Source organism: Pseudomonas sp. TWI628 (assembly GCF_039673865.1).
Taxonomy (GTDB): Bacteria; Pseudomonadota; Gammaproteobacteria; order Pseudomonadales; family Pseudomonadaceae; genus Aquipseudomonas.
The window spans coordinates 113749-168269 of the sequence record NZ_JBDJMM010000008.1 but is presented as its reverse complement, the minus strand read 5'-3'; the positions used below and the strand labels follow the sequence as shown (position 1 = coordinate 168269).

Below are 54521 nucleotides of genomic sequence, written 5' to 3'. Positions count from 1 at the left end.
CAGCAACCTCGATCAGGTCGAGACCAGGGTCGACCCAAATCAGGTCACCCTTGGCCCAGAAACGCTCCAAAGCCTTCCACTCGATTGTCGCCGTCTCGCCGAGCAATTTGGCATAGAGGGTGCTTGTTTGTTCAGTCATGGGTTTCTACCCGCAAATTTGGCTAATGAAAAAAGGCCGGCATTTTTGCAGAAAAACCCGGTTTCAAATATGTAATTTGGTCGATTGGCCCCGAAGTTGTGGGGTGGGGCCGAGGATGCAGGCAAAGTGATGGCGCTTTTCTGTATCTTTGTGTCGATCATGCGACAACCCGCGGAACAGGCACTTTTTGCCCGCTTTTCAAGCGCGCGACCAGCGCTCTACACTGTACCGGTACAGTTCCGGGACATGTTCCGGGGGAAGGTGGGCATGCAGTGTGGCGTGGCCATACCGCAAATCCCGCCCGGTCTGTAGCCCTGGCCGCCAGGACTATAAGAATTACAACAGAATGAGTGGAGCACTATGATCAAGATTTCCAAGCTGTTCGCCGCAATGGTACTGGCCGGGGTAGCCAGCCATTCGTTTGCCGCCGATACCATCAAGATCGGGATCGCGGGCCCTAAGACCGGCCCTGTGACCCAGTATGGCGACATGCAGTTCATCGGCGCCAAGCAGGCCATCAAGGATATCAACGCCAAGGGCGGCGTCGATGGCAAGATGCTCGAAGCCAAGGAATACGACGACGCCTGCGACCCTAAACAGGCCGTGGCCGTCGCCAACAAAGTGGTCAACGACGGCGTCAAGTTCGTCATCGGCCACCTGTGCTCCAGCTCCACCCAGCCAGCGTCGGACATCTACGAAGACGAAGGCGTGATCATGATCACCCCGGCTGCCACCTCGCCGGAAATCACCGCCCGTGGCTACAAGCTGATCTTCCGCACCATCGGCCTGGACAGCGCCCAGGGCCCGGCCGCCGGCAACTACATCGCCGACCACGTCAAGCCGAAAGTGGTTGCCGTTCTGCACGACAAGCAGCAGTACGGTGAAGGCATCGCCACCGCGGTCAAGCAGACCCTGGAGAACAAAGGCACCAAGGTTGCCGTCTTCGAAGGCCTGAACGCCGGTGACAAGGACTTCTCCTCGATCATTCAGAAGCTCAAGCAGAACAACGTCGACTTCGTCTACTACGGCGGCTACCACCCAGAGCTGGGCCTGATCCTGCGCCAAGCCCAGGAAAAAGGCCTGAAAGCCAAGTTCATGGGCCCGGAAGGCGTGGGTAACGACTCCATCTCGCAGATCGCACAGAACGCCTCCGAAGGCCTGCTGGTGACCCTGCCGAAATCGTTCGACGCCGACCCTGAGAACAAGGCCATCGTCGACGCCATCAAGGCTGACGGCAAGGACCCAAGCGGCCCGTTCGTGTTCCCGGCCTACTCGGCTGTCGAGCTGATCGCCGAAGGTATCAAAGCGGCCAAGTCCGAAGACACCGCCAAGGTGGCAGCCGCCATCCACGCCGGTTCCTTCAAGACCCCGACCGGCACCCTGTCGTACAACGAGAAAGGCGACCTGAAAGACTTCAAGTTCGTGGTCTACGAATGGCACTTCGGCAAGCCGAAGACCGAAGTCTCCCCTCAGTAACTGCGTGACTAATAGCTGACCTACGAGCCCACTGTGCGAGCAGTGGGCTTTGTTTTATGAGGTTCATGGGCCTGATCCCCGCGATCCGGGGGCCGACCCACCTGAAAATCTTAAAACCGTCACCCGCGGTTTCCTGGCCTACCCCCGCCAGCGAAATGCAAATCAGGTTTTTAGGAGCGCTGTAATGCCTGAGATCTACCATTTCTTCCAACAACTGGTTAATGGATTGACCATCGGCAGCACCTATGCCTTGATCGCCATCGGCTACACGATGGTGTACGGCATCATCGGCATGATCAACTTCGCCCACGGCGAGGTGTACATGATCGGTTCCTACGTGGCCTTCATTGCCCTGGCAGGCCTGGCCATGATGGGTATCCATTCGTTGCCGATCCTGATGACTGTCGCTTTCGTCGCGACGATCTGCGTCACCAGTGCCTATGGCTACAGCATCGAACGGGTTGCCTACCGCCCCCTGCGCAACAGCAACCGCCTGATCCCGCTGATTTCCGCCATCGGCATGTCGATCTTCCTGCAGAACACGGTCTTGCTGTCGCAAGACTCGAAGGACAAATCCATCCCCAACCTGATCCCCGGGAGCTTCTCCTTCGGGCCGGGCGGCGCGGAAGAAGTCCTGATCAGCTACATGCAGATCCTGGTGTTCGTGGTCACCCTGGTGGCCATGACCTGCCTCACCCTGTTCATCTCCCGTTCTCGCCTGGGCCGCGCCTGCCGCGCCTGTGCCGAGGACATCAAGATGGCCAACCTGCTGGGCATCAACACCAACAACATCATCGCCCTGACCTTCGTCATCGGTGCCGCCCTGGCGGCCGTGGCGGCCGTACTGCTGAGCATGCAGTACGGGGTGATCAACCCCAACGCCGGTTTCCTGGTGGGCCTGAAGGCCTTCACTGCGGCGGTACTGGGCGGCATCGGCAGCATCCCGGGCGCCATGCTCGGCGGGCTGGTGCTGGGCGTGGCCGAAGCCTTCGGCGCCGACATCTTCGGCGACCAATACAAGGATGTGGTGGCATTCGGCTTGTTGGTTCTTGTCCTGCTGTTCCGGCCGACCGGCATCCTGGGCCGTCCGGAGGTTGAAAAAGTATGAACAGAAATCTCAAACAGGCGTTCTTCAGCGCCTTGCTGGTGTGGGCCGTGGCCTTCCCGGTGCTGGGCCTGAAACTGAGCATCGACGGCATCAGCCTGGCGGTGCACAGCCAAGGGTCGTTCACCATCAGTATCATCGCCGTGTGTTCGGTGCTGATGTTCCTGCGCGTGCTGTTCGACAAGCAGTGGAGCTCGGTGATGGGCCGTCGCTCGGACCGCAAGCTGATCCCGCCAGCCGTCAGCAACTACCTGACCCTGCCGAAAACCCAGCGCTATGTGATCATGGGCCTGATCGTCGCGGCCCTGGTGTGGCCGTTCTTCGGCTCGCGCGGGGCGGTCGACATCGCCACGCTGATCCTGATCTACGTGCTGCTGGGCCTGGGCCTGAACATCGTGGTGGGTCTGGCCGGTCTGCTCGACCTTGGCTACGTCGGTTTCTATGCCGTCGGTGCCTACAGCTACGCGATGCTCTCGCACTACCTGGGCTGGAGCTTCTGGGTCTGCCTGCCGATTGCCGGCCTGATGTCGGCTACCTTTGGCTTCCTGCTCGGCTTCCCGGTGCTGCGCCTGCGCGGTGACTACCTGGCGATCGTGACCCTCGGCTTCGGTGAGATCATCCGCCTGTTCCTGCGTAACCTCACCGACTGGACCGGCGGCCCCAACGGCATCAGCAACATCCCCAAGCCGGAGTTCTTCGGCCTGACCTTCGAGCGCAAGGCCGCCGAGGGGATGCAGACCTTCCACGAGTTCTTCGGGCTGGAATACAACTCGATCAACAAGGTCATCTTCCTCTATCTGGTCGCCCTGCTGCTGGCGCTGCTGGCGCTGTTCGTGATCAACCGCCTGCTGCGCATGCCGATCGGCCGTGCCTGGGAAGCGCTGCGTGAAGACGAGATCGCCTGCCGTGCACTGGGCCTGAACCCTACCGTGATCAAGCTCTCGGCGTTCACCCTGGGTGCGTGCTTCGCCGGTTTCGCCGGCAGCTTCTTCGCGGCGCGCCAGGGCCTGGTGACGCCTGAGTCGTTCACCTTCATCGAGTCGGCGATCATCCTCGCCATCGTCGTGCTCGGCGGCATGGGCTCACAACTGGGCGTGATTCTCGCGGCCATCGTGATGATCCTGCTGCCGGAGCTGATGCGTGAGTTCAGCGAATACCGGATGCTGATGTTCGGTGCGCTGATGGTGTTGATGATGATCTGGCGTCCGCAAGGCCTGCTGCCTATGCAACGTCCCCACATGGAGCTGCGTCGATGAGCCGCGAAATTCTGCAAGTCAGCGGCCTGAGCATGCGCTTCGGCGGCTTGTTGGCGGTCAACGGCGTGGCCCTGACCGTCAAGGAAAAACAAGTGGTGGCGCTGATCGGCCCAAACGGCGCCGGCAAGACCACGGTGTTCAACTGCCTGACCGGCTTCTACAAGCCCAGCGGCGGCACCATCCTGCTCGACGGCCAGCCAATCCAGGGCCTGGCCGGCCACCAGATCGCCCGCAAGGGCGTGGTGCGGACCTTCCAGAACGTGCGCCTGTTCAAGGAAATGACCGCGCTGGAGAACCTGCTGATCGCCCAGCACCGTCACCTGAACACCAACTTCTTCGCCGGCCTGTTCAAGACCCCGAACTTCCGCCGCAGCGAGAAGGAGGCCATGGAGCGCGCGCAGTACTGGCTGGAGAAGGTCAACCTGACCGAGTTCGCCAACCGTACCGCCGGCACCCTCGCCTACGGCCAGCAACGCCGCCTGGAAATCGCCCGCTGCATGATGACCCAGCCACGGATCATCATGCTCGACGAACCGGCTGCGGGCCTGAACCCGAAGGAAACCGAAGACCTCAAGGCACTGATCGCCTACCTGCGTGAGTCGCACAACGTCACCGTGCTGCTGATCGAGCACGACATGAAGCTGGTGATGAGCATTTCCGACCACATCGTCGTGATCAACCAGGGCACGCCCCTGGCCCACGGCACGCCGGAGGAGATCCGCGATAACCCTGACGTGATCAAAGCCTACCTGGGGGAAGCGTAAATGCTGAAGTTCGAGAACGTTTCCACCTTCTACGGCAAGATCCAGGCGCTGCACAGCGTCAACGTGGAGATCAACCAGGGCGAAATCGTCACCCTGATCGGTGCCAACGGCGCCGGCAAGTCGACCTTGCTGATGACCCTGTGCGGCTCGCCGCAGGCGCACAGCGGCAGCATCAAGTACCTCGGTGAAGAGCTGGTCGGCCAGCCGTCCTCGCACATCATGCGCAAGAGCATCGCGGTAGTGCCGGAAGGCCGCCGCGTGTTCGCCCGCCTGACCGTCGAGGAAAACCTGGCCATGGGCGGTTTCTTCACCGACAAGGGCGACTACCAGGAGCAGCTGGACAAGGTCCTGCAGCTGTTCCCGCGCCTGAAGGAGCGTTACATCCAGCGTGGCGGCACCATGTCCGGTGGCGAGCAGCAGATGCTGGCCATCGGCCGGGCGCTGATGAGCAAGCCCAAGCTGCTGCTGCTCGACGAGCCTTCACTGGGCCTGGCACCGATCATCATCCAGCAGATCTTCGACATCATCGAACAGCTGCGCCGTGATGGCGTGACGGTGTTCCTGGTGGAGCAGAACGCCAACCAGGCGCTGAAGATCGCCGACCGGGCGTATGTGCTGGAAAACGGCCGGGTGGTGATGCAGGGCACCGGTGAAGCCCTGCTGACCGACCCGAAAGTGCGCGACGCATACTTGGGTGGTTGAATGAAAAAGGGCCTTCGGGCCCTTTTTTCTGCCTGCAGGACGTGTATCGTGGCCAGCTCTTTGGCAAAGATTCCCCGGAGCCCGCCCCATGCGCCTCACCCCTACCCTGCTGCTCACTGCCCTGCTGCCCCTGTTCGCCGGCTGCCAGTTGCTGGCCGAGCAGCCCCGTGACCCGAACATCGGTACCACGCGCATGCAGGGCGAGCTGAGCGCAGGCGGCGGCCGTCTGTTGTTCAAGCCCTGCGGTGAAAGCCGCCACTTCGTGATCAACGACGTCGCTGGCACCGGCATCCTCCAGGAGTCCGTCAACCTGGCCAAGAACGCCAACGCCAAACTGTTCGCCGACGTGCGCGGGCGCCTCACCGGCAGCAAGCAGGCCGACAACGATGGCCAGTTGGAGGTCAGCCGCCTGTACCGCCTGGAGCCCTCCACCCGTGCCTGCGACGACCCCAATTTCAAGCAACTGACCCTGCGCGCCAATGGCCACGAACCGGATTGGGACATCAAGGCCAGCGGCAAGGGCATGGTGCTCAACCGCGTCGGCAAGGACCCGCTGCCCCTGCCGTTCCTCGAAGAAGAAGTGCCCGGCGGCGGCCTGACCCTGACCAGCGAAGCCAACGGCCAGCACGTTGAACTGTGGGTCGCCCCGCAACGCTGCGTCGATGGCGCCACCGGCGCCGTGCGTCACCTGCGCGCCGAGCTGCGCATCGACGGCCAGACCCTGCGCGGCTGCGGTTACTACGGCGGCGCGCGCGACAACTGATCGCCGGGCGCTTTTATCCTGCCAGTCAGGGCGGCTAACAGCTTATACTTGGCGGTTTGTGTAAAGCCGCCGGCCGCCCATGGCCGGGATACTGGACCCTGCCATGCTACGAATCACCGAACTCAAGCTGCCCCTGGACCATCCCGACGAAGCCCTGCGTGAAGCCATCGTCCAGCGCCTGGGCATCCGCGACGAGCAACTGCTCAGCTTCAACCTGTTCAAGCGCAGCTACGATGCGCGCAAGAAGAACAGCGAGCTGCTGTTCATCTACACCATTGACCTGGAAGCCAGCAACGAAGCCGAGCTGCTCAGCAAGTTCGCCGACGATCACAACATCAGCGTGGCACCCGACGTCACCTACAAGTTCGTTGGCCAGGCCCCGGCCGACCTGCAGGAACGCCCGATCGTGGTCGGTTTTGGCCCGTGCGGCATCTTCGCCGGCCTGTTGCTGGCCCAGATGGGTTTCAAGCCGATCATCCTCGAACGCGGCAAGGAAGTGCGCCAGCGCACCAAGGACACCTGGGGCCTGTGGCGTAAAAGCGTGCTCAACCCCGAGTCCAATGTGCAGTTCGGCGAAGGCGGCGCCGGGACCTTCTCCGACGGCAAGCTCTACAGCCAGATCAAGGACCCGAACCACCACGGCCGCAAGGTTCTGGAAGAGTTCGTCAAGGCCGGTGCGCCGGACGAGATCCTGTACATCAACAAACCGCACATTGGCACCTTCCGCCTGACCGGCATGGTCGAGCAGATGCGCCAGGACATGATCGCCCTCGGCGCCGAAGTGCGCTTCCAGGAAAAGGTCACCGACCTGCTGATCGAAGACGGTCAGCTGACCGGCGTGGTGCTGGAAAGTGGCGAGCAGCTGCACTCGCGCCATGTGGTCCTGGCCCTGGGCCACAGCGCCCGTGACACCTTCCGCATGCTGCACGCCAAGGGCGTGTACATGGAAGCCAAGCCGTTCTCGGTGGGTTTCCGTATCGAGCACCCACAAACGCTGATCGACAAGGCGCGCCTGGGCAAATACGCTGGCCACCCGAAACTTGGCGCTGCCGACTACAAGCTGGTGTACCACGCCAAGAACGGCCGTTCGGTGTACAGCTTCTGCATGTGCCCGGGCGGTACCGTGGTGGCTGCCACCAGCGAGCCGGGCCGCGTGGTGACCAACGGCATGAGCCAGTATTCGCGTAACGAGCGCAACGCCAACTCGGGCATCGTCGTCGGCATCGACCCCGAGCGCGACTATCCGGGCGGGCCACTGGCCGGCATCGAACTGCAAGAGCGCCTGGAAGCCCACGCCTATGTGATGGGCGGCAGCAACTACCAGGCGCCAGCGCAGCTGGTGGGCGACTTCGTCGCTGGCAAACCGTCCACGGCGCTGGGCAGCGTCGAGCCGTCGTACAAACCGGGTGTAACGCTGGGCGACCTGGCGCCAAGCCTGCCGGACTTCGCCATCGAGGCGATCCGCGAGGCGCTGCCGGCCTTCGACCGCCAGATCAAAGGCTACAACCTGCATGATGCGGTGCTGACCGGGATCGAAACGCGCACCTCGTCGCCACTGCGCATTACCCGTGGTGCGGACTTCCAGAGCCTGAACATGAAGGGGCTGTTCCCCGCAGGTGAAGGTGCGGGGTATGCCGGGGGGATTCTCTCAGCAGGTGTGGATGGCATCCGCATTGCCGAGGCCGTGGCTCGCGACATGCTCGGCCTCTGAAGCCAGTGCAGGACTAACAAAAAACCCCGAACAGGCCTGGCCTGTTCGGGGTTTTTATTTACCGCTACGATCAGTGCGAAACGCGGCTTGTACCGTCAACGGTCATGATGCGCACACGGTCGCCAACGCGGAAGACTTCGTTCTCCTGCACGGCCTGCACATAGGCGCGCATGCTGCCATCGTCTTCACGCACGGTGATTTCCACACCCTGGGTGCGGGTGATGCCTTCCTCAGCGGCCGAACCTGCCAGGCCACCGGCCACGGCACCGATCACGGCGGTGACGATGCTGCCACGGCCACCGCCAATGGCGCTGCCGGCCACGCCACCGACGATGGCGCCAGCACCACCGCCGATCGGGGTCTTGGTACCTTCGATCTTGACTGGGCGCAGGGATTCGATGGTGCCCATGCGCACGGTCTGCACACGACGGGCCTCATCACGGGAGTAGCTGTCACCGGTCAGGCTCGAGGCACAGCCACCGAGCAGCAGCGACATGGTGGTGAAAGTCGCCACCAGCAAAGCGGATTTACGCATGGGTACAATCTCCAGAAAACAGGTGTCCATTAGACGCTGCGCCTTGACCGCTGTCACGGCGCCAGCACAAAAAAATTATTTCCATTCAGCCCCTGTACAGCCTTGATAGCCAGTAAGGCGGGCGTTACAGCTCAGACCAAGGATAGCCACGGATTACTTCATCATGTGTGAAGAAGTGTTGGCTAGAGGGGGGGGTGGGGCTGCCGGGCAGCCCCGGGGATGTCACGGCGCCAGGCGCTCCCGCGCCCACTGCCCGTCGACCAGACGGTAGTTCAGGCGGTCATGCAGCCGACTGGCGCGCCCCTGCCAGAACTCGATCCGCTCGGGCAGCAAGCGGTAGCCGCCCCAATGTTCCGGGCAATGCGGCTGGGTATCGGAGAAGCGTGCTTCGGTGGCCTTGACCAGGCCTTCGAGCTCCTCACGATTGGCAATGACACGGCTCTGCGGCGAAGCCCAGGCCCCCAGGCGGCTGCCCAGCGGGCGCACCTGGTAGTAGTCGTCCGACTCCTTGGCCGTGACCTTTTCCACCCGCCCTTCGATCCGTACCTGACGCTCCAGGGCCGGCCAGAAGAAGGTCATGGCAGCGAACGGGTTGGCCAGCAGTTGCTGGCCCTTGGCGCTGTCATAGTTGGTGAAGAAGGTGAAACCACGGTCATCGAGGCCCTTGAGCAGCAGCACACGACAGTGTGGGCGGCCCTCGCCATCGACCGTGGCCAGGGTCAGGGCGTTGGCCTCCACCGGTGGTTGCTCGGTCTTCACCGCGTCGGCAAACCACTGGTGGAACAGGGCGAACGGCTCACCCGGGGCCTGGGCTTCGGCCAGGCCATCACGGGTGTAGTCGCGGCGCATATCGGCCAGGGATTGGGTCATGGCTGCGTTTCCTTGACGATCAGTTGGTCTTCGCAGGGCTGTTGGCGGCTACTTTCTTGTCGGTGGTAGCGGCTTTCTTGGCGGCAGGCTTGGCTGGCGCGGCTTTCTTCTTGGCAGTGGTCTTCGCTGCAGGTTTGGCAGCGGTTTTCTTCGCTGCTGGCTTGGCGGCCGGTTTCTTCGTCTCTACAGGTTTGGCGGCAGGCGCCTTGGCATCCTGCACGGCAACCATCGCAGCCGGAGTTGCCACCGGGGCAGCGTGCTGATACTTGGCCAGCAGGGCAACCATGGTGTTCTGCGGCGTCAGCAGCATTTCCACGCGGCGGTTCAGGGCGCGGCCTTCGGCGCTGTCGTTGGCGGCACGCGGCATTTCCGAGCCCATGCCCTTGAGCGACAGGCGGTCACGCTGCAGGCCACTCAGGCGGAAGATCGCCGATACCGAGGCAGCCCGCTCCAGGCTCAGCTTCTGGTTGGCGGCAGCTACACCGCTGCTGTCGGCATGGCCGAGTACCAGCACGGCAGTCTTCGAGTCGCCTTCGACGGCCTTGGCCACGCGGGTGATCGGGGCCAGGGTCATCGGCAGCAGCATGTTCGGGCGGTCAGGGTTGTACGAGCTGTCGACCGGGATGGTCACCACCAGCACGTTGTCACGGCGCTCAACCTCAAGCTTGCTGTCCTTGACGGCTTCACGCAGCTTTGGTTCGTACTGGTCCAGCCAGGCCTGGGTGGCCTTTTCGTCGATCTTCGGCACTACCGGCCCTTTGGCCTGCTTGTCATCACCGCCAAACGGCCACCACCAGTGGCTGGCACTCTCGGACTTGGCGTCGGCCTTGGCGACTTTCTCGGTAACCGCCGCTTTCACTTCCTTGTCGGCAACCTTGTCCGAACCGAAAGGCCACCAGTTGCTGCCGCCGTCCTTGGAGGCGTCCTGGGAATGGCTGGCGCAACCGGTCATAGCGGCCAGGCACAGGGCGAGAGCTAAGGTTTTATGTGAAGACATCAGCGATACACCATGAAATTGAAAGATATTTTGCCAACGCACATCAGGCGTTGGCATTGAGGATAGTCAAAGGGGTTGCGTAATACCCGCTTTACCCGATCAAAGGCAAGTGCCAAGCACACGCACCAGCTGCTGGGCCCTTGGATCCATGAGCACGTAAGGGCCAAGGGTATTGACCACGAAGCCGAAGGCCACATCGTGCTCCGGGTCGGCGAAGCCGACCGAGCCGCCAGCGCCTGGATGGCCGAAAGCACGGGCGCCGAGGCCAAAGGTGGCGTTGGCCACATCGGGCTGATCGAGCATGCAACCCAGGCCGAAACGGGTCTGGGTCAACAAGGTACGGTCCTGGCCCAGGCTGTGTTCGCGGGTCAGTTCGTCGAGCAGTTCGGATTCGAGCAGGCTGCCGTCGAGCAGGCCCGCGTAGAAGCCTGCCAGGCTGCGCGCATTGCCGTGGCCATTGGCCGCCGGCTGTTGCATGCGCCGCCATTCGGGTTTGTTGGTGCTGGTAAGGATTGCTGGCGGGTTGGTGAAGGCGCGAGTCGACAGCGCCTCGGGTTCACGCATGGTCACCTGCAGCAGGCGCTGGGCTGCGGCATCACCCGCGTTGCCCTTGCCACGAGCAATATGCGCCACGCGGTGGAACTCCTCGTCGGCCAGGCCGACGTGGAAGTCCAGGCCCAGCGGCCGGGCGGTACGGGCGACGATCGACTCACCCGGGCCACGGCCATCGACGCGGCGGATCAGTTCGCCAATCAGCCAGCCATAGGTGATGGCGGCATAGCCGTGCTCGGTGCCGGGCGCCCACCAGGGCGTTTCGGCGGCCAGGGCATCGACCATGGTTTGCCAGTCATACAGGGCTTCAGCCGGCAGCAGCTCGCGGATGGCCGGCAGGCCGGCACGGTGGCTGAGCAACTGACGCAGGGTGATGTGCTGCTTGCCGGCCTGGGCGAACTCCGGCCAGTAACGGGCAACCGGGGCATCCAGGGCAAGCTTGCCCTCACCCACCAGCTGCAACGCAGTCACGGCGGTGAAGGTCTTGGTGCAGGAAAACAGGTTGGCGATGGTATCGCTGTGCCAGGCCTGCTGGCCGTCCTTGTCGGCGCTGCCCGCCCACAGGTCGACCACGGTCTCGCCACCAACCTGGATGCACAGCGCAGCACCACGCTCCTGGGGATCCTCGAACAATGCTGCGAACGCTTCACGCACCGCTTCGAACTTCAGCTCATAGTGACCCTGGATCTGCACCCGCTGTTCTCCGTACGACCATGCTGACAAAGGCGTGCATTGTTTCAGTAGTTGGCGGTTTTGCCTACTGGGCAAGGCCGGATGGTCGGTGCCGATACGCAAGGGTCAAATGTGCCAGGGGCGCTGAGCGCCCCCGGTAGACATTCAGGGGGCCTTTTTCTCCAGCTCGCTGCGCAACTGACCAACGGCCTGCAGGTTGCTCTTGCGCACCGCCTCGACGAACCCCGGGTACGCCACGTCGGTGATCGCCACCAGGCCCAGGTGGCCGTTCTCGCCATCGAGCAAGCGCCCGCTGGCCGGTTGGTCGAGGTACTGGAACCAGTGCGCGCCGACGATCATCGGCTGTGCCAGGGCAGCTTTGAGGAAGTTGCCATAGGCCGGCCCGCGGTCCTCTTCCCTGGCCACTTCCACCGGCCCCGGCCAGAACGGCCCACGGTCGCGGGAGCCGAACTGGAACTCGGACACCAGCACCGGCTTGTCGAGTTCGGCCAGGCGGGCAAAGTCATAACCATCCTCGGGCTTGAGGGTATAGAAGTTGAAACTCAGAACATCGCAGAACTCGGCGCAGGCCTTGACCGCTTCCGGCGTGCTCGCGGCATAGCGGCCACCCAGCAGCAGGTGGTTAGGTGCATGCCATTTCAGTGCATCAGAAATGGTCTTGAAGTAGGTTTCGGCGAATACCTGCTGGAAATACTGGTAATCACGCTCGATTTCCGGGTGCTCGGGATTCGGCAGCGGCGCCTCGAAGCCTGGGTCTTCCATCAGCTCCCAGGCCTGCAGGTCGATGCCCCAGGCCTTGGACAGCCCCTCCTGGTTGCGGTACTTGTCGCGCAGTTGCTTGAGGAAGGCGCGTTTGGCCGGCACGTCGGTGGTCAGGCGCAGGGTACCGTAGGCCAGGCCATAACGCGCCTTGGGGTCGTTGCCAGGCGCCGCCCAGGCAAGCTCGTTGTCGGCGAAATAGCCGATCAGCCAGGGATCGTCACGGTGATCGCGCGCGGCAATGGCCACGGCGCGCTCCGTGGCCATGGCAAAACGTGGGTCGAACGGGTCAGGCATGCGGCCCCACCAGTCCATGCCAGTGCTGATGCTGGCATAGTCACCGACGATCGACAGCGGCAAGGTATAGGGCATGCGTTTGGCCTGGTCGATAGCCGGGTCACTCCAGTTGCCCAGGGTATTGAAGCCCCAGGCCTGCAGCCGGTCCAGCGTGTGAGCCTGCCAACGCTCGGCATCCAGCGCCAGCGGTGGGCAGGCAGGGGTTGCTTGCCCCTCCACGGCTGGCGGGCAAGGTTTGCCATAGGTGCGCTGGATATTCGCGGCGTAGAAATCGAACCAACGCCCCTGCTTGAAGCTGCGCCCTTGCGACGAGGCGTTGCCATCGTCGTTGTTACCTTCACCATAAAAGGCCGTCAGTGCGTCGCCTTCACCAGGCAAGGCCTTGAACATCCGCTCGCGGCCGGCAACGTAGGTGCGCCCACCATCGGCGGCCACGGCATTGACGCCCAGCGAGTAGAACGGGTGCCCTTGCGGGGTGACCAGGTACCAGCGGCCGTCGCGCTTCTCGGTGCGGAAAAAGCCCTTGGCTGCGAACGCCGGCCCGGCCAGCAAGCCACCGTAGCTGTCCAGTTGCTGCTTCTGACGCTCAGCCAGCCAGCTCTTGAGCTGCTGCTGTTCGCGAGTGTCAGCGGCCTTGAGCTGATCGTCACTGGCAATTTTCTCGGGCCAATGCCCCCGGGTGGACTGGCCGTAGGCATCGATCAACTCGTGGTAGGCCGCCTGGTAGGCAAGGTCGTCGTCCTGGATGCCGACCTTCTCGATCAGCAGGTTCTGCGCCACTTTCGGGTTGGGTATGGTCAGGCTGACGGACACCACCTGCTTGAGGTCTACCTCACCGGCACTGCTGGTCAACAGCAACCGCTGCCCATCGTAGACCCATGGCATCGGCGGGCCCGCACGCATGCCCTGGCTCAGCGGCGAACTGGCCTTGAGCGGCACCATGACGGTTTGCGCAGGCCCCGCAGGCAGGTCGATACGGCTGGTCAGCATGCGCCCATCGCTGCCGAGCAGCGTGACGTCGACGGTCAAAGCCCAGTCCTGGGCGCTTTGCATGCGCAAGGTGAGGAACTGCCCCGCCGACCAGTCCCACATGCCGCTCTGCGGGCTCAGGCGCAAGGTCGGCCGTTCGACCGGATTGAACACCACCCGCCTGAGCACCTCGCCCTCGGCCGTCTGCTCCGCATTGTACTGCGGCATGCCGGTGCCTTCGGTCGCCACATTGACCACCGAGGCCGGGCGGACGAAGCTGAACAGCGTCTGTTGCCCGGCCAGCAAAGGCGCGCTGAACAACAGAGTGAATACCACGGGCAAGGTGCGGCGGATCATAGGGCTGGGGCTCTCCTTCCAGGCCCTCATGGGCCCGCGACTGAGTGATGGACAACGGGCCGGCGCATCGTGCTCCGGCCGTCAGGAAATCTCCCGCCGAAAAGGCGGCAGCGCATTGAGAATAGCCTTGCCGTAGCGCTGTGTGACCAGGCGCCGATCCAGCAGGGTGATGACGCCGCGATCCTGCTCGGTACGCAGCAGGCGACCGCAGGCCTGGATCAGGCGCAGCGAAGCGTCGGGCACGGCAATCTCCATGAACGGGTTGCCACCGCGGGCTTCGATCCATTCGGCCAGGGCCGCCTCGACCGGGTCGTCGGGCACGGCGAAGGGGATCTTGGCGATGACCACATGCTCGCAATAGGCACCTGGCAGGTCGACACCCTCGGCGAAGCTGGCCAGGCCGAACAGCACACTGTGCTGGCCGTCGTCGACCCGTGCCTTGTGCTTGTTCAAGGTTTCCTGCTTGGACAGGTTGCCCTGGATCAGCACCAGCTTGCGCCAGTCACGGTCCAGGCCGTCGAACACTTCCTGCATCTGCTTGCGCGAAGAGAACAGCACCAGTGCGCCACGGGCATCTTCGACGATGTTTGGCAGTTCGCGGATGATCGCCGCAGTGTGTGCCGCCGCGTCGCGCGGGTCGGCCTTGAGGTCGGGGACCCGCAACAGGCCGGCATCGCCGTGCACGAACGGGCTGGGCACCACGCAAGTGACGGCATCGCGGGGCAGCCCCGAGCGCATGCGGAAACGGTCGAACTTGCCCAGTGCGGTCAGCGTGGCCGAGGTCACCAGGGCGCCATGGGCGACGCTCCAGAGGCTGCGGCGCAGCATCTCGGCGGCAAGAATCGGGCTGGCATTGACCTCGATGTCGAACAGCGCGCCGCTTTCGGCCAGGGTCAGCCAACGCGCCATGGGCGGGCTGTCTTCCGGGTCTTCGGCGGTGAACGCGGTCCACAGCTCCCAGTTGCCCTGGGCGCGGGTGACCAGGCTGCCGAACAGCGGGTACCACTCTTCGGCCTGATGGCTGGCGATGCCGATGTTGACCTCACCGTCCATGCCTTCCTTGAGCAGGTCGGCCAGGCGGGTGAACAGGTCATTGAGGCGGGCGAAGCCCTTTTTCAGCTCGATGCCGACTTCGCGGATCTGTTCCGGCACCACACCGCCCTCGAAGCGATAACGCGGGCGCTCTCGGCCTTCGGTGTCCTCGCTCGGGCGGAAATCGGCGACCTGCTCGCACAGGGTGAACATGAACTGCTGCTGGGTGCGCACTTCCCGGGCCAGTTCCGGCACCTGTTCGATGTACTTGCCCAGGTCGCCCGGCAACGGGTGCTGGGCCAGCAGCTTGGTCAGGTTCTTGGCCGTCTGTTCCAGCCAGTCGGCAGTGGAGCGCAGGCGCGAATAATGGGCGAAGTGGCCGATGGCCTTGTCTGGTAGGTGGTGGCCTTCGTCGAACACGTACACCGTGTCGCGCGGGTCAGGCAGCACCGCGCCACCGCCCAGGGCCAGGTCGGCCAGGACCATGTCGTGGTTGGTGACGATCACATCGACCTTGCCCATGCCTTCACGGGCCTTGTAGAACACGCACTGCTGGAAGTTCGGGCAGTGGCGGCCTGTGCACTGGCTGTGGTCAGTGGTCAGGCGGGCCCAGTCCTGGTCCTCGACGGCCTCCGACCAGCTGTCGCGGTCGCCGTCCCAACGGTTGCCGGCGAGCTTTTCGATCATGCTGTTGAACAGCTTCTGGCTACGCTCGTCGACCTCGATGTGGAAGCCTTCTTCCTCGAACAGCTGGGCAGTGGCCGACTGTGCGTGGCCCTCCTGCAGCAGGATATCGAGCTTGGACAGGCACAGGTAACGGCCGCGGCCCTTGGCCAGGGCGAAGCTGAAGTTCAGGCCGCTGTTGCGCATCAGGTCCGGCAGGTCCTTGATGACGATCTGCTCCTGCAAGGCCACGGTCGCGGTGGCAATCACCAGGCGCTTGCCGGCGGCCTTGGCGGCCGGGATCGCAGCCAGCGCGTAAGCGACCGTCTTGCCGGTACCGGTGCCCGCCTCCACCGCAACCACGGCGGGCTCGCCCGCACGGCGGCCTTCGTCGTCACAGGCGATATCGCCGAGCACCTTGGCCACTTCGGCGATCATCAGGCGCTGGCCATACCGCGGTTTGAGGCCCTTGGCTTCGAGAAAACGCGTGTAGGCGCCCTGGATGGTGGCTTTGAGTTCGTTGCTGATCATGGTCTGCTGGCGCCCGGAGGGCTGGATATATTTTCAGTGTTTCGCATGGGGCGGCTATCATACCCCGCTATTGCCCTTTGTGCCGCATGGAGATCCGGATGCTTGCCTTTGCCCTGCCCTACACATTGCATGTCCTCGCCGCCCTGGTATGGGTCGGCGGCATGTTCTTCGCCTGGCTGGTGTTGCGCCCGGCAACGGTTGCAGCCCTCGAAGGGCCTGCCCGCCTGCGCCTGTGGGTGGAAGTTTTCCGACGCTTCTTCGTCTGGGTCTGGCTGGCCGTGGCGATTCTGGCGATAAGTGGTATCGGCATGTTGCACATGCGTTTCAGCGGTTTCGAGACTGCGCCCAGATATGTGCATGTGATGATGGGTGGCGGGATTGCCATGTTCGCGCTGTTCATGCGCATTCAGGCATTGCTGCTGCCCGAGCTCAAGGCGGCGGTGCAGGCCGAGGACTGGCCGGCGGGCGCTGCGGTGCTCGGACGCATTCGACGGATGGTGGGGATCAACCTGCTGCTGGGCCTGGCGGTCGTCGCGGTGGCCAGTTCGCGGTTGGTGATGTGACGTTCTACGCTGCATTTGCGGCGATTGTGAGATCGAGCGCCGCCCGCGCGGCGCTCGATCTCACAGGCCCTAGAACTCTAAAGTCAGGCGCTCGGCCTCAGAGACGCTGCAAAATCAGTTCACCCTCAGCGCCAGCCAACCCAGGCTGACCCTCCTGCCCCGGCCGACCATTGGCCCCGGCATCGGTGCGATACACCAGGCAACCCTTGCTCGCCCCGCCTTTACCGGCCTTGCCAGCGGCCCCGGCCTTGCCCGGCGCACCACCCTCCAGGCGTACCACAACGCGCTCCTGCGCGAACCCCTGCGGCAGGCTCAGGCGAATTCGCCCGCCAGGCGCACCATCATGCCCGTTGCCACCGTCATCGCCATTCGCCCCTTTGCTTGCCTGGCCCCAGGTGCAGCCGCCAGCCTGGCCATTGGCGCCATCAAGGCCCATGTAACCCGGCGCCCCGGCGCCACCACGGGCATCGATGGCCAGGCGCTCGGCATCGACCTTGGCGAACTTCAACTCCAGGTTGCGCCCAGAGCGTGCAGCCCGTTCATAGGTGCCGGGCGCCCCTGGCGCGCTGATCTCGCTGCCCTCACTCAGCACAGCATTGCGTACATCGATGAGCAGCGGTGCGTCGGCAGGCGCAATGGCAATCCGCGCATCGCGGCCCAGTTGCAGATGATCGACCTTCAGCTCGGTCAAGGTCGCCGGCAGCAGCAAGGTCGCCGAGTCCGCTACACGCAATTGTTCCAGGTGCACGCTGGCCGACTTGTTCGGCAGGCGCAGCATGGAATGGGAGGCAACCTCCAGGCTCTGCGCCTGGGCCATGGGTGCGGCCAATACCGCCAGCAACATCAATTTACGCATGGCGAGGCGCCTCCTGCGGACGGGGAACGGACATGACATGAAAAATACCGGTCAGCAGGATCTGCAACCGGTCGAACCAGCGATGGCTGCGGCCACGCAAGCTGCCATTGAAAAACAGCACTTCAAGAAAATGCAGGCTCAACACAAAAATGCCCAAGGCATTGATCAACAGATTCAACGGCAACGGTTGCGGCATCATCAGGTTGAACAGCACCACGCCCCAGAACGCCACGGTCAGGACCTTGCCCAGGCCCAGGATGAACTTCATACCCCGCCCCTACGTGTCTATTTATTGTTATGTCTACGCGGCCCGAGCAAGCGCGCCGCGCAGCCAACACTACCTGCATGCCCGGGCACGCGCCAGCGCAGTCAGTTGAGGTGCAAGTCCACCCGTCGGTTGTGCGCACGCCCTTCATCGGTGGCGTTATCGGCAATCGGCTCACGGGCGCCACGGCCTTCGCTGGTCACCTTCTGCGGCGCCAGGCCCTGACGGATCAGGTACTCGGCGACACTGGCGGCACGGCGCTCGGAAAGCGCCTGGTTGTAGCTGTCGGAGCCAACGTTGTCGGTATGCCCGACCACCCTGATGCGCGTGACACCCAGCTCGTTGAGGCGCGGCAGCAGGCTTTTCAGGCGCTCCTCGCTACCTGGGGTGAGGTCGGCGGAATTGAAGGCGAACATCACCTGGCCCTGGTCGTCGAGGGTGATCACCTCGGGTTCGGCCTGCGGTGCAGGTTTGGATGGCGGATACTGCGGCAGCGGGCAGCCCATGTGGTCAACCGCTGTGTTGGCCGGGGTGTCGGGGCAGCGGTCGCGACGGTCGAACACACCGTCCTTATCCTCGTCACCATCCTGGGCATAACAGATCAGCCCACCGGCGATCGCGCCGAGGGCACCGAGGCCGGCCGCCCAGCTCGAGTTTTCGATGGCGCCAAGGCCGCCACCCACCGCACCACCGAGCAGGCTGCAGATGGGCCAAGTCCTTTGATTGAGGGGCGCACTGCCGTCACTGTGGGTGGCACAGCCCGCAAGCAGGCTGGTCACCACCAGCAACGGCAACGCCGCCTTCGACATTACACTCATGATGAATGCTCCTGTGTCATCGGCCGCAACCGGCTAGCAGGATTAAAGACGCGCCCGCGCCACTTCTCAAGGCGCGGGCGCCGAGGCGTCAACGCTGGATCTTGATTTCGGTACGACGGTTCATGGCACGCCCCTCGGCCGTGGCATTGTCTGCCACTGGCTGGGTTTCGCCAGCACCTACCACCGAAACGAAGCTGGAGCGAGGCACACCACTTTCGATCAGGTAATCGGTTACCGAGTGGGCACGGTGCTCGGACAACTTCTGGTTGTACTTGTCGGAGCCCACGCTGTCGGTGTGGCCGGTCACGGTCAGACGGGCACTCGGGGCCTCTTGCTTCAAGCGCGTGGCAACCGTGTTCAGGCGCTCCTTGTCGGCCGCAGTCAGGCGCGAGGAGTTGAACTCGAAGTGCACATCACGAATGACGATCACTTCTTCCTTCTGTACAACCACTTCCTCGACCACAGGTGGCGGCGGCGGGCAGCCATTGGCATCGACCTTCACGCCGTGCGGCGTATGCGGGCACTTGTCACGGCTGTCCGGCACGCCATCACCGTCCTCGTCGCCATCGCCGTGAGCCCAGCAATAGCCTGCCGCCAGGCCACCACCGAGCAGCGCGCCCCAGCCAGCCCAGCTGGAACTCTCGATGGCACCCAGGCCGGCACCGGCGACGCCCCCGACGGCAGCGCACTTGGGCCAGTCGGTTTTTTGCAAACCTGCACAACCAGTCAACACACTGGTGAGCAGTACCAGGGGTAACGCTGTGCGTACTATGCTCATTTTCGTAGCTTCTCCTAGGGGAATCGGCATAAGACCGATCTATGGGAGTAAAGACCGCGCAATCCATCCCTGCCAGCAATAAGCCACGACGCGGCCACTTGCCTCTATGCCGGCGGACAGCAGCCCGCTAGTCTTGGATGACTTGAACGAGGATTGGCAATGACCGACGGTTTTTCCCAGCGCACGCCGCAACAAGCCCTGGCCGCCCTGCTAGAGCGCTTCACCCCGCAGCGCCTGCTGCTGGTGGGCACCCGCTTCCCGGCCCTGGAGGCCTTTGCCCAGGCTCACCCCCAGGTGACCATCGAAACCTGTGCGCCGGGGCCATTGCCGGCTGCGCTGGCTGCGCAACGTTTCGACCTGGCGGTGCTGGTGGACTGCCTGGAACACCTGCCCAAACGCACCGGCCTGCAACTGCTGGGCGGCATCCGCAACCTCAACGCAAGCCGGGTTGCCGTACTGGCCGACCTGCCCGCCTGCGGGTGGCAAGACACCGACTTCTTCTCCCTGGCGCTGTCGGCCAGCGAGAAATTCCGCCGTGATGAGCAGGTATTGAGCTTGTTCACCTATGATCTACATGACTACAAGCAGGTCCCGGACTGGCTCAACGCCAAGTTCTGGGCCAACCCTGAAAACTTCGGCAAGTATTGGTGGTGATGATGAGTGTCTCGGTTTGCCCTTGTGGCAGCGGCAACCTGCTCGACGCCTGCTGTGGGCATTACCATGCCGGCACCCCGGCTCCCGACGCCCAGACGCTGATGCGTTCGCGCTACAGCGCCTATGTATTGGGGCTGGTCGACTACCTGGTAGGCACCACCCTGCCGGCCCAGCAGGACGGGCTGGACCGCGCTGCCATGGCAGCATGGAGCGCCCAGAGCACCTGGCTGGGCCTGGAAGTGGAAAACGCCGAGGTGCTCGGTGGCCAGCCCGAGCACGCGTTCGTGACCTTCACCGCACGCTGGCATGACCATGAGGGCGACCATCAGCACCGCGAGCGTTCTGCGTTCGTACAGCATGAGGGGCGCTGGTACTTCATCGACCCTACGGTTGCGCTCAAGGCCGGCCGCAACGACCCCTGCCCCTGCGCCAGCGGGCAGAAATTCAAGAAATGCTGCGCCAGCTACGTCGGTAACTGAACATGATTGCCGCCACCCGCCTGCTCTTGCTCAGCGCCCTGCTGACGCTGCTGGCGGGCTGCGCGAGCTGGGGCGACGATGATACGCGCGAGCCGGAACTGCATCTGGACAAGGTGGAAACGGTCAAGGCGCGGCTGCTGCAGCAGGAATTCGTCCTGCACCTGCGCGTCGACAACCCCAACGACAGCCGCCTGTTCATTCGCAACCTGAGCTATTCGGTGTGGCTCGACGACCTGCTGCTGGCTCAGGACGAAGTCAGCCTCTGGCGCAGCGTCGGCGGGCATGCCCGACGCACCTTCAAGATCACCGCGCGGACCAACCTGTGGCAGCACCTGAAGCCATTGGCCAAGCTGCTCAAGAGCGGGCAGCCGCTGCATTACCGCCTGCAGGGCGAGCTGGAGACCGGGCTGATCTTCCATCAGGACCTGCACTTGTCGCGCAGTGGTGAGATAATCCCCGGCGATCTCATACCGGAGTAACCCTGCAATGACCCAGCAACCCCATGTTCATGGCCCGGACTGCAACCACGGTCACGATCATCAGCATGATCACGACCACGGCCATGTACACGGCCCGCACTGCAATCACGGCCACCAGGAGCCGGTGCGCAACGCCCTGAAGGACGTCGGCCGCAATGACCCGTGCCCGTGCGGCAGCCAGAAAAAGTTCAAGAAGTGCCACGGCGCTTGATCCTTTGAACGCAGGTACCTGCAGCGGCGATGACGGCGGTGCAGGTACCGCTGGTAAATAAAGCTCCACCGCACCTTGCATGGCGCCTGCGCGCTCACTACCTTAGCGCCTTTCGAACCCGCCACGCCTTGCAGGAGCCCTTGTCATGGCCGCCCCCGTCCTTCCTCCCTTCCGCCCGCGGCTCAGCGCCGCCGCCACGTTGCTCGGCATGCTCGGGCTCGCCGGCTGCCAGATGGGTGGCTATCAGGACAGCGTGCCACCGACCACCGGCGTGCAGCCGCTCAAGGGCCTGGCGCAGAACGTCTCGGTCCGGCGCAACGCCATGGGCGCGCCACTGATCGAAAGCAGCAGCTTCCATGACGCCCTGTTTACCCTCGGCTATGTGCATGCCGGCGATCGCATCGAGCAGATGCTCGCCATGCGCCTGCTCGCCCAGGGCCGCCTGGCGGAGTTGGCCGGTAGCGAAGCGCTGGATATCGACCGGCTGATGCGCGCCGCCAACCTCAAGCAAAGCGCTGCCCAGCAGTACGCCGACGCCTCGCCACGCCTGAAGCGCTTCTTCGAGGTGTATGCCCGCGGGGTCAACGCCTACCTGTTCCGCTACCGCGACAAGCTGCCGGCCAACCTGGCCAGCAGTGGCTATCGCCCGGAATACTGGAAGCCTGAAGACTCGGCACTGATCTTCAGCCTGTATGCCTTCAGCCAGTCGGTAAACCTGCAGGAAGAACTCAGCGCCCTGACCCTGGCGCAGAAGGTCGGCAACGACAAGCTGCCCTGGTTGCTGCCCGGCGCACCGGACGAGCCCCTGGCCGAGGCCGAGGTGGAAAAACTCAAAGGCCTGAACCTGAGCAGCCAGCTACCAGGTTTGCCCGCGCTGGCGGCAGCCAGCCAGAAACTCGCCGACCTCGACCTGCTCGGCAGCCCCGGTTCGGCCAACCTGGCGTTGGGCCCGCAACGCAGCCGCAGCGGCAAGAGCCTGCTGGCCAGTGACAGCCGCGCAACCTGGGCCCTGAGCCCGGTGCAGATCCACACCGGCAAGTATCAGGTCGGCGGCCTGTCACTACCGGGCCTGCCCATCGTGCTGGCCGGCTACAACGGCAAGCTGGCGTGGAGCAGCAGCGCGGTGATGGCCGACAATCAGGACTTGTACCTGGAGCAGTTGCGCCGCGCCGGCAGCCAGGTGACCTACCTGGCCGACGGCAAGTGGCTGCCAGCCCGCGCCCGCAGCGAAACCTTCTTCGTCCGTGGCCAGCGCCCAGTGCGCGAGGTGATGTACGACACCCGCCACGGCACCCTGCTGCCCCAGGCGGGGAACGCCAGCCTGGGCCTGGCCCTGAGCCTGCCACAGCTCAAGGGCGACCGTAGCCTCGATGCGCTGTTCGACCTGACCCGCGCACAAAATGTCGAGCGCGCCTTCGACAGCACCCGTGAAGTCGCCACTGCCGCACTCAACTTCGTCTTCGCCGAGCCCGAACACATCGGCTGGCAAGTCAGCGGTCGCTACCCGAACCGCCGCGAAGGCCAGGGCCTGCTGCCGTCGCCGGGCTGGGACGGGCGCTATGACTGGGATGGCTATGCCGACCCGATGCTGCATCCCTATGACCAGGACCCACCGGCCGGCTGGATCGCCCACGCCAACCAGCGCAGCCTGCCGCGTGGCTACGGCATGCAGCTGTCCAGCACCTGGTACTACCCTGAGCGCGCCGAACGCCTGGGCCAGCTGGCCGGCAACGGCCGTCACGACAGCCGCAGCCTGATGGCCCTGCAGAACGACCAGGTGACATTGCTGGCCGACAAGCTCAAGCAGATGTTCAACGCCCCCGGCATGGCCCAGCCGCTCAAGCAAGCGATCGAGGCCCTGCCTGCGCCCCAGCGTGACAAGGCGCGCGACACCCTGGCCCGGCTGAAGGCCTTCGATGGCCGGCTGAGCCCGGTGTCGGCGGATGCCGCGCTGTACGAGCTGTTCCTTCAGGAAGTGACCCGGCAGACCTTCCTCGACGACCTCGGCCCGGAGTCGAGCCCCGCCTGGCAGGCGTTCGTCAGCAACGCCCGTCTGTCGTACTCGGCCCAGGCCGACCACTTGCTGGGCCGCGACGACAGCCCGTTCTGGGACGATCGCAACACGCCGCAAAAAGAAGACAAACCGGCCATCCTCGCTCGCAGCCTGGCAGCCGCCGTGGATGCCGGCACCGCGCAACTGGGCAGCGACCAACGCGCCTGGCAATGGGGCAAGCTGCACCAGTACCGCTGGCCGGCGCCTGCCTACCACGGCCTGGGCGATGCAATGAGTCGCTCGCCGATGGCCGCCGGTGGCGACTTCAGCACTCCGGCCCTGGCCCCTTATGCCTGGGGGAGCGACTTCGATACCCGATTGCCGGCCTCGGCGCGGATGATCGTCGACTTCGGCCAGGCCGAGCCGCTGCAGGTACTGACCAGCAACGGCCAGTCGGGCAACCCGGCCAGCTCGCACTACAGCGATGGGCTGGACGCCTGGTTCAAGGGGCGATTCATGAGCCTGCCGCTGCAGCCGCAGAACTTCGGGCGGACCTATGGTAGCCAACGGTTGACGCTGGTGCCGGGGCGCTAGTGATAAAAAGCCGCCTGGACTGGCGGCTTTTTCTTCCGAGGATGCATCAAGCAGAGACGACCGCGAGTTCGATTCGCTGACCGAGCACATGTAATGCATGCTCGACCTGCTCGATCTTGGATCGATGCAACAGATCCACCAAGCGATCAACCTGAGGGCGATTGACACCCAGCCGCCGCGCCATCTCTGTTTTGCTCACTTTCTGCTCTACCATGGTATTTCATAGGGCTGCCTTCGCCGCCGTGAGGGCCGGCAAGCGTACGACAGGCTGATCAGCCAATCTCATTGCAGGTAGCGGTATCGCTATCTTCTGGTCAACGTAGAACGAAAGCGCCGACTCCATGGCGTCAACAGCATCGAAAAGGGCTTCTTCCTCGGTATCGCCTGCACTGGACATCTCAGGCACATCCGGGCAACTGATCCAGACGCTGCCCGTCTCTCGGTGGATGATCACTGGATATTCGAAGGTCATTGTGCTCTCCCCTGATTTCAACATTCGCTCAGGCCCAGGTCTTTGAGGATCTTTCTTCTGAGCCCTTCGCCAATCTCTTTGGCTCCATGGTCCGGGAAAATCGTCTGGCGATTACCGAGGTAAACCTTGAAATGGTACGCACCCAGAACGCAATATTTTTGTTGCGCAAATCAATGGAGCCCATAGTTAACCGCGAATGCCGCTTCTGCATTTCTGTATGACGTGTAGTCCACTTCCTTCAATCAAACCGCTCGAACTTCCTTACGCCCGCATCGCTCCTAACAGTTACTCCCAGCAACCTGCGCACCCAGCCATGGACCTCGTCATCGCCCGCCCCGAAGGCCTGTACTGCCCCCCTGGCGACTTCTACATAGACCCCTGGCGCCCGGTCGAGCGCGCCGTGATCACCCACGGCCATGGCGACCATGCCCGTACCGGCAATCATCACTACCTGACCGCCGCCCCCGGTGCCGGCATCCTGCGCAGCCGCCTGGGCCAAGGCATCGCCCTGCAGACCCTGCCCTACGGTGAACGCCTCCGGCATCACGGCGTCACCCTCAGCCTGCACCCGGCCGGCCATGTGCTGGGCTCGGCACAGGTGCGTCTGGAGTACCAGGGCGAAGTGTGGGTCGCTTCGGGTGATTACAAAGTCGAACCGGACGGCACCTGCGCTGCCTTCGAGCCAGTGCGCTGCCATACCTTCATCACCGAGTCGACGTTCGGCCTGCCCATCTACCGCTGGCCCAGCCAGGCGAATGTCTTTGCCGGGATCAATGCCTGGTGGCGAAGCAACTGTGAGCAAGGCAAGGCCAGCGTGCTGTTCTGCTACGCCTTCGGCAAGGCTCAGCGAATACTCCACGGCCTGGACCCGAACATCGGGCCGATCCTTGTGCATGGCGCCGTCGAGCCGTTGAACCGGGTCTACCGCGAGGCCGGTGTGCACCTGCCTGCCACCCACTATGTCGGCGATATCCCGCGCGGCGATCCGCTGTTGCGCCAGGCCCTTGTCCTCGCGCCACCTTCAACCGCCGGCAGCAGCTGGATGCGCCGTTTCGGTGAGTACAGCGATGCCTTTGCCAGCGGCTGGATGCTGTTGCGCGGTACCCGCCGACGGCGTGGCGTGGACCGTGGTTTCGTGCTGTCCGACCACGCCGACTGGCCGGGGCTGCTGTGGGCCATCGCCCAGACCGGGGCCGAGCGGGTCATGGTCACCCATGGCTCGGTCAATGTGCTGGTGCGCTACCTCAACGAACAAGGCCTGGACGCCCGCGCCTTCGTCACCGAATACGGCGAAGAAGACGACATCCCGGCCACGGAGCCTGGGGCATGAAAGCGTTTGCCGAACTGTACCTGCGCCTGGATGCGACCACCTCCAGCAATGCCAAGCTCCAAGCGTTGCGCGACTACTTTGCCACGGCCCCTGCCGAGGATGCCGCATGGGCCGTGTATTTCCTGGCAGGCGGGCGGCCTCGCCAACTGGTGCCGACCCGCACATTGCGCGAGCTGGCCACGGCATTGGCGGGGTTACCCGACTGGTTGTTCGAGGAGAGCTACCAGGCCGTCGGCGACCTGGCCGAGACCATCTCGCTGCTGTTGCCAGAAGCACCTGCAACCCATGATGACGGCCTGGCACACTGGGTCGAGGCCAAACTGCTGCCCTTGCGCGGCCTGCCAGCCGAGGAACTCCAGCATCGCCTGCCCCCTTTGTGGTCGCAACTGGACCGCCCCAGCCTGATGCTGTGCCTGAAGCTGATCACCGGCAGCTTTCGCGTCGGTGTGTCCAAGCTGCTGGTAACCCGCGCCCTGGCACAGCTGGCGGGCCTTGATGCCAAGCGCGTGGCCCAGCGTTTGGTCGGCTACACCGACATTGGCCACCGGCCAACGGCCGCCAGCTATCACCAGCTGATCGCCGAAGAGTCCGTTGATGAACATCGCCAGCGTGGTGGCCAACCCTATCCATTCTTCCTCGCTCACGCCCTGCAGGCCCCGCCAGAGCAGTTCGAAACCCTGCTCGGGCCGCCCGCTGCCTGGCAGATCGAATGGAAGTGGGATGGCATTCGCGCTCAAGTGGTCAAGCGTGATGGCCAGCTGTGGGTTTGGTCACGCGGCGAAGAACTGGTCACCGAGCGCTTTCCCGAGCTGCATGGCCTGGCCGAAACCCTACCGGACGGCACGGTGCTCGACGGCGAGATCCTGGTCTGGAAGCCAGGCGTCGATGCCGGCGTACCGGCAGTGCAACCGTTCGCCGTGCTGCAACAACGCATCGGCCGCAAGACGCTGGGCAAGAAATTGCTGGCTGACGCCCCGGTGGTGCTGCAAGCCTATGACTTGCTGGAATGGCAAGGCGAGGACTGGCGCAGCCGGCCACAACATGAGCGGCGCCAGCAATTGCAGCGCCTGGTGGCAGAGCATCCCTTGGCCCCCCTGCTGCTTTCACCACTGCTCGAAGGCAACGACTGGAGCGACCTGGCGCGGCAACGCGAACAATCGCGCAAGCTGGGTGTGGAGGGGTTGATGCTCAAGCAGCGTGATGCCCTGTACGGCGTGGGCCGGACCAAGGACATGGGGCTGTGGTGGAAATGGAAGATCGACCCGTTCAGCGTCGATGCAGTCCTGATCTATGCTCAACGCGGCCATGGCCGCCGTGCCAGCCTTTACAGCGACTACACCTTCGCGGTGTGGAACGCGCCAGCCGGCACGCCCGACCGCGCGCTGGTGCCCTTCGCCAAGGCTTATTCCGGGCTCAGCGACGAAGAGATGCGCAAGGTGGATGCGATCATTCGCAAGACCACGGTGGAAACCTTCGGGCCGGTGCGTAGCGTCACCCCGACGCTGGTGTTCGAGCTGGGCTTCGAGGGCATCGCGCTGTCCAAACGCCACAAGAGCGGTATCGCCGTGCGGTTTCCGCGGATGTTGCGCTGGCGCCTGGACAAACCGGTCGATGAAGCCGACGACCTGGCAAGCCTGCAGGCATTGCTGGTCTGAAAGAAGGCAACACGGTGAGGCGCGATAACGCAAATTATGCTTCTATCTTTGTGCCGACCCGTGTCGCAGAACGTTTTCGCCACGCAGCCAGGACCACCATGCACCATTCGACCCACGACCTGCTCTCGCCCGTACCGGGCATTTCCCGCCAATTGCACAGCTTCCACTTCGGCCCACGCGGTGGCGCCAAGGTGTATATCCAGGCCTCGCTGCATGCCGACGAACTGCCCGGCATGCTGGTCGCCTGGCACCTCAAGCGCCGCCTGGCCGAGCTGGAGCAGCAGGGTCGCCTGCTGCGCGAGATCATCCTGGTTCCGGTGGCCAACCCGGTCGGCCTGGAACAGGTAATGCTGGACGCGCCCCTGGGCCGCTTCGAATTGCAGAGCGGCGAGAACTTCAATCGCAACTTCGTCGACCTGTCCGACAGCATCGGCGACCAGATCGAAGGCCACCTGACCCAGGACCCGGCCCACAACCTGGCGTTGATTCGCGAGTACCTGCGTCGCGGCCTGGATGCCCATCTGGTGCGCACGCCGTTGCAGTCCCAGCGACTGACCTTGCAAAGGCTGGCTTGCGATGCCGACCTGGTGCTGGACCTGCACTGTGATTTCGAGGCGGTCGAGCACCTCTACACCACTCCGGAAGCCTGGCCGCAGGTCGAGCCACTGGCTCGCTACCTGGGCGCCCAGGCCAGCCTGTTGGCCACCGACTCCGGGGGCCAATCGTTCGACGAGTGCTTCAGCCTGGTCTGGTGGCAGCTGCAACAACGCTTCGGCAAGCGCTACCCGATCCCGCAGGGCAGCATCGCGGTGACCGTGGAGCTCCGTGGCCAGGCCGATGTAAGCCATGACCTGGCCGGCCAGGACTGCCAGGCGATTCTCGACTACCTGACCCACCTCAACGTCATCGAAGGTAGCGCCGCCCCTTTGCCGGAGCTGGTACGCCCGGCCACACCGCTGGCCGCCGTCGAACCCGTGGCAGCCCCGCTTGGTGGGCTGCTGGTGTATCACGCCCGCCCCGGCCAGCACCTGGAGGCAGGGCAACTGATCGCTGAAGTCATCGACCCGCTCAGCGACCGGGTGACGGCCATACGCAACAGCCAGCCCGGCTTGCTTTACGCCCGCAGCGTGCGGCGTATGGCCACGGCCGGCATGGTCATCGCCCACGTCGCTGGTGAACAGGTGTTACGCAGCGGTTACCTGCTGGCCAACTGATCGGTTAAAACCAATGCGCACGGCGAGTGGTCTGTAGAAGCACAGCCTTCCCAGGATCGCTCGCACGCATGCCTACCTCTTCCGACCTTGCCAATGCCTGGTTCACCGCCCGCGGCTGGAAGCCTTTCGCCTTCCAGCGCCAAGTCTGGGCAGCGGTCGGACGAGGTGAATCAGGGCTGCTGCATGCCAGCACGGGGGCGGGCAAGACTTATGCGGTCTGGCTGGCTGCATTGCGCGCCTTCGCCAAGCCAGCCATCGGGCGCCAGCCCGCCGCGCTGCAAGTGCTCTGGATTACCCCCATGCGCGCACTGGCCGCTGATACCGCGCGTGCTCTGCAAACGCCACTGGATGAGCTCGGCCTGAACTGGACGGTCGGCGTGCGCAGCGGCGATACCGGCAGTGCCGAACGCGCTCGCCAGGCCCGGCGTTTGCCAAGCGTCCTGATCACGACGCCAGAGAGCCTGACCTTGCTGCTGACCCGGGCACAGGCCGCCGAAGACTTCGCCAGCCTGCGCCTGGTGGTGGTGGATGAATGGCACGAACTGCTTGGCAACAAGCGCGGCGTACAGCTGCAACTGGCCCTGGCCCGCTTGCGCCGCTGGCATCCGGGCCTGATGACCTGGGGCTTGTCCGCCACGCTCGGCAACCTGTCGCACGCCCTGGACGTGCTGTTGCCCAGCGGCGGCCTGCTGGTGAAAGGCCGCCAGGACAAACAGCTGCTGGTCGACACCTTGCTGCCCGAAGCCATCGAGCGCTTCCCCTGGGCCGGGCACATGGGCCTGAAGATGCTCGATCAGGTGGCCCATGAGCTGGACGCCAGCACCAGCAGCCTGGTGTTCACCAACACCCGTGCCCAGGCCGAGCTTTGGTACCAGGCCTTGCTCGATGCACGCCCCGATTGGGCCGGGCAGATTGCCTTGCATCATGCCTCACTGGCCCGGGCGACCCGCGACTGGGTCGAGCAGAGCCTCAAGCAAGGCACGCTCAAGGCCGTCATCTGTACATCCAGCCTGGACCTGGGGGTGGACTTCCTGCCGGTCGAACGGGTGCTGCAGATCGGTTCGGCCAAAGGCATTGCCCGCCTCATGCAGCGCGCCGGGCGCTCTGGCCATGCGCCGGGGCGCCGCTCGCGCATCACCCTGGTGCCGACCCACAGCCTGGAGCTGGTGGAAGCCGCCGCCGCCCGCGCCGCACTGGCTGCTGGCCATATCGAAGCACGCCGCTCGCCGCGCCTGTGCCTGGACGTGCTGGTTCAGCATCTGGTCAGCATGGCCCTGGGCAGTGGCTTTCGGCCCGCTGAACTGCTTGAGGAAGTCCGCAGCACCTGGGCGTTCCGTGACCTGCGCGACAGCCAGTGGCAATGGGCGCTGGACTTCATCAATCACGGTGGCCACGCGTTGACTGCCTACCCCGATTATCAGCGGGTCGAGGCGCACCCTGATGGGGTCTGGCGGGTGGCCAGCGAGCGCCTGGCGAGGCGCCACCGCATGGGCATCGGCACCATCGTCAGCGACGCCAGCCTGCAGCTCAAATATTGGAGCAAGGGTGGCGGCGGCAAGCACCTGGGCAGTGTCGAGGAAGCCTTCATTGCCCGCCTGCGCCCTGGCGATACCCTGGTGTTTGCCGGGCGAGTCCTGGAGCTGGTACGGGTAGAAGGCATGACCGCCTATGTGCGCCGCAGCACCGCGCGCAACGCCGCGGTGGCACGCTGGAATGGCGGGCGCATGCCGCTGTCCAGCGAGCTGGCCGACGCCTTGGTCGCACAACTCGATGCAGCCGCGCATGGGGCCTATCTCGGCCCGGAGATGCAGGCCGTACAGCCACTGCTGGCCTTGCAGGCGCGGTGGTCAGCCTTACCCACCCGCGGCACGCTGCTGGCCGAGACGCTGGGATCGCGCCAGGGCTCGCACCTGTTCCTCTACCCTTTTGCCGGGCGCATGGCCAACCTGGGCCTGGCCAACCTGATCGCCTGGCGGGTGAGCCGGGTGCAGCCGCTTTCGGTATCCATTGCCGTGAACGACTATGGTTTCGAACTGCTCAGCCCCAGCACCGTGGATTGGGCCAGTTGCCTGCCTGGAGCACTGTCCGGCGAAAACCTGCTGGAAGATGTGCTGGCCAGTCTGAACGCTGGCGAAATGGCACTGCGGCGTTTCCGCGAAATCGCCCAGATCTCCGGACTGGTCTTTGGCGGCTACCCCGCCGCGCAGAAGAGCACGCGGCAGATTCAAGCCTCCAGCGGGTTGTTCTTCGAGGTATTCCGTAAGCATGATTCAGGTAACTTGCTGCTCGGCCAGGCACGCGATGAAGTGCTCAGCGAAGAACTGGAGATCGAACGCCTGCACCGCCAGCTGCTCAAGATGCACAGCCTGCAACTGGACCTGCGAATGCTGCAACGGCCTGGCCCCCTGGCATTCGCCCTGCTGGTCGAAGGCATGCGCGAGACCTTGAGCACGGAAAAGCTGGCGGACCGCATTGCGCGGATGGTGAGCGACCTGGAAAAAGCGGCAAACCGGCCATGAATACCTATCCCGTGGAACACTGTGGCGAAACGCTTTGGCTGCTAGCAGACAAGGCCATCTACTGGCCGGCCCGCCGCACCCTGCTGGTGGCCGACGTTCATATCGGCAAGGCCGCCAGCTACCGGGCATTGCATCAACCCGTTCCGCGCGGCACCACCGCCGCGACCCTGGCACGCCTGGAGACATTACTGAACAGCTATGACTGCGAGCAGTTGATCATCCTCGGTGACTTCCTGCACGCACGCGCTGCGCTTTCGCCGGGCACGCTGGCCAGCCTTCACGCCTGGAGAAGCCGGCACCGCGCGGTGAAGATGGTGCTGGTGCGTGGCAACCATGATCGCCACGCCGGTGATCCGCCGGCAGAACTACGGATCGAGGTAAGGGACGAACCTTTGCTGCTGGCCCCCTTTGCCCTGCAGCACGACCCTACGCCTCACCCCAGCCACCCGGTGCTCGCCGGGCACGTGCATCCGGTGTATGTGCTGCGCGGGCGGGCACGGCAACGGCTGCGGCTACCGTGCTTCCTGATCGATGCTCAGGTCAGCCTGCTGCCGGCCTTCGGTGAGTTCACCGGGGGATGGCGGGTCGAGCCGGGCTCCGGCACTCGCGTTTTCCTGGCCGGAGGCGATCAGGTCTGGGCGCTGGCCGAATAGTCAGGCGACAGGAGACGGTGGTGGCTCGTCGGGCAGGGTAGGCTCGCCTGGCTCCATCGGAGGATGTTCGCCGGGCTCCGGCGGCTGCGGCGTATCAGGATCAGGCTGGTGCGGCACGCCACCGGCCTGCATGGGCAGCGGGTGCGCCAGCAGTGACCAGGCCAGCAACCCGATCTGGTTGGGCTGCAACACGGCCAGCTTCGCAGTGATTGCGGGGTTGAGTTTCATTGGCAGCTCCTGAACGAGGGCCGACACGCTGCATACGTATCGGCACTGTGCAAACTGTTGGAGTGCCATCCGCGAAACTAATTCCCCGCGCTCGTCGGATCAGGTACGCGGCAGAGTGACGCCGCGCTGACCTTGGTACTTGCCGCCGCGGTCCTTGTACGACACTTCGCATTCTTCGTCGGACTGCAGGAACAGCATCTGCGCCACGCCTTCGTTGGCGTAGATCTTCGCCGGCAGCGTGGTGGTGTTGGAGAACTCCAGGGTCACGTGGCCTTCCCACTCCGGCTCGAGCGGGGTGACGTTGACGATGATGCCGCAACGGGCGTACGTGCTCTTGCCCAGGCAGATGGTCAGCACGTCACGCGGAATGCGGAAGTACTCGACGGTACGGGCCAGGGCGAAGGAGTTTGGCGGAATGATGCAGACGTCGCTCTTGATGTCGACGAAGCTGCCGGCGTCGAAGTTCTTCGGGTCGACGGTGGCCGAGTTGATGTTGGTGAACACCTTGAACTCGTCGGCGCAACGCACGTCGTAGCCGTAGCTGGAGACGCCGAAGGAGATGACCCGGCTGTCCTGTTCGCCGCGCACCTGGCGCTCGACGAACGGTTCGATCATGCCGTGTTCCTGCGCCATGCGGCGAATCCACTTGTCCGATTTGATGCTCATGGCGGGGTGTCCTGAAGAGTTGCGAGGGGAAAATCCAGACGCGCATCTTACCGGTCCCGGCGCCCGGGTTAAAGTTCCAGTGCCTTATCCCGCGCCGGACGGGGGCTACAGCCGCCGTCGATCCGAATTTGCGTAAAGCGTTCACAGACCATTGGCAGCTCGTGGAAAGTGGGGTAAGGTGGCGCCACTGTGCTGCACGTGACACCGAGAATCTCTAGTTTGATGCACGATCCTGATCGGCCCATCGCTGAATTTTCTGCTCTCTTTGCGCTCAGTCCCGGGCAGGGTTTTTCCTGACCGTTATCAAATTGTCCAAGGAGACAGAAAAATGTCCAACCGTCAATCCGGTGTTGTTAAGTGGTTCAACGATGAGAAAGGCTACGGCTTCATCACCCCTCAGTCGGGCGACGACCTGTTCGTGCACTTCAAAGCCATCCAAGCTGACGGCTTCAAAACCCTGAAAGAAGGCCAGGCTGTTACTTTCGTCGCTACCCGCGGCCAGAAAGGCATGCAGGCTGAAGAAGTTCAGATCGCCTAAGTCGATCTCAGCTTCCTAGCTTTCAAAAAAACCCGCCTTCTGGCGGGTTTTTTTATGCCTGACTGCAAAGCATCTGCGGCCTTGTGGGACCGGCAAGGCCGTTCCCACACGTGCTGCCTCAGTCTTCGCTGATGGTGATGCTCGGCATCGCCGGCGCCGCCGCTTCCTGCAGCACGATCCGCGCGCCCACCTGGCGGGCCAGTTCCTGGTAGACCATGGCAATCTGGCTTTCCGGCTCGGCGATCGCCGTCGGCTTGCCGCTGTCGGCCTGCTCGCGGATCAGCATCGACAGCGGCAGCGAGGCCAGCAGGTCGACGCCGTACTGCGCCGCCAGCTTCTCGCCACCGCCCTCACCGAACAGGTGCTCGGCATGGCCGCAGTTCGAGCAGATGTGCACGGCCATGTTTTCCACCACGCCCAGCACCGGGATGTTGACCTTGCGGAACATCTCCACGCCCTTCTTGGCATCCAGCAGGGCCAGGTCCTGTGGCGTAGTGACGATTACCGAACCGGCCACCGGCACCTTCTGCGCCAGGGTCAGCTGGATATCGCCAGTACCCGGCGGCATGTCGATGACCAGATAATCCAGGTCGTCCCACGCCGTCTGGGTCACCAGCTGCAGCAACGCACCGGACACCATCGGCCCACGCCAGACCATCGGCGTGTTGTCATCGGTGAGAAATGCCATGGACATGACTTCCACGCCATGGGCCTTGATCGGCACGAACCACTTCTGCTCGCGGATCTGTGGGCGGGTACCCTCGGCAATACCGAACATCACGCCCTGGCTGGGGCCATAGATGTCGGCATCGAGAATGCCCACGCGGGCGCCTTCACGGGCCAGGGCCAAGGCCAGGTTGGCAGCGGTGGTCGACTTGCCGACCCCGCCCTTGCCCGAGGCCACGGCAATGATGTTCTTGACGTTGGCCATGGCCGGTACCTGGGCCTGGGCCTTGTGCGCGGCGACCACGCAGTCGATCGACACCTGGGCCGAGCTGACGCCGTCGAGATTCTCGATCGCGGTCTGCAGCACCTGGGCCCAGCCGTTCTTGAACAGGCCGGCAGCATAGCCCAGTTGCAGCTGCACAGCGACCTGCCCGCCCTGGATGTCGATGGCGAGCACGCAACCGGCGCTGACCGGGTCCTGGTTCAGGTAGGGGTCGGTGTACTGGCGAAGCACGCCTTCGACGGCGGCACGGGTGACGGCACTCATGGACACTCCCATTGGCAAACTGAGTACGAAACAGACGCCTATCCTAACCCGTCAATCGTCAGCAGATGCGTGCTTAGGGTGAAATATCTTCGCCGGCCCTTTATAGTGGCCGATCACCCTCATTTTTACCCGAGCCAGATAAGTAGCCGAGCCACCATGTCCGAGCCACGTCAGATTCTCGTTACCAGCGCCCTGCCCTATGCCAATGGATCCATCCACCTTGGTCATATGCTGGAGTACATCCAGACGGACATGTGGGTGCGCTTCCAGAAGCTGCGCGGCAACCAGTGCATCTACGTCTGCGCCGACGATGCCCACGGCTCGGCCATCATGTTGCGTGCCGAGAAAGAAGGCATCACCCCGGAGCAGCTGATCGCCAATGTCCAGGCCGAGCACAGCGGCGACTTCGCCGACTTCCTGGTGGACTTCGACAATTTCCACTCTACCCACAGCGACGAAAACCGTGAGCTGTCGAGCCTGATCTACGGCCGCCTGCGCGACGCCGGGCACATTGCCACCCGCTCGGTAACCCAGTACTTCGACCCCGAAAAGGGCATGTTCCTCGCCGACCGCTTCATCAAGGGCACCTGCCCCAAATGCGCGGCTGAAGACCAGTACGGCGACAACTGCGAAAAGTGCGGCGCCACCTACGCCCCGACCGAACTGAAGAACCCCAAGTCAGCGATCTCCGGTGCCACCCCGGTACTGCGCGATTCCCAGCACTTCTTCTTCAAGCTGCCAGACTTCCAGGCCATGCTGCAGCAGTGGACCCGTAGCGGCACCCTGCAGGACGCGGTGGCCAACAAGCTCGCCGAATGGCTGGACTCCGGCCTGCAGGAGTGGGACATCTCACGTGATGCGCCGTACTTCGGCTTCGAGATCCCGGGCGAGCCGGGCAAGTACTTCTACGTCTGGCTGGACGCGCCGATCGGCTACATGGCCAGCTTCAAGAACCTCTGCGCACGCCGCCCGGAGCTGGACTTCGACGCATTCTGGAACGAAGGCTCCAAAGCCGAGCTGTACCACTTCATCGGCAAGGACATCGTCAATTTCCACGCCCTGTTCTGGCCAGCCATGCTCGAAGGTGCCGGCTTCCGCAAGCCGACTGCGGTCAACGTGCACGGCTACCTGACCGTGAACGGCGCCAAAATGTCCAAGTCGCGCGGCACCTTCATCAAGGCCCGCACCTACCTGGACCACCTGCAGCCGGAATACCTGCGCTACTACTACGCCGCCAAGCTTGGCCGTGGCGTCGACGACCTCGACCTGAACCTCGAGGACTTCGTGCAGAAGGTCAACTCCGACCTGGTCGGCAAGGTGGTCAACATCGCCAGCCGTTGCGCCGGCTTCATCCACAAGGGCAATGCTGGCGTGATGGTCGCTGGCGATGCTGCGCCGGAGCTGACCGAGGCCTTCCTCGCTGCCGCCCCGTCGATTGCCGAAGCCTATGAAGGCCGCGATTTCGGCCGTGCAATGCGCGAGATCATGGCCCTGGCCGACCGCGCCAACGCCTGGATCGCCGACAAGGCGCCGTGGTCGCTGGCCAAGCAGGAAGGCAAGCAGGACGAAGTCCAGGCCATCTGCGCCCAGGGCATCAACCTGTTCCGCCAACTGGTGATCTTCCTCAAACCGGTGCTGCCGCTGCTCGCCGCCGATGCCGAGGCGTTCCTCAACGTCGCGCCGCTGACCTGGAACGACCATCAATCGCGCCTGGAAAACCACCAGCTGAACCCGTTCAAGGCCCTGATGAGCCGTATCGAACCGGCGAAGGTCGAAGCCATGGTCGCCGCCAGCAAGGAAGACCTGCTGGCCGCCGAAGCCCAAGCGCCGGCCGGCAACGGCGAGCTGAGCAAGGACCCGCTGTCTGCCGAAATCGAGTTCGACACCTTTGCCGCCGTCGACCTGCGCGTCGCGCTGATCGTCAAGGCTGAGGCCGTGCCTGGCGCCGACAAGCTGCTGCAACTGACCCTGGACATCGGCGACGAGCGCCGTAACGTGTTCTCCGGCATCAAGTCGGCCTACCCGGACCCCTCCAAGCTGGAAGGCCGCCTGACCATGATGGTGGCCAACCTCAAGCCGCGCAAAATGCGCTTTGGCGTGTCCGAGGGCATGGTCATGGCAGCCGGCCCTGGTGGCGAAGAGATCTACCTGCTCAGCCCTGACAGCGGCGCCAAGCCAGGTCAGCGCATCAAGTAAGCCTCCTGCCCCGGCCCAACCGCCGGGGCAACTCCATCTGCAGCGCCAATGCCGGACGTTGCAGGCGATTCCCGGCTATCGTCATTCACATGAACGACTACCTGCTGATCCTGGCCAGCGCCGCGCTGTTCAGCCACCTGCTCTTGCAACAACAGCCGCTGAGCCGGCTGCGCCTGCAGGTGTGTGGCCTGGCAGGCGCCTTGTCGATCGCACTCGGGGCAAGCGGCGGGCTAGCGCTGGAACGGCTGATCGTGGCGCCCTGGCAGTTGCAGGACCTGCGCCTGTTCCTGCTACTGCCCTGGCTGGCACTCCTGGCATGGGGCGTACCGCAGGTGCTGGGCAGGCTGCGTGCGCAGTGGCCGACCAGCAACCTTGCGCTGCCATTGCTGGGCAACGCCTTGCTGCTGGGCCTGGCGCTGCAAGTGACGGGAGATGACACCTCAGCACTTGCAACGTTGCGCTGGGGGGCATTGGCCGGCCTGGGTTTCTGGCTTGCGCTGGTACTGTTCGACGACCTGCACCAACGCTGCCAGCACGCTGAAATACCGGCCGCTCTGCGCGGTTTGCCCATTTCATTGATCGGCGCAGGTGTCATGGCCCTGGCGTTCTCCGGATTCAACGGACTTTTCACGCAATGAACTTGATTCAACGCATCGATGCCCTGTTGCCGCAAACCCAATGTGGCAAATGCGGCCACAACGGCTGTCGGCCCTACGCCGAAGGCCTGGCAGCGGGCGAGGCCATCAACAAGTGCCCGCCAGGCGGCAGCGAGACCATCGCCGCGCTGGCCACGCTGCTCGAGGTGCCACTGCTTGCGCCTGACCCGCTGCGAGGTAGCGCCCCACCCCAGGTCGCCTACATTCGTGAGGCCGAATGCATCGGTTGCACCAAGTGCATCCAGGCCTGCCCGGTCGATGCCATTGTCGGCGCTGCCAAGCTGATGCACACGGTCATTGCCAGCGAATGCACCGGCTGTGACCTTTGCCTGGCTCCCTGCCCGGTCGACTGCATCGACATGCAGCCTCTGCCGCCGACAGTGGTGCCGATTGTCAGCGGCCTGGCCCACTCCCCCGAGCAGCTGCAGGCCCGCCACCAGCGCCGCGATCATGCGCGCCAGCGCCATGAACAGCGAAACGCCCGCCTGCAACGCGATATCGCTCGCAGAGAGGCTCAGCGCCTGGCACGTACGGCCGACGCCACAAAGGGCGCGGCAGACCCGATCAAGGCCGCCCTCGAGCGGATCAAGGCGCAAAAAGCCGCCGCTGCCGATGCTGCGCCCACGGCGGCCAGACACGACCATGGCAAGCCCTGACCCACGGCAACGCAAGGCCATGGGCCTGGTGCTGCTGGCCTGCATGCCCGGCCTGCTCGCAGCGTTCTGGACGCAGGGCTGGGGTGTGCTGTTCAGCCTGTTGCTGTGCGCCAGTAGTGCGTTGAGTTGCGAAGCGGTACTGCTGGCGGTGCGTCGCCAGCCTGTTGTAATGGCACTGAACGATGGCAGTGCCCTGGTGACTGCCGTGCTGCTGGCCATTGCATTGCCTGTATCAGCGCCCTGGTGGTTACCAGTGACTGCTGCAGGCATTGCCATTGGCGTCGGCAAGCAGGCCTTTGGCGGCGTGGGCCGCAATCTGTTCAACCCGGCCATGGTTGGTTACGCCTTTGTGCTGCTGAACTTTCCGCTGCACATGACCCACTGGCCCAACCACGCCGTTGGCTTTTTCGACAGCCTGCAGCTGGTGTCTGGCGCTGGCAACCAGATCGATGCCTGGGCGGGGCCGACCATTCTCGATGGCCTGCGCCACAACCGCAGCCTGACCATCGAAGAGCTGTTCGCCAGCCACCCCGGTTTTGGCAATGTGGGCGGCCGCAGCAGCGAATGGATCAATCTGGCATTACTGTTCGGTGGGCTGTTTCTCTGGCAGCGCAAGGTCATCAGCTGGCATGCCCCGGCAGGCCTGCTGGCCGGCCTGTTCCTGTTCAGCCTGCTGGCCTGGAATGGCTCCGGCTCGGATTCGAACGGCTCGCCACTGCTGCACCTGTTCAGCGGCTCAACCATGCTGGCGGCATTCTTCATCGCCACGGAGCCGGTGTCTGGCCCCAAGGCCAACCTGGCCAGGCTGCTGTTCGGCTTTGGCGCAGGCACGCTGATCTACCTGATTCGCACCTGGGGCAGCTACCCGGATGGCACGGCATTCGCCATCCTGTTGATGAACCTGGCGGCGCCCGCCCTGGATCGCTTCGCCTTGCGCCGCCAAGAGGCCTCGCCATGATCGCCCCCATTCGCAGCAGCCTGCTGCTACTTGCCGTCGGCGGGTTGGCATTAGCGTTCACGCTGGCCTGGCAGCACTGGACTCGCCCCGCCATCGTCGATGCCGAGCACCGGCTACTGGCACGCCGGTTTCTGGCGGTGTTGCCCGCGCAAAGTTACGACAACCGCCCCCTGGACAGCGCGTTGCCATTGCCGGCCGAACAGCCATTGCACAGCACGATCCTCGCGGCGTACCGCGCGACCCAAGGCACGCTGCCAACAGCCATCGTGCTGGTAAGCCAGGTCCAGGGCTATGCCGGCCCGATCAAGCTGAGCATTGCCATCGACGCGGAAGGCCGCCTGATCGGCACCCGGGTGATCGAACAGCAGGAAAGCCCTGGGCTGGGCGCCCAGATTGCCGATCCGCAGTCTGGCTGGCTGGCCCAGTTTGCCAAGCACGGCCTTGGCGATCGCTGGGCGCTCAGGCGCGACCAAGGCGACTTCGACCAGCTGGCCGGGGCAACCGTTACGTCCCGGGCCGTCATCGACGCGCAACAGGAGGCGTTGCGCTATTTTGACCAGCACCGCAGCGAACTGCTCGGAGCCCCCGGCCATGAATAGATTCTGCCTGCTGGTAACCGGCCTGGCTGCGCTGCTTGGCGCCACCCGCACCTTCACCCAGGCGGCAGGCATCAGCGCATGCATGCTCGTGCTAGCCCTTTTCCACCAAGCCTCGCTGAGCCTGCTGCGGCCAACACTCAGCGGCGCGAGGTACTGGTTGGCAAGCCTGCTGCTGCTTGCTGCGCTTGCCAGCTGCCTGCAACTGGCCCTGCGTGCCTGGGCATTGCCATTGGCGCTGACGCTTGGTTATTTTCCGGCACTGATCTGCCTGCAATGCCTTGTCATCGACACATTGCTGCCAAAAGAAGGGCGCTGGCGGCAACTGCTGCTCCACCTGAGTGGCCTGCTGCTCGCCTGCCTGTTGCTCGGCGCGAGTCGCCAATGGCTGGCCGAGATAGCAGGCATGCACCTGGCCATCCTGCCATCCGGTGGGCTGCTACTGCTCGGCGCGCTACTGGCCCTGTACAATCGGCTACGCCCCACCCTCACACGTCGTCAAGGAAAGCGTTGACCCCATGAATGCCGCCAAACGCCTGGAGATCTTTCGCAGGCTGCACGAAGACAATCCGGACCCGAAAACGGAACTGGCCTACACCACCCCATTCGAGCTCCTGGTTGCCGTGACGCTTTCGGCGCAGTCCACCGATGTCGGCGTCAACAAGGCCACCGCGCGCCTGTTTCCGGTCGCCAATACGCCGCAAGCCATCTACGCGCTTGGTATCGAAGGGCTGAGCGAATACATCAAGACCATCGGCCTCTACAACAGCAAGGCCAAGAACGTCATCGAGGCGTGCCGGCTGTTGATCGAGCGCCATGGCGGCGAAGTGCCGCAGACCCGAGAAGCACTGGAAGCGTTGCCGGGCGTGGGGCGCAAGACCGCCAATGTGGTGCTCAACACCGCCTTCCGCCAGCCGACCATGGCCGTGGACACGCACATCTTCCGGGTCAGCAACCGCACCGGCATCGCGCCTGGCAAGACCGTGCTCGAGGTCGAGAAGAAACTGGTCAAGTTCGTCCCCAAGGATTACCTGCTCGACGCTCACCATTGGCTCATCCTGCATGGCCGTTACGTATGCCAGGCACGCAAGCCGCGTTGCGGTAGCTGCCGCATCGAAGATTTGTGCGAATACAAGCACAAGACCTCCGACGATTGAGCCAATAGCAAAAACAGCTGCATTGCGATTGAAAAAATCTTTTTTACCGGACTTCGCTTTCTCGCTATAAGGACGGCCAATGGCCCTTTGGCTTGGAGCGACTCATGAGTACCGATAAAGACGACCTGTCGATCGAAGATGACTTTGCTACCGCTGACGACGAAGCGGAGCCTCAGGTAGAAACCGCGAAGACCAACCTGAGCAAGCGTCGTACCATTGACAACCTTCTCGAAGAGCGACGCCTGCAACGGCAACTTGCCGATTTCGACTACGATCTGTAGCCTTACGCAAAGCCTCCTTCGCGGAGGCTTTGTGGATGCAGGGCTCAGTTCAGACCATGACGCCGGGCCAATTCGATCAGGTCCACCAGCGAGTGGGCATTCAGCTTCAGCAGCAGGCGGGTCTTGTAGGTGCTGACCGTCTTGTTGCTGAGGAACATGCTGTCGGCAATCTCCTTGTTGGAGCGCCCGCGTGCAAGCTGCTGCAGCACCATCATCTCCCTTGCCGACAGGCGATCAACCATTTCCGCCTCACTGGCCCCCCCCACCCGGCCATGGGACTTGTGCAATGCCTGGTTCGGGAAGTAACTGTAACCAGAGAGCACAGCCTTGATGGCACTGAGTAGTTCGGTAAGTTCCTGCTGCTTGCACACATAGCCTGAGGCCCCCGCCTGCATGCAGCGCATGGAGAAATGCCCCGGTGCCTGGGAAGTCAGCACCAGAACTCGGCTGCCAGGGCTGGCCGCGGCCATGCGGGCAATGACCTCCAGCCCGTCGAGTTTGGGGATGCCGATATCCAGTACAACAATATCGGGAAGGTGTTCGCGAGTGAGCTGCAAGGCCGCTATACCGTTGTCGGTTTCCGCAACAACATCGTAGCCATGTCGCTCCATCAGCATGCGCACTGCCAAGCGTATGACCGGATGATCATCCACGATAAGGACTTTATTCATGCGATATCCATCATTCATTATTCTGCTTTGACGACTGCCTCACCATAACCGAGCAGAACGCTCAATGGCGCGTCAATTCCCCGCCCAAGTAGCCGAATAGATGAACCTTACGTCGGTTTGGGAATTTTCCTACAAGAAAAATTTAAAGCCTTCTCAAGAATGTGCTTACGAACTCGCGAATCAAACCTGATCGACTCGCTCACCCCATCAACCACGTCGACAAATTCCCTCCCCGGGAAAAATTCCACAATTTAGTTGAGCCAGTCAGTAGGTTATTGATAAGCGGAACAAGCAGGAGGCAATAACCATGACCGATAACCAACCAGTGGCTCCGCTGACGATAATCGCCATCTTCGCTGGCATCATCGAAGCTTCTGCCTTGGCAACCTTGCCTTTTCTCAGTGAAAAAAGTCAGACGTACTACACCTGGTTCCTTGTAGGGTTCCCATTCTTTCTCACTGCCCTGTTCTTTCTCACCCTGAACTTCAACTACAAATCCTTTTACAAACCTGACTTGGCCGAGCAGAAGAACATCCCTGAACAAGCGGTACATCCCGACATGCAAGAAACTGTAACCATGATGTTCTCCGGCCCAGACGCGCAGAAACTTATAGAACAACAAATCATGCAAGCCATTAAGCAACCGCAGGTCGAAAACAGGCACTGGCAACTGTGCAATATGGATCTGCAGCAGTGCGTGCGTCTTTCCACCACCCGCATGCCTGAGGATCGCCCCCATGGCCGCTGATCAGAGCACGTTTCAGAAGGCAAAAAAAACCCGGCCAGAGCCGGGTTTTTTTGCCACTTCAGCCAGATGCTCAGAGCATCTCGCGGCCTTTGTTGGCAGCGATACGCATGCGCAGCGCGTTGAGCTTGATGAAGCCAGCAGCATCGGCCTGGTTGTAGGCGCCGCCGTCTTCTTCGAAGGTCGCGATGTTGGCATCGAACAGCGAGTCGTCCGACTTGCGGCCAACCACGATGACGTTGCCCTTGTACAGCTTCAGGCGCACGACGCCGTTAACGTTGACCTGCGAAGCGTCGATCATCTTCTGCAGCATCAGGCGCTCCGGGCTCCACCAGTAGCCGGTGTAGATCAGGCTGGCGTACTTCGGCATCAGCTCGTCTTTCAGGTGAGCGACTTCGCGGTCCAGGGTGATCGACTCGATGGCGCGGTGCGCCTTGAGCATGATGGTGCCACCAGGGGTTTCGTAGCAGCCACGGGACTTCATGCCCACGTAACGGTTCTCTACGATGTCCAGACGGCCGATACCGTTGGCGCCGCCGATGCGGTTCAGTTCGGCAAGCACGGTGGCCGGGGTCATGTCGACGCCGTCGATGGCGACGATGTCACCGTTGCGGTAGGTCAGCTCGATGTAGGTAGCCTGGTCCGGGGCGTTCTCTGGCGAGACGCTCCAGCGCCACATGTCTTCTTCGTGCTCGGTCCAGGTATCTTCCAGGACACCGCCTTCGTAGGAGATGTGCAGCAGGTTGGCGTCCATCGAGTACGGCGACTTCTTCTTGCCGTGGCGTTCGATCGGGATGCCGTGCTTCTCGGCGTAGTCCATCAGCTTTTCGCGGGACAGCAGGTCCCACTCGCGCCATGGGGCGATGACCTTGACGCCAGGCTTGAGGGCGTAGGCACCCAGCTCGAAGCGGACCTGGTCGTTACCCTTGCCGGTAGCGCCGTGGGAAATGGCGTCGGCGCCGGTTTCGTTGGCGATTTCGATCAGGCGCTTGGCGATCAGCGGGCGAGCGATGGAAGTACCCAGCAGGTACTCGCCTTCGTATACGGTATTGGCGCGGAACATCGGGAAGACGAAATCACGCACGAACTCTTCGCGCAGGTCGTCGATGTAGATCTCTTTTACGCCCATCGCCTGCGCTTTGGCGCGGGCCGGCTCGACTTCTTCGCCCTGACCCAGGTCAGCGGTGAAGGTCACCACTTCGCAGTTGTAGGTATCCTGCAGCCACTTGAGAATCACCGAAGTATCAAGGCCGCCGGAATACGCCAGTACGACCTTTTTTACGTCCGCCATGCCATCACTCCACGGGGTTGTACGGAAAGGGACCGATTCTACCGGCGTTGCGGATAAATTTACAGTGGGGCGACAGCTTCTGACGACAAAGCGACAGGAACGGTCAGCGGCGCGACGTGCTTGCCGCAGCAGCATCTGCGCTCGGTCTCACAGGCGACAAATGTTCTGATGCATGCACCTGCCAGCCATGCCGATATCAGGGCGCCTTAGCCCCAGGAGCCGCTGCTGGCACCTGCTGCTGCACTGGCTGCACAACCGGCTTCTCCGCCATCGCCACCCGATCCAGTTCGATGTTCACCCGCCGGTTACGCGCCCGATTGGCCGGGCTGTTGTTCTTCACCAGCGGATAGCGCTCGCCATGGAAGCGCACGACAATCTGCTCTTCCGGCACACCATGGGCCTTGAAGTAATCGGCCACAGCCAAGGCCCGACGCCGCGAAGTGTCGCGATTGGTCAGGCGGTTACCACTGTTGTCGGAGTGGCCGTTGAGCTCGATGTGGTTCACCGTCGGGTCAGCCTTCAGGTAATCGAGGATCACGTCCAGCCGCGCACGGGCATCGGCGTCCAGGTCGAAGCCACCGCCGGGGAAGCCGACCTGGGTCTGGCGCACCTGGTCATAGTTCATCGGCAGCATCTTGCTGGCGCAGGCCTGATAGTCGCTGTACGCCTTGGCGAAGCTGACCGGCAGCACGCGTACTTCAATCGCCCGCCCACCTTCGCCGGTGTAGTTGCGCACCACCGTACTGCGGCCATCGAGCAGGCCGTTGATCAAGCGGCTGGCCTGGCTCTGCGACGAGCTGAACAGCACGCCGCTGCGGGCCATGCGTACGGCACCAAGGTTCACATCACCGCGCCCCGGCTGCCAAGGGGCAGCGGCAGCCAGCAAGGTGGCCGAACCTGCACCCAGCACATTGCTGTGCGAACGCAGCTGGAACACCGGTTGCTCACCAGCCTTGCGCACGAACTCGCCACTGCCGAAACCGTCGATCGGCTGGATCAGGCGGCATTCGAACTGGTCACCCTCGACTTTCCAGGCGACATTCTCCATGCGGGTCTGGAAGGTCAGTGCGCCGGCCGGCAGGCTGGCGACAAGGGTCAACAGGGCTAGGTAACGCTGGCGCACGGGCGGCTCCACAAATTCTGACGGCTTACAGGCAGGCTATCGGACGCTTGCCGGAAAACTTGATAGCCGTGCTCGGACCGGGGTTTTCCGGTAGCATTGGGGCCTGAGTTCGACCCGCCTGGAATTCCCAATGTCCGATCGCCTGACCCTCCTGCGTCCCGACGACTGGCACATCCATCTGCGCGATGGTGCCGTCCTGCCCCATACCGTTGGCGATGTGGCGCGTACTTTCGCCCGTGCCATCATCATGCCTAACCTGGTTCCGCCGGTGCGCAATGCCGTCGAAGCTGGCGCCTACCGTGAGCGCATCCTTGCCGCTCGCCCGGCTGGCAGCCGCTTTGAACCGCTGATGGTGCTGTACCTCACCGACCGCACCAGCCCCGAGGACATCCGCGCGGCCAAGGCCAGCGGTATCGTCTACGCCGCCAAGCTGTACCCGGCTGGCGCGACGACCAACTCCGATTCGGGCGTGACCAGCATCGACAACATCTTCCCGGCCATCGAGGCACTGGCGGAAGTCGGCATGCCATTGCTGGTGCACGGTGAAGTGACCCGCAGCGAGATCGACGTGTTCGACCGCGAGAAGCGCTTCATCGACGAGCACATGCGCCGCCTGGTCGAACGCTTCCCGACCCTGAAAGTGGTGTTCGAGCACATCACCACGGGCGACGCCGCGCAGTTCGTCACCGAAGCCCCGGCCAACGTCGGTGCGACCATCACGGCCCAGCACCTGCTGTACAACCGCAACCACATGCTGGTCGGCGGTATCCGCCCGCACTTCTATTGCCTGCCGATCCTCAAGCGCAACACCCACCAGGTGGCGCTGCTGGACGCGGCCACCAGCGGCAACCCGAAGTTCTTCCTCGGCACCGACTCGGCACCGCATGCCCGTCACGCCAAGGAAGCCGCCTGCGGTTGCGCCGGTTGCTACACCGCATACGCTGCCATCGAGATGTACGCCGAGGCATTCGAGCAGCGCAATGCACTGGACAAGCTGGAAGGCTTTGCCAGCCTGCACGGCCCGGCCTTCTATGGCCTGCCGGCAAACACCGACACCATCACCCTGGTCCGCGAAGAATGGACCGCCCCGGACAGCCTGCCATTCGGCGAGCAGACCGTGATCCCGCTGCGCGCCGGTGAGAAACTGCGCTGGCGCCTGCTGGAGGACAACGCGTGAGCGAAGACCTGTACGAAGACGACCAGGACGGTCAGGTCGGCAGCGGTTCGCGCCACCCGATGGCCGAGCGCTTCCGTGGCTATCTGCCGGTAGTCGTGGATGTCGAGACTGGCGGCTTCAACAGCGCCACCGACGCCCTGCTGGAAATTGCCGCAGTGACCATTGGCATGGACGAAAAGGGCTTCCTGTTCCCCGAGCACACCTACTTCTACCGGGTCGAGCCGTTCGAAGGGGCCAATATCGAGCCGGCCGCGCTGGAGTTCACCGGTATCAAGCTGGACCACCCGCTGCGCATGGCAGTGAGCGAAGAAAGCGCGCTCACCGACATCTTCCGTGGTGTGCGCAAGGCGCTCAAGGCCAATGGCTGCAAACGGGCGATCCTGGTCGGCCACAACAGCAGCTTCGACCTTGGCTTCCTCAATGCGGCGGTAACGCGTAACGATATCAAGCGTAACCCGTTCCACCCGTTCTCCAGCTTCGACACCGCGACCCTGGCTGGCTTGGCTTACGGCCAGACCGTGCTGGCGCGTGCCTGCCAGAGCGCCGACATCGACTTCGATGGCCGTGAGGCGCACTCGGCGCGTTACGACACCGAGAAGACGGCCGAGCTGTTCTGCGGCATCGTCAACCGCTGGAAGGAAATGGGCGGCTGGCGCGACTTCAACGATTAAGCTGCAAGCTTCAAGCGACAAGGAAAAGCAGGCCGCATGCGCTGTGCGTTTTACTTGTAGCTTGCCGCTTGAACCTTGAAGCAAAAAAAACCGGCCACATGGGCCGGTTTTTTCATGCGCGCGGCAATTACAGCTTGCCAGCGTTCTCGCTCAGGTAAGCAGCAACGCCTTCTGGCGAAGCGGTCATGCCCTGGTCGCCTTTTTTCCAGTTGGCAGGGCAGACTTCGCCGTGCTCTTCGTGGAATTGCAGGGCGTCGACCAGACGCAGCAGCTCGTCCATGTTACGGCCCAGTGGCAGGTCGTTGACGATCTGCGAACGCACAACACCGTTGGTGTCAATCAGGAAGGCGCCACGGAAGGCTACGCCGCCTTCGGACTCGACGTCGTAGGCCTTGCAGATTTCGTGGGTGATGTCGGCAGCCAGGGTGTACTTGACCTGGCCGATACCGCCGGCGTTGACCGGGGTGTTACGCCATGCGTTGTGGGTGAAGTGCGAGTCGATCGAAACGCCGATCACTTCAACGTTGCGCGCCTGGAAGTCAGGGATGCGGTTGTCCAGAGCGATCAGCTCGGACGGGCAGACGAAGGTGAAGTCCAGTGGGTAGAAGAACACCAGGCCGTACTTGCCCTTGATGGCCGAAGCCAGGTTGAAGCTGTCGACGATTTCGCCATTGCCCAGGACGGCTGGGACGGTGAAGTCGGGGGCTTGTTTGCCAACGAGTACGCTCATTGTAATCTCCTAGTGAGAGTGGAAAACCGTTTGCCGGGCCAAGCAGGCTTGCCCGACATCCAACAAAGGCTGACCATCATACACGGCTTCCAGTGACAGGCCGAATGCAACCGTCGGTCGCTCAAGCACGGCCCTTTCAGAAAGTCCTTTGACAAGCATTCTCATTAACATTAAGCTCCAACCCATCGACTCAACCCGCGATGGTCAGCCCTATGTATGTGTGTCTTTGTGTCGGCGTCACCGACGGACAGATCCGCGATGCGATCTATGAAGGATGCTGCAGTTACAAGGAAGTCCGAGCGGCGACCAATGTCGCCAGCCAGTGTGGCAAATGCGCCTGCCTGGCCAAGCAGGTGGTCCGCGAGACCCTCACCGATTTGCAGGTGAGCCAGCAAGCCGCCCTGCCCTATCCGGTGGAATTTACTGCTGCCTGATATTACAGAATTTGAAGAACCGGACCTCGTGTCCGGTTTTTTTATGCCTGAATATCAATAAGTTAGCCTTCCAACGCGGTTCACAAACATTCTTATTCCTATTAATTTTCACTTATTATTCAAACACTTAGGTTTGACAGCACTCCGTCACAGGCTCAAACTTCGCGGTATTGGCACACTTCTACAGGGCAGGAACCCGACATGAAAGGCGACGTAAGCGTCATCCAGCATCTCAACAAGATCCTCGGAAACGAGCTGGTCGCGATCAACCAGTACTTCCTGCACGCGCGCATGTACGAAGATTGGGGCCTGAACAAGCTCGGCAAGCACGAGTACAAAGAATCCATCGACGAGATGAAACACGCTGACAAACTGATCAAGCGTATTCTCTTCCTCGAAGGCATTCCCAACGTTCAGGACCTGGGCAAGCTGCTGATCGGCGAGCACACCAAAGAGATGCTCGAGTGCGACCTGAAGATCGAACAGAAAGGCCTGGCCGACCTGAAAGCTGCCATCGCCCACTGCGAAACCGCTGGCGACTTTGGCTCGCGTGACATGCTCGAAGACATCCTCGAATCCGAGGAAGAGCACATCGACTGGCTGGAAACCCAGCTGGGCCTGATCGACAAGATCGGCATCGAGAACTACCTGCAGTCGCAGATGGGCGAAGAATAAGATTCTCGCCCCATAAAAAAACCCGCGTTGAGCGGGTTTTTTTATGGCTGCCTGATGATCAGGCTTCGGAGGCCTTGGCCTTGGCGGCGGCGTCCTTGATCAGGGCCTGCAGCTCACCCGTCTCGAACATTTCCAGCATGATGTCGCTACCGCCAACCAGCTCACCGGCTACCCACAGTTGCGGGAAGGTCGGCCAGTTGGCGTATTTTGGCAGGTTGGCGCGGATTTCCGGGTTCTGCAGGATGTCGACGTAGGCGAACTTCTCGCCGCAACCCATCACAGCCTGCGATGCCTTGGCCGAGAACCCGCACTGCGGGGCATTCGGCGAGCCTTTCATGTAAAGCAGAATGGTGTTGTTGGCAATCTGCTCTTTGATCGTATCGATGATATCCATCTAGCACCTCAGCTGAACTTTCCGACGCTATCGTCGGCACGGTGACGCATTGTATCGGAAAGCCGAGCAGCGTGCTCGGCCTTACCATTGCTCATGCGGCCTCGACCTGCACGGGCACGCCATTGAGCGCAGCATTACCGGAAACCGGGTCACGCAGGCGCTCGTCGGTGAGGTCGTTGGCACTCACACCGGCTTGTGCCTGGGCAACCTGAAGCTGCACGCCCTGGCGACCATGGCCGAAGCCATGGGGCAGGCTGACCACCCCTGGCATGATGTCTTCACTGGCCTGCACTTCGACCTCCAGCGTGCCGGTACGCGAGCGGATACGCACCCGCTGGCCATCCTGCAATTGCCGGCTGTGCATGTCCTGCGGGTGCATCAGCAGTTGATGACGCGGCTTGCCTTTGACCAGGCGATGGAAGTTGTGCATCCACGAATTGTTGCTGCGCACGTGACGGCGACCGATCAGCAGCAACTCGCCCGGTGCAGGAGGCGCCTGCAGGGCCAACCGCTGCAGGTCATCGAGCAGCACCTGTGGCGCCGCCTCGACGGCTTTGCTGGCGGTTGCCAGGCGCGTCGCCAGGTTGGCGCGCAACGGCCCCAGATCAAGCCCGTGAGGGTGCTCGTCCAGCGCCTGCAGCGAGAGCTTCCAGGCGCTGGCTTCACCATAGCGCCCCTTGCGCAGGGCCAGGTCGATCATCTGCGCTGGCGGCCAGGTCGGTTTCAGTTCCAGTTCGGCCCGCTTGGCGAACGCCTGCGCGAGGCCGACGAAAATCTCCCAGTCGTGCAGGGCACCTGCCGGCTTGGCCAGGATAGCGCGATTGAAACGGGTAACATTGCGCACGGCCAGCAGGTTGAAGGTGCTGTCGTAATGGTCGTTTTCCAGCGCCGAGGTCGAAGGCAGGATCAGATCGGCGTGGCGGGTGGACTCATTGATGTAGAGGTCGATGCTGAGCATGAACTCGAGCCCCTCCAGCGCCGCATCCAGCTGCCGGCCATTGGGCGTAGACAGCACCGGATTGCCGGCGACCGTCACCAGGGCGCGCACCTGACCTTCCCCGGGGCTCAGCATCTCCTCGGCCAGGGCCGCCACCGGCAGCTCGCCAGCGTACTCCGGCAAGCCCGAAACCCGGCTCTGCCAGGCATTGAAATGGCCACCTGAAGTGGTCGCCACCAGATCGACCGCAGGTTCTGTGCACAGCGCCCCACCCTCTCGGTCGAGGTTGCCGGTCACCAGGTTGATCAGCTGTACCAGCCAGTGGCACAGGGTGCCGAACGCCTGGGTCGAAACCCCCATGCGCCCATAGCAGACCGCCTTGTCCGCAGCGGCAAAGTCCCGCGCCAGTTGGCGTATCTGGGTGGCGGCGATGCCGCACTGTGCGCTCATCGCTTCTGCGCTGAACGGCGCGATCGCTTCACGCACTTGCTGCAGGCCGCTGACCGGCAAATGCGAGCCGCGCGCGAGGTCCTCATCGAACAAGGTATTGAGCAGGCCACAAAGTAAGGCCGCATCACCGCCGGGCCGGATGAACAGATGATGGTCGGCCATGGCGGCGGTTTCGCTGCGCCGGGGATCGACCACCACCAGGCGTCCACCTCGCCCCCGCAGGGCTTTCAGGCGCTTCTCGACATCGGGTACGGTCATGATGCTGCCATTGGACGCCAGCGGGTTGCCGCCGAGGATCAGCATGAAGTCGGTGTGGTCGATATCCGGGATCGGCAACAGCAGGCCATGGCCGTACATCAGATGGCTGGTCAGGTGCTGCGGCAACTGGTCGACCGAGGTGGCAGAGAAGCGGTTGCGGGTCTTGAGCAGGCCGAGGAAGTAGTTGCTGTGGGTCATCAGCCCATAGTTGTGCACGCTGGGGTTGCCCTGGTAGACCGCCACGGCATTGCGCCCATGCGCCTGCTGGACTGCCCACAGCCTGTCGGCGGCCAAGGCAAAGGCCTCGTCCCAGCCGATCGGCTGCCACTCGCTCCCTACCCGCCGGTGCGGCTGGCGCAGGCGGTCCGGGTCGTTCTGGATGTCCTGCAGGGCTACCGCCTTGGGGCAGATGTGCCCCCTGCTGAACGGGTCCTGCGGGTCGCCCTTGATCGAGCTGAGCAGCGCCCGCCCGTCGTCTTCGTGGCTGACTTCGATGTTCAGGCCGCAGATCGCTTCGCACAGGTGACAGGCACGGTGATGCAGGGTCTTGGTCATGGCCGCCTCTGCCTTGTTGTTGTAAGGGGTCGTCGAGCAATGACTATGCGCCGCAGCCCTTGCGCCGGCCAGCGCGCTTCGCGGCGTGAATCCCGCGACATCAGGCGCACGATTCGCGACAGCCATTTGCCAAATTGCCAGCAAGCCGTGTACAACCTTCTGTAGCAAATAAAAAACAGCACAGGCTCAAGGGGTACGACACCCTTTGCAACATCTTATGAACGAGCTGCTGTTTCCCCTCTTGGTTTCAGGCGACATTTAATTATAGTATTGCGCCTTTCCCCATTTCGTCCGCCCCGTGCGGCTTACGCCGCAGGTCACTCCCGTTGTCAAAAAAAACCATACGGTCGACCTGCATACCGTTGCAGATAAGGTAGTCAATCATGAGCGCTAGGCACTTTCTCTCCCTGCTGGATTTCACCACCGACGAATTGCTCGGTGTGATCCGCCGAGGCATCGAGCTGAAGGACCTGCGCAAGCGAAGCGTGCTGTTCGAGCCGCTGAAAAACCGCGTGCTGGGCATGATTTTCGAGAAGTCCTCGACCCGTACCCGCGTGTCGTTCGAAGCGGGCATGATCCAGCTCGGTGGCCAGGCCATCTTCCTCTCGCCGCGCGACACCCAGCTGGGCCGTGGCGAACCGATCGGCGACAGCGCCATCGTGTTGTCGAGCATGCTTGACGTGGTAATGATCCGTACCCACGCCCACAGCACCCTGACCGAATTCGCCGCCAAATCCCGCGTGCCGGTGATCAACGCCCTGTCCGACGAGTCGCACCCGTGCCAGCTGCTGGCCGACATGCAGACCTTCCTCGAGCACCGCGGCTCGATCCAGGGCAAGACCGTGGCCTGGATCGGTGACGGCTTCAACATGTGCAACTCGTACATCGAAGCGGCCAAGCAGTTCGACTTCCAGCTGCGTATCGCCTGCCCGGAAGGCTATGAGCCCGATCCACGCTTCATGGCCCTGGGTGGCGACCACGTGCAGATCGTCCGCGATCCGCAAGAAGCCGTGCGCGGTGCGCACCTGGTGACCACGGATGTCTGGACTTCCATGGGTCAGGAAGAGGAAACTGCACGGCGCCTGGCGCATTTCGCGCCTTACCAGGTCACCCGCGCACTGCTCGACCTGGCGGCACCTGACGCCCTGTTCATGCACTGCCTGCCCGCCCACCGGGGCGAGGAAATCAGCCATGACCTGCTCGACGACCCTCGCTCGGTCGCCTGGGACCAGGCTGAGAACCGCTTGCATGCACAGAAGGCCCTTCTCGAATTTCTTGTCGAACCGGCTTACCACCACGCATGAGTCAACCCTTACTGCTCAACCTGCGCAACCTCGCCTGCGGCTACGGCGAGCAGCGCATCGTCCAGAACCTCAACCTGCACCTGAACGCAGGCGACATCGGTTGCCTGCTGGGCTCGTCGGGTTGCGGCAAGACCACCACCCTGCGTGCCATCGCCGGCTTCGAGCCGGTGCACGAGGGTGAAATCCAGCTGGCTGGCGAGGTGATTTCCCGCGCAGGCTTCACCCTGGCCCCGGAAAAACGCCGGATCGGCATGGTGTTTCAGGACTACGCCCTGTTCCCGCACCTGACCGTTGCACAGAACATCGCCTTCGGCATCGCCAAGCACCCGAGCCAGGCGAAAGTGATTGAAGAGATGCTCGAACTGGTCAAGCTCGGCGGCCTCGGCGGGCGCTACCCGCACGAGCTGTCGGGTGGCCAGCAACAGCGTGTGGCCCTGGCGCGCGCGCTGGCCCCTGAGCCTCAACTGCTACTGCTCGACGAGCCGTTCTCCAACCTCGACGTGGAACTGCGCCGGCGCCTCAGCCACGAAGTGCGCGACATCCTCAAGAGCCGCGGCACCAGTGCAATCCTGGTGACCCATGACCAGGAAGAAGCGTTTGCCGTCAGCGATCACGTCGGCGTGTTCAAGGAAGGCCGGCTGGAGCAGTGGGATACCCCCTACAACCTGTATCACGAACCGCAGACACCGTTCGTGGCCAGCTTCGTCGGCCAGGGTTACTTCATCCGTGGCCAGATGAGCAGCCATGAAGCGGTCAATACCGAACTGGGCGAGCTGCGTGGCAACCGCGCCTACACCATGGCGCCAGGCAGCTCGGTGGATGTGCTGCTGCGCCCTGATGACATCGTGCCGGCCCCAGGCAGCGCACTGCAGGCGAACATCGTTGGCAAGAGCTTCCTTGGCGCGTCGACGCTGTACCGTCTGCAGTTGCCCACTGGGAGCCAGCTCGAGGCGATCTTCCCGAGCCATATCGACCACCAGGTCGGTGAGGATGTGGGGATTGCGGTGAAGGCCGACCACCTGGTGCTGTTCCCGGTGCCGGGCAGTGTCTCAGCACAGTTGGCCCGCCAGGAGAATGGGGTTCGCCGGTACAGTTCGGCGACCTGATTCACAATGCTGGGGCTGCTTTGCAGCCCCAGCTATGTCAGCCTCTACCGATTCCGGCGAATTTGCCCTGGGTATGCTCAGCCAGCACCGCCGCCGCCAACTCGACCTCCAGCCCCCGCCGCCCGGCGCTGACATGGATGGTTGCAAAGTTCTGCGCGGTATCATCGATGAAAGTGCGCAGGCGCTTCTTCTGCCCCAACGGGCTGATTCCACCCACCAGATAGCCCGTTGCCCGCTGAGCCGCTGCCGGGTCGGCCATCTCGCATTTCTTCACCCCCGCCGCATGGGCCAGGGCCTTGAGGTCCAGCGTCCCCACCACAGGCACCACCGCCACCAGCAACTCGCCCTTCTCGCTGCTCGCCAGCAAGGTCTTGAACACCTGCTGCGGTTCGAGCCCTAGCTTTTCAGCCGCTTCCAGCCCATATGACGCCGACTTGGGGTCATGTTCATAACTGTGCACGCGATGTTCGGCGCGGGCTTTTTTCAAGAGGTCGAGTGCGGGGGTCATGCAGTGCTCCGGTCTGGGACAGCTCGCGGCTACTTTAGGGCAAATCCTACATCCCAGCCAGCCAATGGCTGACGCAGGCCTCTACTACGGGCATCAGCCTCTGAAACAGGCGACCAAAACGTGACTACCCGTTCACTTTCGACCTTTGACATCAGCGTTTCTTGTCTATATTTTTTCGTTTCTGAATAAATGGTGCTCTTTTAAGGTGCGCTTCTTAACTCCCGCCTGAGGTCAATGGGGATAGACATCAGGCTTTGCTGTCGAGCGCTTTGCGCCTCACAACAAAAACAACGAGGTCATACATGACGACTGCTCTACGCGAACCCACACTGTCCAGCCAATGCCTGGCCGAGTTTCTCGGCACCGCCTTGCTGATTTTCTTCGGCACCGGTTGCGTCGCCGCGCTCAAGGTCGCTGGCGCCAGCTTCGGTCTCTGGGAAATCAGCATCATCTGGGGCGTCGGCGTAAGCATGGCGATCTACCTCACTGCCGGCATTTCCGGCGCGCACCTGAACCCGGCCGTGAGCATCGCACTCACCCTGTTCGCCGGCTTCGACAAGCGCAAGCTGCCGTTCTACGCGCTTGCCCAGATCTGCGGTGCATTCTGTGGCGCCGCACTCGTTTACACGCTCTACAGCAACCT

At 63.1% G+C, this 54521-nt stretch carries 57 protein-coding genes and 1 pseudogene (2 of these 58 only partly in view); 35 read left to right on the top strand and 23 right to left on the bottom strand.

What is annotated here, in order from left to right; translation table 11 throughout:
* Window positions 1–139: the start of a DUF2288 domain-containing protein gene (locus tag ABE528_RS08640; RefSeq protein WP_346652677.1), read on the bottom strand. The gene continues 167 nt to the left of window position 1, outside the view; only the first 139 of its 306 coding nucleotides appear in the window; its start codon is at window positions 137–139; the stop codon falls past the left edge of the window.
* 360 nt (window positions 140–499) lie between these two features.
* Here ABE528_RS08640 and ABE528_RS08635 point away from each other — a divergent pair, with 360 nt between their 5' ends.
* From ABE528_RS08635 to ABE528_RS08605, 7 genes are all read left to right on the top strand, one after another.
* On the top strand, window positions 500–1615 hold the full coding sequence (locus ABE528_RS08635) for a branched-chain amino acid ABC transporter substrate-binding protein (RefSeq protein ID WP_346652676.1): 1116 nt from the start codon (window positions 500–502) through the stop codon (window positions 1613–1615).
* Window positions 1616–1799: 184 nt separating this feature from the next.
* Window positions 1800–2723, top strand: a complete 924-nt coding sequence (gene livH / locus ABE528_RS08630) for a high-affinity branched-chain amino acid ABC transporter permease LivH (protein WP_152954418.1) — start codon at window positions 1800–1802, stop codon at window positions 2721–2723.
* Window positions 2720–3976 carry a high-affinity branched-chain amino acid ABC transporter permease LivM gene (locus ABE528_RS08625; RefSeq protein ID WP_152954419.1) on the top strand — a complete coding sequence of 419 codons (1257 nt, stop codon included), beginning with the start codon at window positions 2720–2722 and terminating at the stop codon, window positions 3974–3976. The genes livH and ABE528_RS08625 overlap by 4 nt, the downstream gene beginning before the upstream one ends.
* A complete protein-coding gene (livG, locus tag ABE528_RS08620; RefSeq protein WP_008097486.1) occupies window positions 3973–4740 on the top strand; it encodes a high-affinity branched-chain amino acid ABC transporter ATP-binding protein LivG in 768 nt (255 codons plus the stop codon). Before ABE528_RS08625 ends, livG begins: the two co-directional genes overlap by 4 nt.
* Complete coding sequence (locus ABE528_RS08615) at window positions 4741–5442, top strand: ABC transporter ATP-binding protein (protein WP_003254879.1); 702 nt, start codon at window positions 4741–4743, stop codon at window positions 5440–5442.
* Window positions 5443–5530: 88 nt separating this feature from the next.
* Window positions 5531–6205 (top strand): hypothetical protein, encoded by a 675-nt coding sequence (locus ABE528_RS08610; RefSeq protein ID WP_152954424.1) that lies wholly within the window; start codon window positions 5531–5533, stop codon window positions 6203–6205.
* 103 nt (window positions 6206–6308) lie between these two features.
* Window positions 6309–7916 (top strand): NAD(P)/FAD-dependent oxidoreductase, encoded by a 1608-nt coding sequence (locus ABE528_RS08605; protein ID WP_152954425.1) that lies wholly within the window; start codon window positions 6309–6311, stop codon window positions 7914–7916.
* A 70-nt stretch (window positions 7917–7986) separates the two neighbouring features.
* On the opposite strand, the gene ABE528_RS08600 is transcribed toward ABE528_RS08605, so the two are convergent.
* The 6 genes from ABE528_RS08600 to dinG all read right to left on the bottom strand — a co-directional run bounded on the left by ABE528_RS08600 (window position 7987) and on the right by dinG (window position 16171).
* Window positions 7987–8451: a glycine zipper 2TM domain-containing protein gene (locus ABE528_RS08600; protein WP_152954427.1), complete on the bottom strand. Its 465-nt coding sequence runs from the start codon at window positions 8449–8451 to the stop codon at window positions 7987–7989.
* Window positions 8452–8673: 222 nt separating this feature from the next.
* On the bottom strand, window positions 8674–9321 hold the full coding sequence (pdxH, locus tag ABE528_RS08595) for a pyridoxamine 5'-phosphate oxidase (protein WP_103449444.1): 648 nt from the start codon (window positions 9319–9321) through the stop codon (window positions 8674–8676).
* A 19-nt stretch (window positions 9322–9340) separates the two neighbouring features.
* Complete coding sequence (locus tag ABE528_RS08590) at window positions 9341–10318, bottom strand: OmpA family protein (RefSeq protein ID WP_152954429.1); 978 nt, start codon at window positions 10316–10318, stop codon at window positions 9341–9343.
* A gap of 99 nt (window positions 10319–10417) precedes the next feature.
* Window positions 10418–11563, bottom strand: a complete 1146-nt coding sequence (locus ABE528_RS08585) for a serine hydrolase domain-containing protein (protein WP_346652675.1) — start codon at window positions 11561–11563, stop codon at window positions 10418–10420.
* 144 nt (window positions 11564–11707) lie between these two features.
* The gene (locus tag ABE528_RS08580; RefSeq protein ID WP_346652674.1) at window positions 11708–13945 is read right to left on the bottom strand and encodes a beta-galactosidase; all 2238 of its coding nucleotides are present in this window, start codon (window positions 13943–13945) and stop codon (window positions 11708–11710) included.
* A gap of 81 nt (window positions 13946–14026) precedes the next feature.
* Window positions 14027–16171 (bottom strand): ATP-dependent DNA helicase DinG, encoded by a 2145-nt coding sequence (gene dinG, locus ABE528_RS08575; RefSeq protein WP_152954435.1) that lies wholly within the window; start codon window positions 16169–16171, stop codon window positions 14027–14029.
* A gap of 98 nt (window positions 16172–16269) precedes the next feature.
* Here dinG and ABE528_RS08570 point away from each other — a divergent pair, with 98 nt between their 5' ends.
* On the top strand, window positions 16270–16734 hold the full coding sequence (locus ABE528_RS08570) for a CopD family protein (protein ID WP_152954437.1): 465 nt from the start codon (window positions 16270–16272) through the stop codon (window positions 16732–16734).
* Between the two features lie 97 nt (window positions 16735–16831).
* Here the strand turns inward: ABE528_RS08570 and ABE528_RS08565 are convergent, their stop codons facing one another.
* From ABE528_RS08565 to ABE528_RS08550, 4 genes are all read right to left on the bottom strand, one after another.
* On the bottom strand, window positions 16832–17590 hold the full coding sequence (locus ABE528_RS08565; protein ID WP_346652673.1) for a collagen-like protein: 759 nt from the start codon (window positions 17588–17590) through the stop codon (window positions 16832–16834).
* On the bottom strand, window positions 17583–17858 hold the full coding sequence (locus tag ABE528_RS08560; RefSeq protein WP_152954439.1) for a DUF1145 domain-containing protein: 276 nt from the start codon (window positions 17856–17858) through the stop codon (window positions 17583–17585). Before ABE528_RS08560 ends, ABE528_RS08565 begins: the two co-directional genes overlap by 8 nt.
* A gap of 101 nt (window positions 17859–17959) precedes the next feature.
* A complete protein-coding gene (locus ABE528_RS08555; protein ID WP_346652672.1) occupies window positions 17960–18673 on the bottom strand; it encodes an OmpA family protein in 714 nt (237 codons plus the stop codon).
* Between the two features lie 88 nt (window positions 18674–18761).
* Complete coding sequence (locus tag ABE528_RS08550; RefSeq protein WP_152954444.1) at window positions 18762–19451, bottom strand: OmpA family protein; 690 nt, start codon at window positions 19449–19451, stop codon at window positions 18762–18764.
* Window positions 19452–19610: 159 nt separating this feature from the next.
* Between ABE528_RS08550 and ABE528_RS08545 the strand changes: the two genes are divergently transcribed.
* The 5 genes from ABE528_RS08545 (at window position 19611) to ABE528_RS08525 (ending at window position 23861) form a co-directional block, all read left to right on the top strand.
* The gene (locus ABE528_RS08545; RefSeq protein WP_346652671.1) at window positions 19611–20105 is read left to right on the top strand and encodes a DUF6231 family protein; all 495 of its coding nucleotides are present in this window, start codon (window positions 19611–19613) and stop codon (window positions 20103–20105) included.
* Window positions 20106–20107: 2 nt separating this feature from the next.
* Window positions 20108–20584, top strand: coding sequence for a YchJ family protein (locus tag ABE528_RS08540; RefSeq protein ID WP_346652670.1), 477 nt, complete (start codon window positions 20108–20110; stop codon window positions 20582–20584).
* 2 nt (window positions 20585–20586) lie between these two features.
* Window positions 20587–21063 (top strand): LEA type 2 family protein, encoded by a 477-nt coding sequence (locus ABE528_RS08535; RefSeq protein WP_152954461.1) that lies wholly within the window; start codon window positions 20587–20589, stop codon window positions 21061–21063.
* A gap of 7 nt (window positions 21064–21070) precedes the next feature.
* Complete coding sequence (locus tag ABE528_RS08530; protein WP_060486211.1) at window positions 21071–21274, top strand: SEC-C metal-binding domain-containing protein; 204 nt, start codon at window positions 21071–21073, stop codon at window positions 21272–21274.
* A 145-nt stretch (window positions 21275–21419) separates the two neighbouring features.
* Window positions 21420–23861: a penicillin acylase family protein gene (locus ABE528_RS08525; protein ID WP_346652669.1), complete on the top strand. Its 2442-nt coding sequence runs from the start codon at window positions 21420–21422 to the stop codon at window positions 23859–23861.
* 46 nt (window positions 23862–23907) lie between these two features.
* On the opposite strand, the gene ABE528_RS08520 is transcribed toward ABE528_RS08525, so the two are convergent.
* Together ABE528_RS08520 and ABE528_RS08515 are read right to left on the bottom strand one after the other, a co-directional pair.
* A complete protein-coding gene (locus tag ABE528_RS08520) occupies window positions 23908–24075 on the bottom strand; it encodes a hypothetical protein (protein WP_346652668.1) in 168 nt (55 codons plus the stop codon).
* 6 nt (window positions 24076–24081) lie between these two features.
* On the bottom strand, window positions 24082–24333 hold the full coding sequence (locus ABE528_RS08515; protein WP_346652667.1) for a type II toxin-antitoxin system HicB family antitoxin: 252 nt from the start codon (window positions 24331–24333) through the stop codon (window positions 24082–24084).
* 313 nt (window positions 24334–24646) lie between these two features.
* On the opposite strand from ABE528_RS08515, the gene ABE528_RS08510 reads away from it, so the two are divergent.
* The 5 genes from ABE528_RS08510 (at window position 24647) to pdeM (ending at window position 31704) form a co-directional block, all read left to right on the top strand.
* Window positions 24647–25663, top strand: coding sequence for a ligase-associated DNA damage response exonuclease (locus tag ABE528_RS08510; protein ID WP_152954466.1), 1017 nt, complete (start codon window positions 24647–24649; stop codon window positions 25661–25663).
* Window positions 25660–27318 (top strand): ATP-dependent DNA ligase, encoded by a 1659-nt coding sequence (locus ABE528_RS08505; protein WP_346652666.1) that lies wholly within the window; start codon window positions 25660–25662, stop codon window positions 27316–27318. The genes ABE528_RS08510 and ABE528_RS08505 overlap by 4 nt, the downstream gene beginning before the upstream one ends.
* Before the next feature lie 98 nt (window positions 27319–27416).
* Window positions 27417–28532, top strand: a complete 1116-nt coding sequence (locus ABE528_RS08500; protein WP_152954470.1) for a succinylglutamate desuccinylase/aspartoacylase family protein — start codon at window positions 27417–27419, stop codon at window positions 28530–28532.
* 68 nt (window positions 28533–28600) lie between these two features.
* Window positions 28601–31051 carry a ligase-associated DNA damage response DEXH box helicase gene (locus tag ABE528_RS08495; protein ID WP_346652665.1) on the top strand — a complete coding sequence of 817 codons (2451 nt, stop codon included), beginning with the start codon at window positions 28601–28603 and terminating at the stop codon, window positions 31049–31051.
* On the top strand, window positions 31048–31704 hold the full coding sequence (gene pdeM / locus ABE528_RS08490; protein ID WP_346652664.1) for a ligase-associated DNA damage response endonuclease PdeM: 657 nt from the start codon (window positions 31048–31050) through the stop codon (window positions 31702–31704). The genes ABE528_RS08495 and pdeM overlap by 4 nt, the downstream gene beginning before the upstream one ends.
* Here pdeM and ABE528_RS08485 read toward each other — a convergent pair whose 3' ends face one another.
* Together ABE528_RS08485 and dcd are read right to left on the bottom strand one after the other, a co-directional pair.
* A complete protein-coding gene (locus tag ABE528_RS08485) occupies window positions 31705–31932 on the bottom strand; it encodes a hypothetical protein (protein ID WP_152954476.1) in 228 nt (75 codons plus the stop codon).
* 99 nt (window positions 31933–32031) lie between these two features.
* Window positions 32032–32598, bottom strand: coding sequence for a dCTP deaminase (gene dcd / locus ABE528_RS08480; RefSeq protein WP_003258001.1), 567 nt, complete (start codon window positions 32596–32598; stop codon window positions 32032–32034).
* Between the two features lie 328 nt (window positions 32599–32926).
* Between dcd and ABE528_RS08475 the strand changes: the two genes are divergently transcribed.
* Entirely contained in the window at window positions 32927–33136 is a 210-nt protein-coding gene (locus ABE528_RS08475; RefSeq protein ID WP_003254922.1) for a cold-shock protein, read from the top strand.
* Between the two features lie 118 nt (window positions 33137–33254).
* Here the strand turns inward: ABE528_RS08475 and apbC are convergent, their stop codons facing one another.
* Window positions 33255–34349, bottom strand: coding sequence for an iron-sulfur cluster carrier protein ApbC (gene apbC / locus ABE528_RS08470; protein ID WP_346652663.1), 1095 nt, complete (start codon window positions 34347–34349; stop codon window positions 33255–33257).
* Between the two features lie 156 nt (window positions 34350–34505).
* Here apbC and metG point away from each other — a divergent pair, with 156 nt between their 5' ends.
* From metG to ABE528_RS08430, 8 genes and pseudogenes are all read left to right on the top strand, one after another.
* Complete coding sequence (gene metG / locus ABE528_RS08465; protein ID WP_346652662.1) at window positions 34506–36545, top strand: methionine--tRNA ligase; 2040 nt, start codon at window positions 34506–34508, stop codon at window positions 36543–36545.
* Window positions 36546–36634: 89 nt separating this feature from the next.
* Entirely contained in the window at window positions 36635–37183 is a 549-nt protein-coding gene (locus ABE528_RS08460; protein WP_152954480.1) for an Rnf-Nqr domain containing protein, read from the top strand.
* Window positions 37180–37821, top strand: a pseudogene (locus tag ABE528_RS08455) (RnfABCDGE type electron transport complex subunit B); the annotation flags it as partial. The gene ABE528_RS08460 and the pseudogene ABE528_RS08455, both read left to right, overlap by 4 nt.
* A gap of 22 nt (window positions 37822–37843) precedes the next feature.
* Window positions 37844–38815, top strand: a complete 972-nt coding sequence (locus ABE528_RS08450; protein ID WP_346652661.1) for an RnfABCDGE type electron transport complex subunit D — start codon at window positions 37844–37846, stop codon at window positions 38813–38815.
* Window positions 38812–39414 (top strand): RnfABCDGE type electron transport complex subunit G, encoded by a 603-nt coding sequence (locus ABE528_RS08445; protein WP_346652660.1) that lies wholly within the window; start codon window positions 38812–38814, stop codon window positions 39412–39414. Before ABE528_RS08450 ends, ABE528_RS08445 begins: the two co-directional genes overlap by 4 nt.
* On the top strand, window positions 39407–39925 hold the full coding sequence (locus ABE528_RS08440) for an Rnf-Nqr domain containing protein (RefSeq protein ID WP_346652659.1): 519 nt from the start codon (window positions 39407–39409) through the stop codon (window positions 39923–39925). The genes ABE528_RS08445 and ABE528_RS08440 overlap by 8 nt, the downstream gene beginning before the upstream one ends.
* 4 nt (window positions 39926–39929) lie before the next feature.
* Entirely contained in the window at window positions 39930–40568 is a 639-nt protein-coding gene (nth, locus tag ABE528_RS08435) for an endonuclease III (protein ID WP_152954491.1), read from the top strand.
* Window positions 40569–40672: 104 nt separating this feature from the next.
* Window positions 40673–40849: a hypothetical protein gene (locus tag ABE528_RS08430; RefSeq protein WP_027918964.1), complete on the top strand. Its 177-nt coding sequence runs from the start codon at window positions 40673–40675 to the stop codon at window positions 40847–40849.
* A gap of 44 nt (window positions 40850–40893) precedes the next feature.
* Here the strand turns inward: ABE528_RS08430 and ABE528_RS08425 are convergent, their stop codons facing one another.
* Window positions 40894–41520 carry a response regulator transcription factor gene (locus ABE528_RS08425; protein ID WP_103449413.1) on the bottom strand — a complete coding sequence of 209 codons (627 nt, stop codon included), beginning with the start codon at window positions 41518–41520 and terminating at the stop codon, window positions 40894–40896.
* A 307-nt stretch (window positions 41521–41827) separates the two neighbouring features.
* Here ABE528_RS08425 and ABE528_RS08420 point away from each other — a divergent pair, with 307 nt between their 5' ends.
* Complete coding sequence (locus ABE528_RS08420; RefSeq protein WP_152954493.1) at window positions 41828–42268, top strand: hypothetical protein; 441 nt, start codon at window positions 41828–41830, stop codon at window positions 42266–42268.
* Between the two features lie 70 nt (window positions 42269–42338).
* Here ABE528_RS08420 and ABE528_RS08415 read toward each other — a convergent pair whose 3' ends face one another.
* Both ABE528_RS08415 and ABE528_RS08410 read right to left on the bottom strand, forming a co-directional pair.
* Window positions 42339–43556: an argininosuccinate synthase gene (locus ABE528_RS08415; RefSeq protein ID WP_152954496.1), complete on the bottom strand. Its 1218-nt coding sequence runs from the start codon at window positions 43554–43556 to the stop codon at window positions 42339–42341.
* Window positions 43557–43752: 196 nt separating this feature from the next.
* Window positions 43753–44679 carry an OmpA family protein gene (locus ABE528_RS08410; RefSeq protein ID WP_346652658.1) on the bottom strand — a complete coding sequence of 309 codons (927 nt, stop codon included), beginning with the start codon at window positions 44677–44679 and terminating at the stop codon, window positions 43753–43755.
* A gap of 130 nt (window positions 44680–44809) precedes the next feature.
* On the opposite strand from ABE528_RS08410, the gene pyrC reads away from it, so the two are divergent.
* Both pyrC and rnt read left to right on the top strand, forming a co-directional pair.
* A complete protein-coding gene (gene pyrC / locus ABE528_RS08405) occupies window positions 44810–45856 on the top strand; it encodes a dihydroorotase (RefSeq protein ID WP_085675229.1) in 1047 nt (348 codons plus the stop codon).
* A complete protein-coding gene (gene rnt, locus ABE528_RS08400) occupies window positions 45853–46527 on the top strand; it encodes a ribonuclease T (protein ID WP_079226781.1) in 675 nt (224 codons plus the stop codon). The genes pyrC and rnt overlap by 4 nt, the downstream gene beginning before the upstream one ends.
* 127 nt (window positions 46528–46654) lie before the next feature.
* On the opposite strand, the gene ABE528_RS08395 is transcribed toward rnt, so the two are convergent.
* Window positions 46655–47257, bottom strand: a complete 603-nt coding sequence (locus ABE528_RS08395) for a peroxiredoxin C (protein ID WP_027918971.1) — start codon at window positions 47255–47257, stop codon at window positions 46655–46657.
* 212 nt (window positions 47258–47469) lie between these two features.
* On the opposite strand from ABE528_RS08395, the gene ABE528_RS08390 reads away from it, so the two are divergent.
* Window positions 47470–47691: a bacterioferritin-associated ferredoxin gene (locus tag ABE528_RS08390; RefSeq protein WP_152954499.1), complete on the top strand. Its 222-nt coding sequence runs from the start codon at window positions 47470–47472 to the stop codon at window positions 47689–47691.
* A gap of 201 nt (window positions 47692–47892) precedes the next feature.
* On the top strand, window positions 47893–48366 hold the full coding sequence (bfr, locus tag ABE528_RS08385) for a bacterioferritin (RefSeq protein WP_063913140.1): 474 nt from the start codon (window positions 47893–47895) through the stop codon (window positions 48364–48366).
* A 58-nt stretch (window positions 48367–48424) separates the two neighbouring features.
* Here bfr and grxD read toward each other — a convergent pair whose 3' ends face one another.
* Both grxD and ABE528_RS08375 read right to left on the bottom strand, forming a co-directional pair.
* The gene (gene grxD / locus ABE528_RS08380) at window positions 48425–48760 is read right to left on the bottom strand and encodes a Grx4 family monothiol glutaredoxin (protein ID WP_152954502.1); all 336 of its coding nucleotides are present in this window, start codon (window positions 48758–48760) and stop codon (window positions 48425–48427) included.
* A gap of 91 nt (window positions 48761–48851) precedes the next feature.
* Window positions 48852–50960 (bottom strand): molybdopterin oxidoreductase family protein, encoded by a 2109-nt coding sequence (locus tag ABE528_RS08375; RefSeq protein ID WP_346652657.1) that lies wholly within the window; start codon window positions 50958–50960, stop codon window positions 48852–48854.
* Between the two features lie 383 nt (window positions 50961–51343).
* Here ABE528_RS08375 and argF point away from each other — a divergent pair, with 383 nt between their 5' ends.
* Window positions 51344–52264, top strand: coding sequence for an ornithine carbamoyltransferase (gene argF, locus ABE528_RS08370; RefSeq protein ID WP_152954507.1), 921 nt, complete (start codon window positions 51344–51346; stop codon window positions 52262–52264).
* Entirely contained in the window at window positions 52261–53370 is a 1110-nt protein-coding gene (locus tag ABE528_RS08365; RefSeq protein ID WP_152954509.1) for an ABC transporter ATP-binding protein, read from the top strand. Before argF ends, ABE528_RS08365 begins: the two co-directional genes overlap by 4 nt.
* Window positions 53371–53407: 37 nt before the next feature.
* Here ABE528_RS08365 and ybaK read toward each other — a convergent pair whose 3' ends face one another.
* Window positions 53408–53878 (bottom strand): Cys-tRNA(Pro) deacylase, encoded by a 471-nt coding sequence (ybaK, locus tag ABE528_RS08360; protein ID WP_152954510.1) that lies wholly within the window; start codon window positions 53876–53878, stop codon window positions 53408–53410.
* 302 nt (window positions 53879–54180) lie between these two features.
* Here ybaK and ABE528_RS08355 point away from each other — a divergent pair, with 302 nt between their 5' ends.
* Window positions 54181–54521: the beginning of an MIP/aquaporin family protein gene (locus ABE528_RS08355; protein WP_152954512.1), read on the top strand. 511 nt of this gene lie beyond the right edge of the window; only the first 341 of its 852 coding nucleotides appear in the window; its start codon is at window positions 54181–54183; its stop codon lies beyond the right edge, outside the window.

What these genes read in the sequence shown, in the direction of transcription:
- ABE528_RS08635 (WP_346652676.1), top strand. Translation starts at nt 500, where the DNA reads ATGATCAAGATTTCCAAGCTGTTCGCCGCAATGGTACTGGCCGGGGTA.
- livH (WP_152954418.1), top strand. Translation starts at nt 1,800, where the DNA reads ATGCCTGAGATCTACCATTTCTTCCAACAACTGGTTAATGGATTGACC.
- ABE528_RS08625 (WP_152954419.1), top strand. Translation starts at nt 2,720, where the DNA reads ATGAACAGAAATCTCAAACAGGCGTTCTTCAGCGCCTTGCTGGTGTGG.
- livG (WP_008097486.1), top strand. Translation starts at nt 3,973, where the DNA reads ATGAGCCGCGAAATTCTGCAAGTCAGCGGCCTGAGCATGCGCTTCGGC.
- ABE528_RS08615 (WP_003254879.1), top strand. Translation starts at nt 4,741, where the DNA reads ATGCTGAAGTTCGAGAACGTTTCCACCTTCTACGGCAAGATCCAGGCG.
- ABE528_RS08610 (WP_152954424.1), top strand. Translation starts at nt 5,531, where the DNA reads ATGCGCCTCACCCCTACCCTGCTGCTCACTGCCCTGCTGCCCCTGTTC.
- ABE528_RS08605 (WP_152954425.1), top strand. Translation starts at nt 6,309, where the DNA reads ATGCTACGAATCACCGAACTCAAGCTGCCCCTGGACCATCCCGACGAA.
- ABE528_RS08600 (WP_152954427.1), bottom strand. Translation starts at nt 8,451, where the DNA reads ATGCGTAAATCCGCTTTGCTGGTGGCGACTTTCACCACCATGTCGCTG.
- pdxH (WP_103449444.1), bottom strand. Translation starts at nt 9,321, where the DNA reads ATGACCCAATCCCTGGCCGATATGCGCCGCGACTACACCCGTGATGGC.
- ABE528_RS08590 (WP_152954429.1), bottom strand. Translation starts at nt 10,318, where the DNA reads ATGTCTTCACATAAAACCTTAGCTCTCGCCCTGTGCCTGGCCGCTATG.
- ABE528_RS08580 (WP_346652674.1), bottom strand. Translation starts at nt 13,945, where the DNA reads ATGATCCGCCGCACCTTGCCCGTGGTATTCACTCTGTTGTTCAGCGCG.
- dinG (WP_152954435.1), bottom strand. Translation starts at nt 16,171, where the DNA reads ATGATCAGCAACGAACTCAAAGCCACCATCCAGGGCGCCTACACGCGT.
- ABE528_RS08570 (WP_152954437.1), top strand. Translation starts at nt 16,270, where the DNA reads ATGCTTGCCTTTGCCCTGCCCTACACATTGCATGTCCTCGCCGCCCTG.
- ABE528_RS08565 (WP_346652673.1), bottom strand. Translation starts at nt 17,590, where the DNA reads ATGCGTAAATTGATGTTGCTGGCGGTATTGGCCGCACCCATGGCCCAG.
- ABE528_RS08560 (WP_152954439.1), bottom strand. Translation starts at nt 17,858, where the DNA reads ATGAAGTTCATCCTGGGCCTGGGCAAGGTCCTGACCGTGGCGTTCTGG.
- ABE528_RS08555 (WP_346652672.1), bottom strand. Translation starts at nt 18,673, where the DNA reads ATGAGTGTAATGTCGAAGGCGGCGTTGCCGTTGCTGGTGGTGACCAGC.
- ABE528_RS08550 (WP_152954444.1), bottom strand. Translation starts at nt 19,451, where the DNA reads ATGAGCATAGTACGCACAGCGTTACCCCTGGTACTGCTCACCAGTGTG.
- ABE528_RS08545 (WP_346652671.1), top strand. Translation starts at nt 19,611, where the DNA reads ATGACCGACGGTTTTTCCCAGCGCACGCCGCAACAAGCCCTGGCCGCC.
- ABE528_RS08540 (WP_346652670.1), top strand. Translation starts at nt 20,108, where the DNA reads ATGAGTGTCTCGGTTTGCCCTTGTGGCAGCGGCAACCTGCTCGACGCC.
- ABE528_RS08535 (WP_152954461.1), top strand. Translation starts at nt 20,587, where the DNA reads ATGATTGCCGCCACCCGCCTGCTCTTGCTCAGCGCCCTGCTGACGCTG.
- ABE528_RS08530 (WP_060486211.1), top strand. Translation starts at nt 21,071, where the DNA reads ATGACCCAGCAACCCCATGTTCATGGCCCGGACTGCAACCACGGTCAC.
- ABE528_RS08525 (WP_346652669.1), top strand. Translation starts at nt 21,420, where the DNA reads ATGGCCGCCCCCGTCCTTCCTCCCTTCCGCCCGCGGCTCAGCGCCGCC.
- ABE528_RS08520 (WP_346652668.1), bottom strand. Translation starts at nt 24,075, where the DNA reads ATGGTAGAGCAGAAAGTGAGCAAAACAGAGATGGCGCGGCGGCTGGGT.
- ABE528_RS08515 (WP_346652667.1), bottom strand. Translation starts at nt 24,333, where the DNA reads ATGACCTTCGAATATCCAGTGATCATCCACCGAGAGACGGGCAGCGTC.
- ABE528_RS08510 (WP_152954466.1), top strand. Translation starts at nt 24,647, where the DNA reads ATGGACCTCGTCATCGCCCGCCCCGAAGGCCTGTACTGCCCCCCTGGC.
- ABE528_RS08505 (WP_346652666.1), top strand. Translation starts at nt 25,660, where the DNA reads ATGAAAGCGTTTGCCGAACTGTACCTGCGCCTGGATGCGACCACCTCC.
- ABE528_RS08500 (WP_152954470.1), top strand. Translation starts at nt 27,417, where the DNA reads ATGCACCATTCGACCCACGACCTGCTCTCGCCCGTACCGGGCATTTCC.
- ABE528_RS08495 (WP_346652665.1), top strand. Translation starts at nt 28,601, where the DNA reads ATGCCTACCTCTTCCGACCTTGCCAATGCCTGGTTCACCGCCCGCGGC.
- pdeM (WP_346652664.1), top strand. Translation starts at nt 31,048, where the DNA reads ATGAATACCTATCCCGTGGAACACTGTGGCGAAACGCTTTGGCTGCTA.
- ABE528_RS08485 (WP_152954476.1), bottom strand. Translation starts at nt 31,932, where the DNA reads ATGAAACTCAACCCCGCAATCACTGCGAAGCTGGCCGTGTTGCAGCCC.
- dcd (WP_003258001.1), bottom strand. Translation starts at nt 32,598, where the DNA reads ATGAGCATCAAATCGGACAAGTGGATTCGCCGCATGGCGCAGGAACAC.
- ABE528_RS08475 (WP_003254922.1), top strand. Translation starts at nt 32,927, where the DNA reads ATGTCCAACCGTCAATCCGGTGTTGTTAAGTGGTTCAACGATGAGAAA.
- apbC (WP_346652663.1), bottom strand. Translation starts at nt 34,349, where the DNA reads ATGAGTGCCGTCACCCGTGCCGCCGTCGAAGGCGTGCTTCGCCAGTAC.
- metG (WP_346652662.1), top strand. Translation starts at nt 34,506, where the DNA reads ATGTCCGAGCCACGTCAGATTCTCGTTACCAGCGCCCTGCCCTATGCC.
- ABE528_RS08460 (WP_152954480.1), top strand. Translation starts at nt 36,635, where the DNA reads ATGAACGACTACCTGCTGATCCTGGCCAGCGCCGCGCTGTTCAGCCAC.
- ABE528_RS08450 (WP_346652661.1), top strand. Translation starts at nt 37,844, where the DNA reads ATGGCAAGCCCTGACCCACGGCAACGCAAGGCCATGGGCCTGGTGCTG.
- ABE528_RS08445 (WP_346652660.1), top strand. Translation starts at nt 38,812, where the DNA reads ATGATCGCCCCCATTCGCAGCAGCCTGCTGCTACTTGCCGTCGGCGGG.
- ABE528_RS08440 (WP_346652659.1), top strand. Translation starts at nt 39,407, where the DNA reads ATGAATAGATTCTGCCTGCTGGTAACCGGCCTGGCTGCGCTGCTTGGC.
- nth (WP_152954491.1), top strand. Translation starts at nt 39,930, where the DNA reads ATGAATGCCGCCAAACGCCTGGAGATCTTTCGCAGGCTGCACGAAGAC.
- ABE528_RS08430 (WP_027918964.1), top strand. Translation starts at nt 40,673, where the DNA reads ATGAGTACCGATAAAGACGACCTGTCGATCGAAGATGACTTTGCTACC.
- ABE528_RS08425 (WP_103449413.1), bottom strand. Translation starts at nt 41,520, where the DNA reads ATGAATAAAGTCCTTATCGTGGATGATCATCCGGTCATACGCTTGGCA.
- ABE528_RS08420 (WP_152954493.1), top strand. Translation starts at nt 41,828, where the DNA reads ATGACCGATAACCAACCAGTGGCTCCGCTGACGATAATCGCCATCTTC.
- ABE528_RS08415 (WP_152954496.1), bottom strand. Translation starts at nt 43,556, where the DNA reads ATGGCGGACGTAAAAAAGGTCGTACTGGCGTATTCCGGCGGCCTTGAT.
- pyrC (WP_085675229.1), top strand. Translation starts at nt 44,810, where the DNA reads ATGTCCGATCGCCTGACCCTCCTGCGTCCCGACGACTGGCACATCCAT.
- ABE528_RS08395 (WP_027918971.1), bottom strand. Translation starts at nt 47,257, where the DNA reads ATGAGCGTACTCGTTGGCAAACAAGCCCCCGACTTCACCGTCCCAGCC.
- ABE528_RS08390 (WP_152954499.1), top strand. Translation starts at nt 47,470, where the DNA reads ATGTATGTGTGTCTTTGTGTCGGCGTCACCGACGGACAGATCCGCGAT.
- bfr (WP_063913140.1), top strand. Translation starts at nt 47,893, where the DNA reads ATGAAAGGCGACGTAAGCGTCATCCAGCATCTCAACAAGATCCTCGGA.
- grxD (WP_152954502.1), bottom strand. Translation starts at nt 48,760, where the DNA reads ATGGATATCATCGATACGATCAAAGAGCAGATTGCCAACAACACCATT.
- ABE528_RS08375 (WP_346652657.1), bottom strand. Translation starts at nt 50,960, where the DNA reads ATGACCAAGACCCTGCATCACCGTGCCTGTCACCTGTGCGAAGCGATC.
- argF (WP_152954507.1), top strand. Translation starts at nt 51,344, where the DNA reads ATGAGCGCTAGGCACTTTCTCTCCCTGCTGGATTTCACCACCGACGAA.
- ABE528_RS08365 (WP_152954509.1), top strand. Translation starts at nt 52,261, where the DNA reads ATGAGTCAACCCTTACTGCTCAACCTGCGCAACCTCGCCTGCGGCTAC.
- ybaK (WP_152954510.1), bottom strand. Translation starts at nt 53,878, where the DNA reads ATGACCCCCGCACTCGACCTCTTGAAAAAAGCCCGCGCCGAACATCGC.